Here is a 40953-nt window from a genome sequence, read left to right on the forward strand (position 1 = left end):
GTCTCGGCGTCAAAAACCCACATCGGGATCGGCGCCATTTCAAACAGGGCCGAGTAGCGGTGCTCGCTTTCTACCAGCGCCTGCTCCGCCAGCTTGCGCCGGGTGATGTCGCGCTGCACCGCGACCCAGTGGGTGTAGTGGCCTTTGGTGTCGGTGATCGGAACAATGTCGAGCTCCAGCCAGACTTCCTCGCCGCTCTTGGTGTAATTGATCAGCTCGGCACGTACGGGCTGCCATTTTTCCAGTGCGGCCTTGATGCGGTCGAGCTCGTCCCGCTGCGTTTTGGGGCCCTGCATCAGGCGTGGCGTTTTTCCCAGCACCTCTTCACGCGTATAACCCGTACGGCGTTCAAAAGCGTCGTTGACAAAGATGATGCGCGGGCCGGCGCCATCGATGGGTGCGGCCTCGGTGATGAGCACAATGTCATTGAGCCGTGATACGGCGGTTTCCAGAAGGCGCAGGTGCGCCTGCGCTTCGTGCTGTTCCGTGATGTCCTGCAGCACGCCGACCAGGCTCACGACCTTGCCGTCCCGCTGCAAAGCCCGGCCCTGTGTGCGCACCCAGATGCGCCGGCCCTTTGCCGTGATGAGGGGCAGCTCCAGGTCCCATGGCGTTGCCTGCTTCAGGGCAGCCAGGGCGACCGAGCGGATGGTGCGCCGCGCTTCGGGTGCATAAAAGTCGAGCGCCTCCTCAACCCCCAGGCCGGCCGCCGGATCGAGTTCGTGGATGCGGTAAATCTCTTCGGACCAGTAAGGCGTCATGGTGTCGACAACGACCTCCCATCCGCCGACTTTCCCCAGCGCACCGGTGCGGTTCAGCAGCTCCGTGCTGCGGGCAACCACCAGTTCCGCGCGCTTGCGGTCGGTAATTTCCTGGATCACGCCGGAGCGGCGGCGTCCCGACGGGCCGCGGCCCGCGCCTTGCCCCTCCTGCCCGATGTCTCCGGGCTGCGCTTCGTCAGCGCGGCCAAACAGGTGAACCCATCGAATCTCGCCGGCGGATGTAACGATGCGGAATTCAATGTCCAGCGGCTGGTTGGTCCGAACGGACAGATCGCGCCGTTCCTTGAAGGCCTTGCGGTCCCCGGGATGGACCAGCTGCATGAATGCGCCATGACTCCTGTCGAAGGTCGCGCGGTCAACACCGAGCACCTCGTAAACCTCATCGGACCACCAGCTTTCATCGGTGCCGGTGTCCAGCTGCCAGTAGCCGATGCGGCCAAGGCGCTGGGCGTCCCGCAGTTTCTGCTGGATGGCTTCGCTGTTTGCCAGTTCGGCCTCCAGGACATTCCGATGTTGCTCAAGCGACTCGGCCATGCGGTTAAAGCCCGTGGATATCCTCGCAAACTCCCCGAAGTCGTCAGGCCAGCCTGGCGGTATCCGGACATCCAGCCGGCCGTTCTGAAGCTGCCGGATGGCCTCAAGGATGTTTCGGGTGGGCTCCACGATGGCGCGCCCGCCAATGACCCAGGCGACGCCGCCGCCCACAAATGCCACCAGCAACAACACCACCAGTTCCAGCCACAGCTGCTCCCGGCTGGCGCCCACGACCAGTTCGCGGTCCAGGCTGACCGCCACAAAAAAAGCGGCGTGTATGTCGGGGCTGCTGGGCATGAAAGCCCACAGGCGGCGTTGCCCGGTGCCGTCCTCCCCATCGCTGGTTCCAGTACGCATCTGTTGCACGGCCGCCCTCAGCACGGGGCTTCTTGCCACCTGCCCGATGCGTATGGGAAGGTCGGGCTTGCCCGCCAGCAGCACGCCGCTGCGGTCGTGTATGCCCAGCGCGGCGCCGGGCGGCAACTGGAGGTCGATGGTGGATTTCGCCATCTCGGCCAGGTCAACCGACGCAAAGGCCACGATGTCAACGCGCCCGTCCTTGTCCAGGAGGGGCAACGCAAATGTGATGGAAGGCCGGCCCGTGGCACGCCCCACAATGTATTCACCCACCACAAAGCTGCGCTGCTCAACGGCATTGCGGAAATAGGCGCGGTCGCCCAGGTAGCCGAGCCGCACGCCTTCCTGCCCGTTGCACAGCGCATAGCCGTCCGTTCCCACAATGCCGAAATTGGCGTAAAGCGGAAACAGCTTGTTGAGCTCTACAAGGTAGCGGTTGCAGCGGTCGGCGTTGCCGTCCCGCAGGCCGGGCACATGAACAATTGCCGTCAGTATCTGCCGGGCCGATTCCGCCAGGCGCTGCTGGCTGGATGCGGCCAGCGATGCGGCGAATTGCAGGTCGGTCTGGGCGCGCTCGACGGCGGTGTCGGCGTTGTAGACGGCCTTGAAAATGGACAGGCCAAACATCGGCACTATCGCAACCAGCACGAGCATGACAAGGCGGGTCCGCAGCGTGATATGAAGCTTCATGGCATCAGCGCCGCAGGTACCGGCACCGGGTGTTTCTGGGCCACCGGTGCGTCACGGGATGTCAGCCGGCCGCGATGGATTCATTGACGCCCAGCCAGTAGGCCTGCAGGCGGTTGAGCTTTTCGGTCAGCCCCCCAAAATCGACGGGTTTACGGACAAATCCGTTGGCCCCGCTCTGGTAACACGCCACGATGTCGGACCGCTCGCTGGAAGATGTCAGCATGACCACCGGCACCAGCGCGGTCAGGGGATTGGCCCGCACGCTGCGCAGTACGTCCAGGCCGGACAGTTTGGGCAGCTTCATGTCGAGCAGGATGAAAGCCGGCTGCCTTTGCGTGTCGCGCCCCGCGTGGGCACCCTGGCCGAATAGAAAGTCCAGCGCCTGCACACCGTCCCGGGCGACGGCAATCTCGGCCGTGACGCCCTGCTCCTCCAGCGTCAGCACGGTCAGTTCCAGGTGGTCCGGATTGTCTTCAACTACAAGTATGAGTTTGTCGTTCATGTGGACTTCAGGTGCACGGAGTCAATCCCTGTCGTTTTGGTGTTTTTTGTGCCTTTCTCATATTACCAAGTAAAGAAACGCCGCAGTACTGTGATTTGTACCCCCTTTGACGTGGCTCAACGGGGGCATGCCAAACGCAGCGGCGCCGGCCTACCAGCGGGGAATTGCTTCGTCCTTGAGCTGGCCGCGCAGCTCGGCGTAGTCGGGCACCACCGCGCGCACGGTGTCCCAAAAACGCGGGCTGTGGTCCATGACACGCAAATGGCTCAATTCATGAACCACCACGTAGTCGATCACCGACTGCTTGAAATGGATCAAGCGCCAGTTCAGCCGGATGGACCCATCGGCGCTGGCGCTGCCCCAGCGGGTGCCGGCACTGGAAAGGCTGAGCTTGTGCCACTGCACGCCCAGGTGCGGCGCGAAATGATTGAGCCGCTCGGTAAAGATGCGCTTGGCCTGGCGCATCAGCCAGGCCTGCACGGCGTCGCGGATCTGCTCGGGCGTGGCATGGTGGGGCAGGCCCACATGCAGCGTCAGCTGCGCCACACCGGGCAAGGTGCCATTGGCCGCATCGCCGTCGCCCTGCAACAAGACTTCGGCGGCGGCGGTGCCGGTTTTGAGTTCGGCGCCGACACCGCCAAAAGCGTGCCGCGGATCGATCACCACAATGACCTGGTCGCCCAGGAAAGGCAGCGTGGTGCCGTCCTTCCAGTCAATGCGCGCGGACTCCAGGCGCTCATGGCGGGCGCGGGTTTCCTGCAGCTTGGCCAGGATCCAGCCGGATTTTTCCAGCACCGCCTTGTCGATTTCATACAGCGGCACCCATTTGGGCGCACTCACCGTGAGGCCGTCAGCGCCGGCTGAAAAACCGATGGTCTTGCGCTTGCTGCGCCGGAACTCATAGGCCACCAAAATGCCGTCCAGCACGGTCTCACGGGTGGCACGCGGGTGGCGGAAGGTCGCGGGTGCCAGGGCCTGCTGTAAGGTTTGGGCGGGAAGCTGCGGCCCCACGAACTCACCATTCGCTATGTTTTCGATAGCGGTCGGCGCAGGATTTATGGGGGCTACAGGCTTTTTTGGCCTGTTTTTTCTGGTTTTGGAGCCACCGGGAACGCCAGCAAGCGGCGCCGGCGCGGAATCAAACAGGTCGAGCGTGAACTGAAGAAGCCGTTGCATCATGGCAGTTTAGCTTGACAGCATGGGCAGGCTGGCCGCTCAGGTATTGGGTGCGACGGGTGTGGCGGGCGCGGCGACCACTTCACCGGCATAAGCCTCGGGGTCCAGCCGGCGCATTTCGGCCTCGATCCAGGTTTCCACCTCGCGCATCAACTCGTCGGGCTGGCGGCCGGTGCTGTCGATCGGTTTGCCGATCGAGATGTCGACAATGCCCGGGGTTTTGATGAAGGCCTTGCGCGGCCAGCATTTGGCCGAGGTCACGGCAATCGGGATGACGGGAGCGCCGGTTTCAATGGCCAGGCGCGTACCGCCGGATTTGTAAGTACCCTTCTGGCCGCGCGGGATGCGCGTGCCTTCGGGGAACATGATGACCCAGGTGCCCTGCGCCATCAGGCGCTTGCCCTGCACGACGACCTTGTTGAAAGCCTGCGACCGCTGGCTGCGATCGATGTGGATCATGTCCATGCGCGCCATGGCCCAGCCGAAGAACGGCACGTAGAGCAGCTCTTTCTTGAACACATAGGCCAGGGGGTGCGGCATCAGCGTGGGCATGCACAGGGTCTCCCAGGTGCTCTGGTGCTTGAGCAGCAGCACGGCGGCGCTGGTCTGGCCCGTGGGCAGGTTTTCCATGCCGGTTACCCGGTTCTTGATGCCCAGGATGAAGGTGCCACCGCTGACCGCCACGCGCAGCCAGCCCGCGCACATCCAGTACATGGTGTTGCTGCTGACGAACAGGGAGGCGATCACGACGAAAGTAGCCCAGGGAATCACCGTGACGGCCATCCACAGCAGATGAAGAATTGATCGAATCAGGCGCATGTCAAGGTTTCCGGTATCAGGCAGGTTGTGGATGCTGCTGCGCAGCATTTTCACGATGTTTTAAGGCTTCAGCCCTTATATGGCGGGCGCAAGCAGCTAGCATTTTTATAGCACCGCTTACAGGGCCACCTGCAGGGGCCGGGCGCTGCGTTCCAGGATGAAATCGGCAAAGGCCGATAAATCGGTGTGCACCTGCGTGCCTTCGGGCAGGCCCTCGGGCTGCCCGCCGCTGCGGTACCGCGCCGACTTGCCCGTCAGCACCAGGTGCGGTTCGCACCCGGCCGCCGCGCCGGCCTGCAGGTCACGCAAAGAATCCCCTGCGGTGGGCACGCCTTTGAGCGGCACGCCGAAACGCGCGCCGATCTGCTCGAAAAGCCCGGGCAGCGGTTTGCGGCAGGTGCAGCTGTCTTCGGGGGCGTGCGGGCAGTAAAACACCGCATCGATGCGCCCGCCGACAGCTGCCAGCAGCTTGTGCATCTTGGCGTGCATGGCGTTGAGCGCCGCCACGTCAAAGAGGCCACGCCCCAGGCCCGACTGGTTGGACGCGATCACGACGTGCCAGCCGGCATGGTTCAGGCGCGCAATGGCCTCCAGCGAACCTGGCAGCGGCAGCCACTCGTCCGGTGCCTTGACGAAGTCGTCGCTGTCGCTGTTGATGGTGCCGTCGCGGTCGAGGATGACGAGTTTCATGGTGTTTTACCTTACCAAAAAAGATCGGGCGGCCGCCGGGCCGCCCCAAGGCCGGCCAGCTCCCTCGGGGGGCAGCGACGATACGAAGTGCGGAGCGTGGGGGCTCATCATGTGGCTAGTTTGGAGAGATCAGCCACCCGGTTCATGGCCTGATGCAGCGTCGCCAGCAAGCCGAGGCGGTTGGCGCGCAGCGCTGGGTCTTCAGCATTGACCATCACGCCGTCGAAGAAGGCATCAACCGGCGCCTTGAGCGCGGCCAAGGCCTGCAGCGAGGCCGCGTAGTCGCCGGAGGCAAAAGCGGCTTCGGCTTTAGGCCCTACGGTATTCAATGCATCAGCGAGGGATTTCTCGGCGGCTTCCTGCAGCAGCTCAGGTTTGACGGCAGCTTCAACCGTGCCTTCAGCCTTCTTCAGGATGTTGCCGACGCGCTTGTTGGCCGCAGCGAGAGCCGGTGCTTCGGGCAGTGCGGCAAAGGCGCGCACTGCCGACAGGCGTTTGGCCACATCGCCCAGGCGCTGGGGTTTGAGGGCCAGCACGGCATCGACCTCTTGCGCGCTGTAGCCCTGCTCGCGCAGGGAGCCTGCGAGGCGGTCGTAGATGAAATCGGCCAATGCGATGGACGCGTCCTGAATCTTGTCGCCGAACACCGGCTGCGCGCCTTGCACCAGTTCGAGCAAGCCCAGGGGCAGGTCTTTCTCGACCAGCATGCGGATCACGCCCAGCGCATGGCGGCGCAGCGCGAACGGGTCCTTGTCGCCGGTCGGCAGATTGCCAATGCCGAACATGCCGACCAGCGTTTCCAGCTTGTCGGCCAGCGCAACGATCACGCCGATGGTATTGCGCGGCAACTCGTCGCCGGCAAAACGCGGCTTGTAGTGGTCTTCAATCGCGTCGGCCACGTCGGCGTTAAGGCCGTCGTTGAGCGCGTAGTAACGGCCCATGGTGCCTTGCAGTTCGGGGAACTCGCCCACCATGTCGGTCACCAGATCAGTCTTGGCCAGTTCGGCTGCGCGCTGTACGTCGGCCACGTTGGCGTTGAGCTGTTTGGCAATGCCTTCAGCGATGGCACGAACGCGTTGCGTACGTTCACCCTGCGTGCCCAGCTTGTTGTGATACACCACTTTGCCCAGGCCTTCAACGCGCGAAGCCAGCGTCTTCTTGCGGTCCTGGTCGAAGAAGAATTTGGCATCCGCCAGTCGGGGGCGCACCACGCGCTCATTGCCGCCAATCACGGCACTGGCATCCGTTGGGCTGATATTGCTGACGACGAGAAACTTGTTGGTGAGCTTGCCCGACGCGTCCAGCAGCGGGAAGTACTTCTGGTTGGCCTTCATCGTGAGGATCAGGCATTCCTGCGGCACGCCGAGGAATTCTTTTTCGAATTCGCAGACCAGCACGTTGGGACGTTCGACCAGTGCGGTCACTTCGTCGAGCAGGGCGTCGTCTTCAATCGCCCTGGCACCGCCGCCAACTTTGGCTGCGGCTGCAGCAAGCTGCTTGATGATTTCGGCTTTGCGCGCGGCAAAACTGGCGATCACGGCGCCGTCTTTTTGCAGGGTAGCGGCGTAGCTGTCGGCATCCTTGAGCACCACCGGATCGACGGCCGCTTCAAAGCGGTGGCCGTGTGTGATGTTGCCGGCCTTCAGGCCCAAAGCCTCGATAGCGACCACCGAGCTGCCATGCAGCGCGACCAGGCCGTGCGCCGGGCGCACAAATTTCACATCGCTCCAGCCGTCGGCCAGCTGATAGGTCATGACTTTGGGGATCGGCAATTTGGCAATTGCTTCGAGCAGCGCCTTTTGCAGGCCTTCCGTCAAAGTCGCGCCCTTGACGTTGCTGTCATAAAACAGCGCCTCTGCCTTGCCGTCGGGCGCACGCTTGAGGCCAGCCACGGCCGACGCATCGGCGCCCAGCGCCTGCAGTTTTTTGAGCAGCGCGGGTGTGGCATTGCCCGAAGCATCCAGCCCCACCGTCACCGGCATGAGTTTTTGCGAAACGGCCTTGTCGGCGGCCTGTGCGGCCACCGCCGTAACATGCGCGGCCAGCCGGCGTGGAGAGGCAAATGCCGTGAGGGCCGAATCTGCCGCCGTCAGGCCCTGGGCCTTGAGCTGCTCGAACAGCACGCCAGCAAAGGCATCGCCCAGCTTTTTGAGCGCCTTGGGCGGCAGCTCTTCGACAAACAGTTCAACGAGAAGATTTTGGGAGGCGTTCATTGGTTTTTTCGGGAATGTCGGAGCGCAAAAATGGCCAGGGCTGCAACCATCAGCGGCAGCCAGATGGTTTGGATCTCATTGAGCAACACGTCGGCGCCGCGTTGCGTGAAGAACCGGGAAAAGGAGACCGGCGACACCTCAACGGGCCGCCAGGGGCTGAAAAACCGCTGATCGGAAAACGGCCAGTAGAGTGGAATGGCCACGCCGCCATTGGTCAGAGTGTCCAGCAGGGGATGCGAGAACGCGCAAAGCGCGATCCACGCATAGCCTTGCCATGGCGCCAGTTTCCAGTGCCGAGCCAGCCACCAGCCGATGAGGCCCATCACGAGCGCAAAGCCCAGGGTATGGGTAAAGCCGCGATGCCCCCAGATACCGCCGTAATGGATGCCGAGCTTGAAAGCGACTCCGTCAAAGTCGGGAAGGATGGCCGCGACCATGCCCGCCAGCAACATGGAAGGCGGTATCCGCTTGCTGCCCAGCGCCACTGCGGCTGCAATGGGGACGGCGATGTGGGAAAAGATGGTGGGCATCGGAGATCAGCTCACCGTTTTGGTGTGGCATCGGCGTAGTGCAACACCGTGGGAAACGGATCGTAAAAATGGTGAAGCAGCTTGCGCCATGCCTGGTAGGGCTCTGACTGGCGGAACCCCACGGTGTGGTCTTCCAGGGTGTTCCAGCGCACCAGCAGCATGTAGTGGTGGTCGTTTTCCAGGCAGCGCTGCAACTCGTGGCCCAGGTAGCCGCCCATTGACGCGATGATGGCCTGCGCCTGGGCAAAAGCCTCCTCGAAAGCGGGCGCTTCGCCGGGCTTGACCTGCAACTGGGCGATTTCCAGAATCATTACGCCGCCTTCTTCGCCATCTGCTCGACCCATTCGCGCGGCGCCATCGGGAAACCCAGGCGCTCGCGGCTTTCGTAATAGCTTTGCGCCACGGCGCGGGCCAGGTTGCGGATGCGGCCGATGTAGGCGGCGCGCTCGGTCACGCTGATCGCGCCGCGAGCGTCCAGCAGGTTGAAGCTGTGGGCAGCTTTCAGCACCTGCTCATAGGCCGGCAGGGCCAATTGCACGTCGATCAGGTGTTTGGCCTGCTTTTCGTGCGCGGTGAAGGCGGTGAAGAGGAAATCGGCGTCGCTGTGTTCGAAGTTGTAGGTCGACTGCTCCACCTCGTTCTGTTTGTAGACGTCGCCGTAGCTGAGCTTTGAGCCATCAGGCCCTTCGGTCCAGGTCAGGTTGTAGACGTTGTCCACGCCTTGCAGGTACATGGCCAGGCGTTCCAGGCCGTAGGTGATTTCGCCGGTGGCGGGTTTGCAGTCGATGCCGCCGACCTGCTGGAAGTAGGTGAACTGCGTGACTTCCATGCCGTTGAGCCAGACTTCCCAGCCCAGGCCCCAGGCGCCCAGCGTCGGATTTTCCCAATCGTCTTCGACAAAACGGATGTCGTTTTTCTTCAGGTCAAAGCCCAGCGCTTCCAGAGAGCCGAGGTAGAGCTCAAGGATATTGGCCGGTGCCGGCTTGAGCACGACCTGGTACTGGTAGTAATGCTGCAGGCGGTTGGGGTTCTCGCCGTAGCGGCCGTCCTTGGGGCGGCGGCTGGGCTGCACATAGGCGGCTTTCCAGGGCTCGGGGCCCAGCGCGCGCAGAAACGTCGCGGTGTGCGAGGTGCCTGCGCCGACTTCCATGTCGTAGGGCTGCAGCAGCGCGCAACCCTGGTCGGCCCAATAGGACTGCAGCTTCAAAATAATTTGCTGGAAAGTAAGCATAAGAGTGGAGTTTTGCCAAACGCGGGGTACCTGCTTGCAGGCCCGGGAAGCGGCGCCTCAGGTGGCGGCCGCCAAGCCGGTCATTTTACGCGGCGGCGCGCGGGCGCCTTGGTGTGCGGCATCTGGGTGGGCGGCACGTACCAGCCTGGCCCGGTCTTGAAGGCCTCGACCAGAAAATCCACCATCACACGGACCTTGGCGCTCAGGTGCCGGCGGCTGGGGTACACCGCCAGCACGTCGATTTCAGGCATGCGGTAGTCCGGCAGCAGGGGCACCAGCCGGCCTTCGCGCAGGTCCTCCCCGACCAGGAAGGCCGGCTGCCAGATGATGCCCAGCCCGGCCACGGCCGCCTCGCGGGCGGTATCGCCATTGTTGGCGTGCATGATGTAGTTGACCTTGACCACATGCGGGCGCCCCTCGCCGTCGATGAAATGCCATTCGTTGGCGGTGGCCGCATAGGTGTAGCCCAGGCAGCGGTGGCCCGCGAGGTCGGCGGGCACAGCAGGGTGACCGTGCTTTTTCAGGTACGCCGGTGCGGCACAGAGGATGTTGCAGGAAGTCGCCAGCTTGCGCGCCGCATGGGTGGCCGGCCCCGCGCGTGAAACGCGTATGGCGAGGTCGTAGCCTTCTTCCACGATGTCCACCACGCGGTCGCTGAGGGCAATGTCGAGTTCCACCTCCGGATAGCTTTGCATGAAGCGCGGCCACAGCGGCGCCAGGTGCCGGATGCCAAAGCTCACAGGCGCGTTGATGCGCAGGCGCCCGCGCGGCTGCAGGGTGGCCGACGAGGCCAGCGCCTCCGCGTCGGCCACTTCTTCAAGAATCGACTTGCTGCGCTCGTACAGCGCTTCGCCGCTTTCGGTGAGCGAGAGCTTGCGCGAGCTGCGGTTGAGCAGGCGCGTGCCGAGGTGGGCTTCCAGCTCATTGATGTAGCGGGTGACGTTGGCCGGCGAGGTGTCGAGCGCATCGGCCGCACGCGTGAAACTGCCGCGGCCCACCACGCTGGCAAACACCTCGAACGCACGCAGCCGGTCCATTTCAGCCCCAATCATTCATTAAAGATGAATGATTAGATCATTTTTACGGCCTTCCTCCAATAGAAGATAAAACTTACATTGGACTCATCGGCAGGCAGGAAGCCACCGAACCAGGAACCCCAACCAAGACAAAGGAATCGACATGACCACGCAAACCACTTCATTCACACCCCGCTTCGCCAACAAGACCGTGCTGGTCACGGGCGGCAACAGCGGCATCGGCCTGGCCACTGCCTTGCAATTCGCCGGACAAGGCGCTCGCGTTGTTATTACTGGCCGCGACCAGGCCACACTGGACCAGGCCAAAGCCCAACTGGGCACAGGCGCCATCGCCCTGCGCAACGACGCAGGCGCCAGCGGCTCGGCCCAGGCGCTGGCCAGCGCATTGACTGCCGAAGGCATCACGCTGGACGCCGTGTTCATCAATGCCGGCCTGGCCAAATTCGCCCCGCTGGAAAGCGTGGACGAAGCACTCTGGGACGACACCTTCAACGTCAACGTCAAGGGCGCATTCTTTGCGATCCAGGCGCTGTCGCCGCTGCTGAACACGGGCGCCGCCATCGTCCTGAACGGCTCGATCAACGCCCACATCGGCATGCCCAACTCCAGCGTGTATGCCGCCAGCAAGGCCGCGCTGATTTCGCTGGCAAAAACGCTGTCGGGTGAACTGGTGGCGCGTGGCATCCGCGTCAATGTGGTGAGCCCCGGCCCGGTCACGACGCCGCTGTATGGCAAGCTTGGCGTGCCTGCAGACCAGCTCGATGCGCTGGCCGCCGGCATCCAGGCGCAAGTGCCGCTGAAACGCTTCGGCACACCCGACGAAGTGGCCAGCGCCGTGGTGTATTTGTCATCGCCGGACGCAGCTTTTATCGTCGGTACCGAGCTGATCGTCGACGGCGGCATGAGCCAGCTGTAAGCACTTCCCGCGTACGCAGCTAGAACGAAAAAGGGCGACGCCGCTGCCGGCATCGCCCTCTTTTTCTGATTACGCAAAAACTCAGTATTGCCAGAAGATGCGCTGCAGTTCCTTGCTGTCAATGTTCTTCGTCAAGGCGACGGAGGCCAGGATGCGCGCCTTTTGCGGGTTCAGGTCATGCGCGACCACCCAGTCGTACTTGTCATCGGGCTGCTCGGCGTTGCGCAGCACAAAACCTTCAGGCACACGCGAGGAACGCACAACCTGGATGCCCTTGGCGCGAACTTCCTGCAGCGCGGGAACCACGCGGTCAGCCACGGAGCCGTTGCCTGTGCCGCCATGGATCAGTGCCTTGATGGCGGTCTTGCCAACAGAGTCCACTGCGGAGCGCGGCACGTTGCCGTAGCCATAGACGATGTCGACGGGGGCCAGCGCTTCGAATTCATCAATGTTGAATTCGGACTGCGCGGTGTGGCGCTTCACGGGCGCGCGGAACCAGTAGTTCTGGCCTTCCACCACCATGCCCAGCGGGCCCCACTGGCTCTTGAAGGCCTCGGTCTTGATGTTGATGGTTTTGGTGACATCGCGGCCGCTTTGCAGCTCGTCATTCATGGTGACCAGCACGCCTTTTCCTGCGGCATCCTTGCTGGCAGCCACGCTCACCGCGTTAAACAGGTTCAACGCGCCGTCGGCCGACAGCGCCGTACCCGGGCGCATGGAACCCACCACCACGATGGGCTTGCTGGTGCGGATCACGAGGTTCAGGAAGTAGGCGGTTTCTTCCAGGGTGTCGGTGCCGTGGGTGACGACGATGCCGTCCACGTCGGGTTGCTTGACCAGCGCCGAGATGCGCTTCCCCAGCTTCATGAGGTTGTCATTGGTGAAACTCTCGGAAGCGATTTGCGAGACCTGCTCGCCCTTGACGTTGGCCACGTTGGCCAGCTCGGGCAGGCCGGCCAGCAACTTGTCGACCGGCACCTTGGCGGCGGCATAAGTCGCGCTGTTCAGTGCTGAGGCGCCGGCGCCGGCAATGGTGCCGCCGGTGGCCAGGATCACGACATTGGGTTTGGCGGCGGTTTGCGCCAGCGCGGGCGCGCCGAGCGTGGTAAGCGCCACCAGGCCGAGCGCGGCGCCCATATGACGAAATGTTGAGGTTATTTGCATGTATGTCTCCAAGGAAATGGAATTTGTCTGATTTTTTGCGCACAGCGAGCAAAGCCAGCGGTTTCACCAGCCTGTGCGGCGATTTCCCTGGCCTTGCGGCCAAAGGTGGCTCATCGTAGCGACGCTGGCACGCCTCAGCGATGCATAATGTAACGAGGGGTATGAATAAAACTCACACCCCTCAGCGGCATGGCCCCATGCATCTCCGGCGACCCGGCAGCGACATACCCGCAGCGACATGAACCTCAGGCAACTTGAAGTTTTCCAGGCGGTGATGCAGACCGGCAACATGAGCGCCGCTGCGCGGCTGATCTGCATCACGCCCTCGGCCGTCAGCAAGACGATTGCGCACACGGAATTGCAACTGGGCTACAAACTTTTTACCCGAGGCAAGGGCACGCTGGCCCCCACGCCCGAAGCGCGCGTGCTGTTTGAAGAATCCTCACAAATCCACCAGAAGCTGGACGGGCTCAAGCGCATTGCCGTCAACCTGCGGCAGTCGGCCGGCGGCCAGGTACGGCTTGCGGCCATCCCGTCCGTCAGCCACGAGTTTCTGCCGCTGGTGCTGGAAAGGCACATGGCGCGCTACCCGCGCGTTCGCATCGAAGTCCGCACGCTGCACCAGGACCAGATGGTGCAGGCACTGTTGACTCGCAGCGTGGACTTTGCCCTTGGTTTTTATGAACACCCACACCCGTTGTTGACCAGCTCCACGCTGGTGAGCGGCCCGCTTTACCTGGCCGTCACGCGCGACATCTGGCAGCGGGCCGTGAAGGCAAGGCGCCAGAACCCGATGTCCTTCCTGGCCAGCATGCCGCTGATACGGCTGGTGGGGGAAGACCCGATGTGCCAGTCGATCGACGACCTGGCGCGCCACCTGGGCCTGACCGCCCCCGAAGGGTTGCAGGTGCATACCTCGCTGCTGGCGCTGGAGCTGGTCAAGCGCGGCATGGGCTGGACGGTGGTGGACTTCCTGACGGCCAGCAACCTGGACCCGCAATCATTGACAGCGGTGCCGCTGCATGACTTTGCCCAGGCGCCACTCCAGATGTATTTTGCGAGCAGCACGCCGCCGGGACAGGATGCGCTACGCATGCTGGAAATGCTGCCGGAGCTATTGCATGGCGTGATGGCCGAGGGAATGACTCCCCTCCGTTGAGGCTCACTGCGTGTAGCCTCCTCCCCCCTCATGGGGCGGCGCCTGCGGCCTGGCAAAGCCAGTTCCGCGGCCCCTGCTGGCAATTCGTCATCGCTATTAAATCAATAGCTACCAACCAATATGCTACTTGGGCTAGAGCCCTAAAAGACTGTTGTTTTTAGCGGCGACGACGAAACGCCAACGCGAGAACAGCAATGCCCAGCCCGAAACCCCACAGCGGCCAGAGGCCGTAGCGGGACACCCACTGGGCATACGGCGTGATGCCGTTGCGGCCCTGGACGTCGCCGTTCAGCACGCCGCGCGTGTGGCGTTCCAGCGAATGCGTGACCTTGCCCTGGTGGTCGATGATGACCGTGGCGCCCGTGTTGGTGGCGCGGATCATCGGCCGGCTGAATTCCAGCGCGCGCATGCGCGAAATTTGCAGGTGCTGGTCAATCGCCACAGTGTTGCCGAACCAGGCGATGTTGCTGACATTGACAAAGATCGTCGGGGCGAGCGCAGGATCGATGAAGCGCGCACCGAGCTCTTCGCCAAAAAGGTCTTCGTAGCAGATGTTGGGCGCCAGCCGCTGGCCCTTCCATTCGAAGGAGGCCTGCCCGACCGCGCCGCGGTTGAAGTCGCCCAGCGGGATGTGCATCATGTCGATGAACCACCTGAAGCCTGGCGGTATGAACTCGCCGAACGGCACCAGGTGATGCTTGTCGAAGCGGTATGGCTCTGCTTGCCCAGGCTTGAAGCCCAGCACAGAGTTGGCGTACCCGGCCTGGGAGCTGCCAATCGGCAGGCCGATCAATGCCGCCTGGTTGCCGGCGGCAAACCTTGCCTGCAGCGCTTGCCAATAGCCTTCCGGCAATTGCTGGGGCAGCACGGGGATGGCGGTTTCAGGCGCCACCACCAGCGGCGCTTTTGCATCGCGCAGCTGCTGGCCGTACCAGCGCAGCGCCGTGGCCACGCCTGTGCCGGGCTGGAATTTTTCGTTCTGGGGAATGTTCCCCTGCAGCAGCGTGACGCCCAGCGCCTCGGCCGGCTGGGCCGGGGCGTCGCCAGGCCAGGCACTTTGCACCGGCAGATAACCCGCCACTATGCAGACAACCAGGATGCCGGTCACATTGAGCCACTGCACATGGGATGCGCGCAGTGTCATCGCCAGCCATGCTGCAACCAGCGCGGCCAGGAAAGTCAGCCCATGCACGCCCACCCACGCGGCCAGCGGCCTGGCCCAGCCGTCGACGTGGGCATAGCCGCCCTCCCCCCAGGGAAAGCCGGTAAAGAATTCGACCCGGGCCAGCTCTGCCAGCAGCCAGAGGGCTGCAAACACCGTGGCACGTGGCAGCCTGCGCCTGGGCGCCAGCTTCACGAAAAATGCGCAGGCCGCTGCGTAGTAGAGCCCCAGAAAGGCGGCGAGCAGCACGATGGCCAGTACGGTGAGGGGCGCTGCCAGCCCGCCGTAGTAGTGCATGGAAATGAACAGCCACCAGAAGGTGCTGCACAACATCGCCGTGCCGAAAAGGCCGCCCATCCAGGCGGCGCGCTTCCAGGAGCGGCAGCTGTCAAGTTGCGCGGCAAACAGGAAAAGCGCCAGAAGTTGCAGCCACCACAGCGGCTGGCCCTGTGCAAAACCAAAATCAAAAGGCCAGGCCATGCTTACTGCATGGGTGCAACCAGCTATCAAAATAATAGCGACCTGGAACGGGGAAATGCCTTTGCGCGGCGGCGGGTTGCGCGCGTGCTCAAGCAACGCGGGCAGGGTCGGGAGATGGGACATCATGCTTTGAATCGAATCCCGTCCCATAGTCAGCCCGCCCTTTTTTTTCGTGAATTCGTTGTCAGACGCCGGCGCTGACCGGCGACACCTTGAACCAGCGCACGGCCCCACCTTTGGTGTGCAGCACCGTGAACTGCAGGCCGGCCAGCGCGTAATGCTCGCCGCGCTTGGGAACATGGCCCATCTCGTGCGCGACCAGCCCGCCGATCGTATCGAAGTCGGTTTCGGGCAGCGTCACACCAAAAGCTTCGTTGACACGCTCGATGGAGGTGTCGCCGCTGACGCGGTAGGTATGGTCGCTGAGGCCGAAGATGTCGCCCTCGTCTTCGGCGATGTCGAATTCGTCCTCGATCTCGCCGACGATCTGCTCGAGCACGTCTTCAATGGTGATGAGGCCGGCCACGCGGCCGAATTCGTCAATGACGATGGCCAGGTGGTTGCGGTTGCCGCGGAATTCACGCAGCAGGTCGTTCAGCCCCTTGCTCTCCGGCACAAAGACGGCGGGCCGGAGCAGGGCCTTGATGTTGAGTTCGGGCGCGCGCTGCAGCTTGAGCAGATCCTTGGCCATCAGGATGCCGAGGATGTTTTCCTTTTCACCTTCGTAGACGGGAAAGCGCGAGTGGGCGGTGTCGATCACCAGGTGCAGCAGTTCGTCGAACGGCGCGTCGATGTTGATCACATCCATGCGCGGGGCAGCCACCATGACATCGCCCGCCGTCATGTCGGCCATGCGGATCACCCCCTCGAGCATCTCGCGGCTCTGGGCTCCGATGACGTCATTGTCCTGGGCTTCCACCAGGGTCTCGATCAACTCGTCTTTCGAGTCGGGGCCCGGGTGGAGCATTTCAGCGAGCTTTTGCAAAAAGCCGCGTTTGTCTTCTGGCCTGGAAGACCGACTGGGGGGAACGTCGGACACGTGATGGGCGGTCGGTAGTTGTGAAGGGGCTAAGGATAGCTGAAATCCTTGGCGGTGAGCAGGCGTAATTTGCCGTCGCGGGCCGAAGCGGTTGGCTTTTTGTATTTCCTGTTTGGGTTTGTGTCCATTCAGGGCCACGCGCAGGGAGTTTGGATGACTTCAGGCGCCCAGCCACCGGGAATAAGCGCAAGAAGCTATCGAATTGATAGCGCCAGGCGCGCCTTTACCGCATCTACTGCCTGGCTTGAGCCTGCACGCAGCCGGCTCTTGCGCCGCCCCTGCGCCGGCCCCAGGCTGAGGCCATCACATCGGCATGCGGTCCCGCCCATCGCGCACGCCCTGCCGCACCTCCTGGACCATTGCCAGCAGATCCCAGAACTGCTTGGCCTGAACCTTGAGGCGGTAGTCGGTCTGGGCGATCTGCTCTTCGACCATTTCGGTCATGCGCGAGTCCAGGTCGGCCGGTGGCAGCTTCAGGTAGGCCTCGCTTTCAGAGCCGTCGCGTTCGATCGTGGCGCCGGCCTTGCGTGCGATGTTGAGCATGGCGGTGTTTTCGCTGAGCGCGTGGATAAACATCATGTCGACACCGTTGTTGCGGGCGTGCATGACGGCGCGGTCAAAAAGACGCGAGCCGTAGCCGCGGCCACGCGCCTGGGCCAATACAGACACGCCGAACTCGGCGCAGCTTTTCAGGTTGGGGTCGGTGCTATGCGCCAGGTGGGCCATGGCGATCAGTTCGAGCTTGCGGTTGTAGATGCCGAAAATCTCGTCGCGCTCGAAGTTGAGCCCGTCTACATAGCGGTGAATCTGCTCGTCGTTGGCCGAATAACCAAAGCGCAGGTAACGGTCGTGGGGGCCCAGCGCCAGCAAATGGGTGGCGATGCGCTTCCCGTGGCTGGGACCGATCGAGCGGATGGGAACCATGACGGGCTGGACATGACGCGCTGGAGGCGCCGCAGAGGTGCGCTCTTCCACGGGAGGCCGGAAGAATTCCTTGCCTGCGTTATAGGATGCTCTTAAAAGCGTGCTGGGTGTAACCATGATCTCAATATAAGGGTTTTCCCTAGAATCAACAGTCTAGGGGCTTCTGAACCAGCGTCAATAGAGGGTTGTTTCAAAAAAACGCCCTTATATCGATTTTGCCCAATAAATAAGGGCGCAGGCAGCTATTAAAAATATAGCAAACCAGCACTTCCAATTGTTCCGGCGTGTAAATCGTTGCAATACAGCAACACTCTGCACACGTATCCGGGCAACTCAGGCACATGGGAACGCCGGTTCCCCGGCCTCGCCCCGGCTCAGCTCACAAAGGAACGGCCGTCGTCGCCTTGACCCGGTCCAGCACAAAACTCGTTTTGCAGTCCTGCACGCTGGGGTGTTTGAGCAGGGTGTCCATGATGAAACGGCTGTAATGCGCCATGTCCTGCACCAGCACCCGCAGCAGATAGTCCATCTCACCAGTCAGTGCTGCGCACTCGGCCACCTCAGGCCATGTCTGCACACTGGCCCGGAACAGGTCCATCGGGTTGCGTTTGTGGCTTTCGGTGTGCTTTTCCAGCCGTACGTTGATGTAAGCCGTGAGTCCCAGCCCCACGGATTCGGGCCTGACGAGCGCCACATAGCGGTCGATCACGCCGCTTTCTTCAAGCCGTTTCACGCGCCGCAGCACCGCGCTGGGCGAGAGGCCCACCTGCTCGGCTAACTGATCGTAGGTGGCGCGGCCATCGTCCTGAAGGCTGCGCAAAATATGCCGATCAAGCTTGTCGAGTGTTTCCATTCAAGTAATTTTGCAGGTTTACTGCGTCAATGACAATTGAAGCGCCCCATTTCGCAGTAAAACTGACTGCCAGCGCCGCTAAAGTCAGTTTATACGCACACCTATCTGGAGACACGCATGAATGCACGCGACGACACTGCCCTGAACTTTGAACAGGGCGCGGCCTGGGACAACCCCATGGGCACCGACGGTTTTGAGTTCATTGAATATGCGGCACCCGACCCTGTCGCCATGGGTGCGTTGTTCGAGCGCATGGGCTTCACGCCGATTGCCAAACACCGCCACAAGAATGTCACGCTGTACCGCCAGGGCGGCATCAACTTCATCCTCAATGCTGAGCCCGACTCGTTTGCCCAGCGCTTTGCGCGCCAGCACGGCCCCAGCGTCTGCGCCATCGCTTTTCGCGTGCAGGACGCCAAGGCCGCCTATGAACGCGCAATCTCACTGGGCGCCTGGGGGTATGCCCACACATCGGCGCCTGGTGAGCTGAACATTCCGGCCATCAAGGGTATTGGCGATTCGATCATCTACTTCATCGACAAATGGCGCGGCAAGAACGGCGCGCAACCCGGCGACATCGGCAACATCGGCTTTTACGACGTGGACTTTGAAGCCTTGCCCGGCGTGCAGGGTGACGCGCTGAACCCCGCCGGCCACGGCCTGACGTATATCGACCACCTGACGCACAACGTGCACCGCGGCCGCATGGACGAATGGGCCGGCTTTTACGAACGGCTCTTCAATTTCCGCGAAATCCGCTACTTCGACATCGAAGGCCAGGTCACCGGCGTGAAGAGCAAGGCCATGACCAGCCCCTGCGGAAAGATCCGCATCCCGATCAACGAAGAGGGCAACGAAAAGGCCGGCCAGATTCAGGAGTACCTGGACCGCTACCAGGGCGAAGGCATCCAGCACATCGCCATGGGCAGCAACGACCTGTTCACTACGGTGGATGCATTGCGCAGCAGCGGCGTGAAGCTGCTGGACACGATCGACACCTATTACGAGCTGGTCGACAAACGCATCCCCGGACACGGCGAGAGCGTGGCCGATTTGAAGAAGCGCAAGATACTGGTGGATGGAAAAAAGGGCGCGTTGCTGCTGCAGATCTTCAGTGAAAACCAGCTCGGCCCGATCTTCTTCGAGTTCATCCAGCGCAAGGGCGACGACGGTTTCGGCGAAGGCAATTTCAAGGCGCTGTTTGAAAGCATCGAGCTGGACCAGATGCGCCGCGGGGTTTTGTCGGGCGCCAAGGCAAGCGCACAATAAAGTTTTCCATCCCCCAACCTCACGGAGATTGCCATGTCACTTTGCCCGCAACTGCCCCATCGCCTGGCCGCATTGGGTGTCGCCACCGCTGCATTTTTTGCGGTGACGGGGGCATATGCCCAGACGGCGGTCAGCGTCGCTCCGGCCTCCAGCCTGGACAGCGTGCAAAAAGCCGGCGTGCTGCGCATCTGCACGCCGGGCGACTACAAGCCCTTCAGCTTCCAGAAGCCCGACGGCACGTTTGAAGGTATCGACGTGGACCTGATGGCCTCCCTCACGGCCAGCCTGGGTGTGAAGCCTGAGTGGGTCAAGACCAGCTGGTCCAACCTGATGCCCGACATGGCGGGCGGCAAATGCGACATGGCTGTTGGCGGCATCTCGGTAACCACCGAGCGGCAAAAGCGCGCCTTCTTCAGCACGCCCTACATGGTCAACGGCAAGACGCCAATTGCGCGCTGCGCCGATGTGGCCAAATACCAGACCGTGGCCGACATCGACAAGCCCGCCACGCGCGTCATCTTCAATCCGGGCGGCAGCAACGAGCGTTTTGCCCGCGCCAACTTCAAGCAGGCGCAGATGCGGCTCAACCCCGAGAACCTGACGATCTTTGACGAAATCCTGGCCAACCGCGCGGATGTCTTCGTCACCGAATCAGCCGAGGCGATCACCCAGCAGAGGCTGAAGCCGGGCCTGTGCGCGATCAACCCCGACAAACCGCTGCAGTACGGCGAAATGGCTTACTTGTTGCCGCGCGGGGACGTGACGTTCAAAGCTTACGTGGACCAGTGGCTGCACCTGGCCAAAGCCAGCGGTGACTACCAGCGCGTGGAGAGCCAATGGCTGAAGTAGAGAGCAACACGCCACCGCCGGCGGTCTACGGCCAGTCTGACCGCCCGCCGCGGGGTGACTACGCACGTGGCGGCCAGGTCAACGCGGACTACACCTGCCCCCAAAACTATGCGGCCTATACCGCGCAAGACCACGACACCTACCGGCGCCTTTACACGCGGCAGTCGGCGCTGCTGGCGGGCCGGGCCTGCAGCGCATTTATCGAAGCCCTGCCCAGCCTGGGCGCTAGCGATGCCATTCCGCGGTTTGAAGACGTGAACGAACGGCTCTTCAAAGCCACCGGCTGGCAGTTGGTGGGAGTGCCCGGGCTGATTCCCGAGGTGCCTTTTTTCACCTTGCTGGCAAATCGCAAGTTTCCGGTGACGGACTGGATACGCACGCCGGCCGAATTCGACTACATCGTCGAGCCCGACATCTTTCACGATTTGTTCGGCCACGTGCCGCTGCTGTTCGACCCGAGCTACGCCGACCACATTCAGGCCTACGGCAAGGGCGCGTTGAAAGCGCATGCGCTGGAGCATGGTGCGAATGGCAAAGAACCGATCCCCGGTGCGGTGGAAATGCTATCGCGCCTGTATTGGTACACCATCGAGTTCGGCCTGATGCGCGACAAACAAGGCAACGATGAGGTCCGGGCCTACGGCGCCGGCATCCTGAGCAGCCCCGGCGAACTGGCCTGGAGCGTGGAGTCTGCAGAGCCCAAGCGCATTTCACTGCGGGACAACGCCGACCTGCTGCGCTGCATGTCGTCGACCTACAAGATCGACAGCTTCCAGCAGCAATATTTTGTGATCGACAGTTTTGAGGCGCTGCTGCGGCTGACGGAGCCGGACTTCACGCCGTTTTACCAAACGCTGGCCGACGCGCCCCAAGCCGGTAGACCGTCTTAAGTCTTAATTTACCCAAATCCTCACGCATCCCGGCGCCCCTTACCGGTTCGTCCGGCCACCGGCAGCATCGGCGCCGCTTGTCGCAACCACCGCCCCAATATTTGCAGCCAAGCTATTGCGAACTCACGAATGTCCTGCCTGGCGAAAGACACCAACATTGCACTGATACGACAGTGAATGGCGCTGCAACTTTCTGGCAAATCAGTGCTGCGTTCAAGTCGTTCCTCCTACAAAATGAGGAAGTAAATATTTGTTACCTCACTTACGATATCCTTCCAGATGCATCGGTCCGCGAAGTTTGCCGCTCCTTACAAAAAGGGGTACCAAATAAGAGCTTTACTCGTACAGGCAGTTTTCGAACCTCGCAGCAATTCCATTAACCGTAACAGCAGGAGAAATTTATGGGCTTTTTCATGAAAGAACACGACATCTACATCGGCACGATGCTGGATGAATTGAACCTGCGCTTTGCGCCCTCGCAAGGCAAGGAATCACATTTTGGCGGCATCCTGGAGATGGTCGCCCTGCAAAAGGAGTTCAAGCTCTTCAAGAAAGGGCGCTCGTTCAAAATGAGCTGCGCAGCCCTCAACCTGGGCGCCCGCAACAACGAGGTCAAGAACCTGTGGCAAAACCTCCTGGGCAACCTGCACAAGCACGAGTCCAACAGAAAAGGCCAGAACGGCGATGCCGCCATCGTCAACGCCCTCATCAAGAACCTGGCATCCAAAACGCCTTTGCCGGTTTTCTTCACCTCTCACGACATGCGCGGCGACAAGTCAAATGCAGAAGTGAAAATCATCGACAAAAGCCAGCCCGTCCATTACTTGGAGCAGGACTACCTGACGATTTCCATTCCCATGCAGCCAATCTCCGCGACCAAAAAATCCGCCGTCAAACCTGCTGCCAAGAAGCCTGCAGCCAAAAAATAAGCAGGTCGGCTGCGAACCATGACCGGGAATCTCCCAGCTGGGGATCACCTGGCGGAGGTGTACCTGGACATTGACCGGTACTACTCCGGGAAAATAATGGCGTATGGCGCCACTCCCTTGGGGGTGGCGTGGCCCTGCCAGCCAACGCAGGAGTTGCGCTTTGTGCAACTCCTGCGCGTATGTGAATCGGAAATGTCCTTCTCACTGAATGACCTCGGCTGCGGCTACGGGGCTTTACTGGCGTTCCTGGCCAAACGGCACCGGCGCAAGAAAATCGACTATCTGGGCGTGGACCTGTCCGCCCAGATGATCAAGGAGGCACACAGCTTGTGGGGCAAGCAGCTGGCCACCAAATTTCTCGTCGCGAATACCTGCCCGCGGGTAGCGGACTATTCGCTGGCCAGCGGCATCTTCAACGTCAAGCTGAATCAAAGCGAAGCACTCTGGACGCATTTCGTCGAGACGACGCTGATGACCCTGCGCGCCACCAGCCGGCGAGGCTTCGCGGTAAATTTTCTGGCGCCTCTGGCTGAGGGGGAGACGACTCAGACGGAGCTCTACAGAACGCCGTCCCGCGTGTGGCAGTCCTACTGCGAAAAAAACTTCCAGGCTCGGGTTGAAGTGCTACAAGGCTACGGCATGCGCGAGTTCACGCTGCTGGTGCACCTGAATCAGGCGCCAGTTAACGCCCCATGAGTTCTGCCAGTCGGCCACGTTCGCTGACCAGCGACTGCTCATACACCCTGGCACCCGTCTGTTTGATCAACTGCTCCGCCTGGTTAAAAAGCTCCACCGCGCTTTCCAGTGAGCCGGCATCAGCCGCCTGGCGCAGCACGCCGCCCCACACAATCAGCGCTCGGCACTCCGTCAGGCGATTGCTCCGCTTCTGCGAAAGCGCAACCGCCTCTTTCGCAAGCGTCAGCGCTTCGTCCTGCTTGCCCGCCCTGTAGTGGCACTCGGCGAGGCTGGCCTGTATTTCGGTTTCGAACTCCACGGCCACACGCGTGACCATCACGAGGTCCAGTGCCTGCGAGTAGCTTTGGTGCGCAGACTCCAGGTCACCCCTCGTCACCTCAGCCAGTCCATTGCACCACAGAGCAAACACCCTCGAGTAAGGACTTCTGTGCTCCTGCGCGATCTTGGAGACTTTTGTGGAGTGCTCATGCGCCAGCATGGCATTTCGGAAGCATGAGGCGAGCTCGACAGACAAGTGGTGGGCGATTTGCCCGATCACGGGATCATCCAGCCCCTCATCGGCCGACAGCATTTTTTGCAGGCATTCCCTGGCATCTTCTAACCGCCCCATCCGGATCAGCAAGCGGGCACGAATGCCCAGCACCCATTGCTCAATGCTGAAATCAATGAACTCCCTGTCGAACTGATCGATGCTCGCCATGCCCTGCATGGCGGCATCGTTGGCGGCCAGGCCCTGCTCAAGCAGTCCCGCCCAGGCATACGCCTGACTCAGGGCAACATTCAGCATGGCGACCCGCCCGGCATCCCCGCCCGGCGGTGTGAGCGCCAAGGCCTTAAGGACACAGTCTACATAGTCATCTGCCGCGCCACCGCCGGACTGCAGAATTCGTCCTTGCGCAAACAGCAACAGTTGTACCAACCGGCTGTCGACCTCGCTCGCATGGCCTATGGCCTCGTGACTGATTTTCTGAACTTCTTCAGGGCTCAACCCTTCCCGCCAGCCAAGGTAAACGATTCGCCCGCCGGCCAGGGCTCGCAAACTATTGACTTGCGGCGACCGCTCCTGCCCGTCAAGCAAAATCCACACTTTGCGCCAATGCTTGATCGCCTGCGCCGAATTGGTGGAGCCTGTCCATTTCGCCGCACGCGCCTCGTGCTGCGCCGCATTGAGTGGCTGGCCCGCGGCTTCATAGTGATAAGCGATCAGCGCGGCGAATTCGCCCGGCTGGGCACTGTAGTGCGCCTCCATCGCGATAGCCACCGCAGCATGCAGATTCGCGCGCCGCGCTTTGAGCTGGGTGCTGTAAGCCACCTCCTGGATGAGAGGGTGCCGGAAAGCGAAGCGGCGCCCGCCTGCGATCTCGCGCAGCAACTGCAGCAGTTCGGCCTCGCACAGGCCGTCCAAGCCGGTCTCCAGTTGACTCACCAAATAGACAGCAACGTCTTGCAGCACGGCCAGCGGAATTTCCTTGCCGATTACGGCACAAACATGCAGTAGTGTTCTCTGGGTAACCACCAGCCGGTCTATGCGTTCGCCGATCACTGCCTGCACGGTCGCGGGCAAAGCATGCGCCAGGGATGCAACGTCCGGCTTCCGCTGGCCCAAAGCTGCCAGCGAGGCGTTCTTTTCAATCAGGGAGTGCGCCAACTCCTCGGCAAAAAAAGGATTGCCGGCGGAACGTTCCACAATGAGCGGGAAAAATCCAAGCAGCTCGGGATGATGGCTCAGCCGTTCGCGCACCAATTCTTCCGTATCGGACAAACTCAAGTCCGCCAGCGACATCGCCCGGAAGTGGGGCATCGTCCCCCAGGAAGCCTGGTAACCCGGCCTGTAGTTGAGCAGCAGCAGCGTTTTTGTTCCGGCCACGGCAGCGACCAGCGCCGAGAGGAACTCCGCGCTCGCCTCGTCCAGCCAGTGGAGATCTTCGAAAACAATGACGGAAGTGGTTGCACCGGCCTGCTTGACAAGTTCATCCAACAAGCCCAACAGCCTGGCACGCCGCGCCTTGGCGTTGAGAGAGCAGGGCTGACTGTTGGACTCGGCCACGCCAAGAAATTCGCTGAGCAAGGCCAAATCGTCCGCCGACACGGCGCCGAGCTTTGCCAGCCCCCGAACAATGCATTCCCTTGCAGCGGCGGCGTCGTGTGCCGGCGTGATATGAAAAAAGCAACTGCGCAGCAGCAGCAGTACCGGCTGCAAAGGCGTCGCATGGCCATACAGCTGGGTTCTTACTTCGAAGACAGGTACATGGCGCAAATGGCACCATTGGGCGAACTCGTGGCAAAGCCGGCTCTTGCCCGTGCCGGGCGCGCCGCACAAACCGATCGCTGAACCCGCTCCATTTTCGGCGCTGCGCAGCGCATCCTGCAGCACGTTTAACTCTTGCGCTCGCCCTCGAAAAAGCGACAGCGCTGCTTCGTGAAAGCTGTGGTGCTGCACATCGTTTTTCATGCCCAGCAGCGCATGCAGTTCGACGGGCTCCGCAATACCCCGCAAAGAGTGCTTGCCCATGGGCCGCACGTCGCAGGAAGAGCGCACCAGCGCCAGGCAGTCAGCCGTCAGGCAAATCCCCCCGGGCTCCGCCAGTGCCACCACGCGGCTGGCAAGATGAATTGCATGGCCATGTACACCGCCACCCCGAGTGGCATCGATCGCCTCGGAGTCCAGAGCGATCTGGCCGGAATGCAGGCCTACACGAATGCGCAAGCTCGAGTCTGGGCCTTCGAAGGCGGCCTGCATTGCAAGCGCGGCCTCGCAGGCAAGGCTGGCATGTCCCTCCAGCGCCCTGGGCACACCGAACAAGGCCAAGATGCCGTCACCCAGCGTACGCACCACGGTGCCACCGAAGCGCTCCACCGCATTGCACATACGCTGCACGGCGGGCCGCAATTGCTCCATGGCCTGCTCCGGGTCCAGCCCGGCAACATGCTCGGTGGAGCTGACAACGTCTGCGAACAGGATGGTGGCGTGCTTGAGCGCACCCCACTGGATTTCAGATGCCAAGGGAGCCAAGGCACTGGCAGGCTCTTGCACACTAAGCCCGAAGGCGGCGCCACAGTTGCCGCAAAACCGGTTCGCAGCCGGGTTCACGGTCAGGCACGATACGCAGCGCAACGACATCTCTTTTCTAACCCTCTCCACGACAGGAAACCCACGACGAATCGTTGCACGACCCCATCAACAAATCAAGGCATTAGTTCCGGCAGCGGCGTCAGCGCTCAAGGCATCACTTTGACGACTTGCCAAGCGGAGGCGACGGCCTTGAGCTCTTTCGACTTACTGCCGAAACGCGCGCTCGCGACGCGGCTTGTGGCCCGCGCTGCGTCCAGGAAAGTGGCCTTGGGTTTGAGCTTCGCGAAAGCCTCGTACCAGATAGGTCCAGCCTTCCCCCAGGAATATCCGCCTATTTCTTTTGCAGCCAGATAAAACGCGTGATTGGGTATACCCGAGCTGTCATGAACATCCGCGCCATCGACATACTCCTCCATGGTCTTGAACTGGTCGTCGTCGTACCAGGTCAACTTGCGGTTGCCGGGGTCTTTCAAGGAGCGAATGGCCCGGCCATGCTGCGGCGCGAGCATGTTCACGCCCAGCAGCCAGTTCGCCTGGCCCACTGTCTGGCCCGCATGCCACTGTTTAACCATAGTGCCCATGACATCGGAGAAGGATTCATTGAGGGCGCCAGCCTGGCCCTGCAGCGCATGCGTTTGCTCCGGGAATTCGCGGTCCTTCAATGGCAATCGGTACACACCCAGCCCGCCGGGGATCATGTGCTGAAGAACGCCGTGGGTAAGCTCGTGGGCAATGATGTCCAGCGCCTCGGTGAAGCCGCCGACATTCTGGTCACCGTCCCCGTACACCATCTGTTCACCGGTCCACATGGCATTGGCAAAATCCTTGCCGAAATGCACGGCCGACTCCACGTTCATGCTGCGGTCGTCGAGGGAGTCCCGCCCGAAAACCTGGTGGTAGAAATCCAGAGCGATGCCGGTGTTGTCATACACCTGGTTGACGGCGCGGTCCCTGACCGGCTTGTCCCCTTCATGCCGCACGGGTTTGCCCGGCAGGTCGGTGTCAGTGCCGGCATTGAAAATACTGCGGCGATAGGCTTGGCCCGGCATGAAAGACATCGGGGACGAGACCGGGAGGGCGGCACGCGCGCCCTGCTTGGAGCAAACGTGGCGGTGGGTGCGCAGCCGCGCGCTATGCTCAATATGGCCGTTGAGCTGTGTGCGATCATCTTCCCCAGCTTTTTCTGCGAGTTTGCTGAAGAGCTTGGAAGGGACTGCATAACAAATGCAGCCATACACAGATTTCATAGATCTTGCCCTCCAACCCGACGAACCCCCTCATGGCTTTCATTTCCGGGCGCCTCGCCGATCGGTATGCGAGCACCTGCATCATCATTCACCGCGATCAAGGGCATACCAACGCTCGCCATTCCAAGATTAATTAATCGCCAACCCATCAACGCCGCCAGCGGGATCTGAACTGGCACACCCTATATTGACAGGGAAGAGCTTCATCTCGCGCAATGCCACGAAAAGATACTGAAGCGCATTGTCGCAGCCAGAGCTGTTCTGAATTTACACACTGCGAGTCCCCGATTCCGCTTCACATAAACCCAAAAAACCAGCCGCCATGCAAAGGGCCTGCTTTTAACCGCCCTTAATGCCGCCGGTCTAATGGGAACTTACGACTGACGCACTTTTAGTCGAAAATGTTGTAATTCAGCACCGATACAACAGTGAACCGCACCAAGGGGGGTCATAGCACATCAGGTGTTCATTACACGCACTTCCTCCTACAAAATGAGGAGGTAAAAAATTGTTACACCGCTTACGATGCACTCCCTGATGGAATTACCGGCACACATGAACCGAAGCACGAAGGTGCTGCTGGTCATGGACGTGGTGGAGTCCGTCAGAATCATGGAGCAGGATCAAGATGGTTTTGTGCGGCGGTGGCAAGAACTGGTACAGCAAATTGAGCTGCAAATTCTGCCGCTGCATGGCGGTCGCATTGTCAAAAGCCTTGGGGACGGTTTAATGCTGGAATTTGCCAACGCCCAAGGATCTGTCAAAGCAGCCTTCGCTATTCAGCACTTCTGCCAACGTGCCAATGCGGCCTTCCGCCCAGAGCAACAGATGCATCTGCGCATGGGCGGCCATTTGGCGAGCTTTGTGACCGACCAGCATGACATTTACGGCACAGACGTAAATTTGACAGCGCGCGTCTGTACGTTGGCGGGGCCCGGTGAGATAGTCGTGACGTCCGATCTGCGTGATCAACTTTCGCCAGTGCTGGATGCGGACGTTGAAGACCTTGGCGAATGCCACCTTAAACATGTCAAAGAGGCGATTCGAGCCTACCGTGTCGGGCCGCCGGGCAATTCGCCTGTTGTCCCCCCAGGTAATGCTATTGAATTGAATTTGCGACCAACCATCGCCGTCATTCCTTTCGCAATGCGTAGCACCGAGCCCGGACACGAGTTGCTTGGCGAGGCCCTGGCTGACGAGGTTATTGCAGCTCTCTCCAGAACATCTGAGCTTCATGTGATTTCTCGATTGTCAACAACAGTGTTCCGTGAGCGGAAGGATGCTTTACAGGAGATTCGAACTCATCTGGGGGCCACCTACGTATTGTCTGGCACCTGTCGCAGCGCGGGCACACAACTGGTGTTATTTGTTGAGTTGATTGAGGCGAAGACAGGTCACGTTCTTTGGGCAGAAAGCCTAAAGGGTGCAGTGCAAGGCCTGTTTTCCACAGATGATGATCTGGTCATTCGCCTCGTCGCTGGCGTTAGCTCGTCGGTCATGTCAAAGGAGCTGCAGCGGGCGAGCGGCCATTCCTTGCCCACACTTGAAGGCTACACCTTATTGCTGGGAGCGGTCGCCCTCATGCACCGGACGGCATTTAGCGATTTTGATCGTGCACGGCAAATGCTGGAGCACCTCATTGATCGAAGTAAGCGGCATCCCGTTCCCCACGCGTGGTTGGCAAAGTGGCATGTTTTGAGAGTACAACAAGGCTGGGCAGAGAATGCAGAGAAAGAAGCTCAACTTGCGCTTGATTGCACGAAAAGAGCGTTGGATAACGAACCAAATTCCGCCTTGGCACTAACCATTGATGGCATGGTTAGAACCAATCTGTTAAAGGACTTTGATACTGCTTTAACTCGGTATGAGTCTGCAATCGCAGTCAACCCGAACGAATCAATGGCTTGGCTTCTAAAGGGAACACTCCACGCCTTTAAAGGAGAAGGTCATAAGGCGTTGGAAGGTTCAGAAAGAGCTCTTAAGCTGTCCCCCCTTGATCCACTGAAATACTTTTATTACTCGCTCGCAGCAACAGCAGCGCTCTCTGCCGGCAATTATCAGCGATCACTGGAATTGGCACAGCTCTCACTGCGGGCTAATCGTACACATACGTCCACTCTTCGAGCTCTGACAATTGCCCAAGTTCAACTTGGAAAAGTAACCCAAGCTGAAGAGACGCTCGCACTTCTGTTAAAGCTGGAGCCAGACTTAACTGTTCGCTCATATCTTTCTCGAAACCCTAGCGGAAAGTTCGCGACCGGCCAAATATGGTCTTCCGCGTTACAACAAGCTGGGTTGCCCTACTAATTTCTTAACTCGGAGAGTTTATGAGTATTCAAAGTTATCTTGCTGGTGCTGCTGGTGCTGCTGGTGCTGCTGGTGCTGCTGGTGCTGCTGGTGCCGCTGGTGCTGCTGGTGCTGCTGGTGCTGCTGGTGCTGCTGATGCTGTTGCAGCCGAAAATCACTTTGTTTCAAACGCCTTAACGCAGAGTCAGGCAGCTCTCGCCGGTCCCTTTCAAGGCGCAACCCTACCGGTCACCCTGCCCAATCCGCTGGATAAACCGGAATGGTTGGCGCATTGGGACGTCATACCGCGCCTCCAAGTCTGCGAGGTGGAGCTTTTGAGCGGTCTACGCTTTCGCGTGAATCAAAGCAAAGATCTTGTATCTCTGGGATTCGTCAACCTAGACAAAAACCCGCTAAAAGATCAATCCTTGGTACGCCTAACCCGTCCCACGACAAAGGTTTTCAAACAACAACTTGATCTGGTGGCTAACTATGCAGAGTTGAGGGAAAGTCGGAACGTCGAAATATTGACGCAAATGGTTCCTCAATTTCCTTTTTGGAGCTCCATCATCGGACTGTCGGCTCAGCGGCACAAATGGACTGTCGAAGTTATTGCTTTATCCTTATCATTGGCATCCCACGTGGAAATGCGGTTCAAGCAAGCTTTTGCATGTCCACGGCCTATCGAGCTATCGCCCCAAATCCAACCCATGATTGCCACCCCTGGCCATGCCAGTTGGCCCAGCGGTCACGCCACTGAAGCTTTCCTGGTGTCAACGGTTCTGCAAGCACTCTTGCCGCACGGCGGCAAGTACAAAGAGCAACTGGAGCGACAAGCAGCGCGCATTGCAGTCAACCGCACCGTTGCCGGCTTGCACTACCCGGTAGACAGCGCCGCGGGGCGCCTGCTGGGCACCGCACTGGCCGATTTTTTTGTTGCACGTTGCACCGGCAATGCGAAGCTACATGAGCGCGGCTTCAGTGGTCCTAAGTTTCATGGCGCGCTGGGCACCGTGACTGATTTTGACCCGCGCGTTTCCATGACGAACAACCAAAGCGGCTACTACGAGTACCTGTCAACCATTGGCGCCATTGCAGCTTCTCCGCTGCTTCAATTCATGTGGACCAAAGCCGCCAAAGAGTGGCTGCCCCTGAAGTAGGCCGATCATGAACTGGAGCAAACTGCCCAAAGGCGAGTTCACGGGCATTGACTGGGCCCTGCCCAATGCCACCAATGGTTTTGATCCGTACCTGATCTGGGCCGAAACCGACAGCTTTGCCGGCTATGGCGATACACAGCCCAAGTGGTTGCCCATCGCTATTGAGCTGACGCGGGGTACCACGGTGTCCCAGCTTATTGCCGCTGCCTCCCCCAAGTGGCTCCATGTGCCACCTGTGTATGCCGGCACGGTCGCGCCGGCTGGCCTGAGGTTTTGCACCGCGCGGGTCAGGCCTGCGTTTTTCAAGGCAATTCAGCCGGGTGGCAGCCTTCACCCGCTGGTACTACGGCTTGAGCTGGGGCTACCTGCAGCTGAATACGCTGACGATCCGGCGGGGAGCCCGCACACCAATCCACCTCCACATTCGCGCGGCGAGGCGTACCAAGCTGAAGCCAGTGCTGAGCGCCTGCTTTCGGGCAAGGTGTTCGGACTGATTGACGATAGCCTGGCATTGGCCCAGGCAAATTTTCTCCATCAGGGCAAGGCCCGTACCCGCTACTTCTGGCGGCAAGACGCACGAGGCAAGGGCCGCACACCCACCGGGTTGGGCTATGGGCACGAACTAACCGCCGCCGACATCAATGCAGCCATGCAGGCCAATGTCTATAACGGCTTGGTGGATGAAAGCGCGGTGTATGTCGCACTGGGGCTTTCTACCCTGGGCCAGAAACAGCCCAAGACCGAGCGCTTTTTTCACGCGCTGGACACGTCGATCAGTCACGGCTCACATGTCATGGATCTGGCAGTGGGGCCGCGCAAGCTGCTGGCGCAGGTGGCCAACTTGCCGCCTACGTATGACGCGCCGCCTAGCTGGGCGCTGGCCAACGACGATGCCAGCCGCGCGCCGCTGGTTGCAGTGCAACTCGACTACGACACCGTGCAAGACACCTCGGGCGGCTCGATGAATGTGCATGTGCTGGACGGGTTTATGTACATCCTCTCTCGCTGCACCCACACGGCCAAGGTGACGGTGAACGTGAGTTTTGGTACGCTGGCCGGGCCGCATGATGGCACGTCGCTGCTTGAGGCTGCCATGGACCAGCTGATCACCCTCCTTCATGGCCGCCTGCAGATTGTTCTGGCTGCTGGCAATGACTACCAACTGCGCATGCATGCCAATACAACGCTGGCGAAAAACAAGTCCGCCACGCTGCATTGGTGTGCACTGCCCGACGATACAACGCAAAGCTTTGTGGAGCTCTGGATTGAGGAGAACCGCGAAGGCCTGGAGATTGAAATTACGCCGCCAGGGCAAGCTGCCTTGCCGGCATTGAAGTTTGGCCAGTCCCGAATGTGGGCCAACAGCGACAAGCAGCCCCTTTGCGCGCTGATTTATCCAAAGACGGTGGCCACTGGCCGGCGTGGCACCTGCGCCCTGCTGGCGGTGTCACCCACCTTCAGCTTCGAGAAGAAAGACGTCACCGCGCCCAGCGGAGTATGGCAAATCAAGCTGACGAACACCGCCACAAAATCGGTCACGGTGGATGCCTACGTGGAGCGAGACGACGTGGTCATCGGCACCTATACCGGAGCGCGCCAATCGCACTTTGAGGACGAGTGGTACGACACCAGCGGCAACCCCGGCTCCTTTGTCGATCACCCCGACAATCCAAGCCTGATCCGGCGCAGCGGCAGCTTCAACAGCATTGCCACGGGCAGTAAAACTGTGTCGGTCGGCGGCACCCGTATCACGGGGTCGAAATGGGCGCACTATTCCCCGCAAAAACCAGACCCCGATGCAGCGCGGCCGCAGCGACCCGGCGTCGTCAAAATCCCGGATGCAGCCGCCTCCAGCGACGAAAACCCGGCCACGCTGGGTGTCAGTGCCGCAGGGACGCGTAGCAGTGCTGTGGTGCGCTTGCAGGGTACGAGCGATGCGTCGCCGCAAGAGGCTCGCCGGATTTTTAACGAACTCTAGGCTCTCGGCAAGGACTTACCAACGGCTCGGCAGCTTCTTGAGCAGCGTGATGCGTTTGGTGCCCATTTCGATGTAACCGCCTTTTTCCAGGTCCTTTAAAAGGCGGCTGACCATTTCGCGGGAGGCGCCAACGCGGCTGGCAATCTCCTGATGGGTGATTGATTCAAGGGTGACGGCCTCATTGGCAGGGTCGCGCTCCACCGCGTCGCTATGTCCTTCAAGCACGGCAATCAGCCGTCCGTACACGTCGAGCAGCGCCATGTTGCGCGCCGCTTCTGTAGCAGCACGTGCCCTGCGAATCACTTGAACCACAAGATTGATAGCGAATCCTGGCTCATCGCCCAAGTGTTCGCTCACATCGGTACGGCTGAGCACCGCACAGGTGCAAGGTTCAAGGGTAATGACCGAAGCCGAGCGGGGTCCGCCATCCAGCGACATTTCCCCAAAATAGTCGCCCGAATGAATCCTGCCGTAGGTGATTTCCCGGCCGCTTTCGTCCATGGCGAACACCTTGACACTGCCCTTGAGCAGAACAAACAGGTTGTCGCCGATTTCCCCTTCGTTGATGACAACGGCTTTTTTGGGATAAGTTCGCACCACGCCTCGCAGGGCGAGCGTGCGCAATTCGGGAATCAAATGGGCATACAGCCCCTCATCGGAAGGTAGTGGTGAACTCATGATCACCCGTAATCTAGCACGTCGCCGGGACGTACGGGGCATCTATCAGTGGATTTGTCCGAGCGGCAGCGGTGCAATAGGCGGCAAAATCGCCACGCGATTGACCAGTTCACGAACGCCGCTGGAGGCGGTCTTGGCGCAAAGGCTGCGCACGTGGCTGCGCACGGTGGAAACCGCAACTTTCATCTGGAGGGCGATTTCCGGCGTGCTCAGGCAGCGGCACAGGAAAACCAGCACCTGCTCCTCCGTATGCGTGAGACCGTGACTGCGGGCAAAGGAGCTGAAAACACCCGACTCGCTTACGCCCACTCGAGACAAAAAGAGGGCAATGCGCTCACAGGGGCTGCCTTCCTGGCGATGCAGTGGCACCACGGCCAGAGTAAAGTCCACGCCGTCGGCCACCAGCCTGATCAGGCTGCGTTTTCCGGCAACTGCTTTGCCCATGGCAATCTGGAAGGCCTTGGCATCTGCCTGCATGAGGACCTTCAACTCTCCCCTGTCCACCCCCAGAACAACAGAGCGCTCAAGTTCGCGCCGCGCGATTTGATTCGCGTGCAAAATCCGCCCCTGGGCGCTGACAACGAACACTCCGTGCGCCAGCTCATCGACCAGCAGGGCCAGCAGCGCAGGCGTGGAATCAGACTCGGGTTCCCGCAGAGGCGGCAGCGGTCGGCTAGCCTCTAACAGGCTGGTGTTGGGCATTGCATAAAGTGTCAAGGGCTTGCTCCATCCTACAAATAGATGAGCATAAAAAGCCCGGGTCAATGTAGATAGTGAATATGCCGGGTCTTTTTTGTGAGAAATTCACATAGACAATGCAGATTGCCGACTGGGAAGGCTTAAGAGGCTGACGACAAGCGTCGATTACGCCGGATCAAGCCGGATCACTGTCCAGTATGGCCAGGGTAGCGTTCATGACGCCCGGCAAAAAAGCCATCTGCACATGGGCCGCGCCGCGAACCAGGCGATTGTCGGCATCAGGCAAAGTAGCCGTGGAGGTCGGAAACACGATGTTGTCGCAGTTGGAGTACCAGCAGGTAAACAGCGTATGCCGGTGGGCCGGCATCTCATGGTCCAGCTGGGCCTGCCAATCGGACAACAAGCGCATCTGGCGACCATTGTGGCCATGCCCAAAGCGGGCCAGCCAGGTTCCGCGGTGCGGTGTGCCGATGGTGACGACATGGTGCACCCGGGCTTCGGCCTTCATGCGCTTGAGCCAGGCCCTGGCGGCCAACCCGCCCATGCTGTGGCATACCAGCAAGGGGGCAAGGCCGGTGGCTTGGGTGACCCGCACCACTGCGTCGTCAATTTGGGGGGTGTAGCCGTCTATAGAGCCGAACAGGGGTTCGAGATTGACAGCGACAAAGGCGCGTCCACTGCCTCGAACCCGCTTGAGCCAAGGTGTCCACAGGCCACGATTGCAGAAGAACCCATGCACAAACACCACGCCGCGGCGACCTTGGGCCGTCTCGGCCGGCAGGACCCTGTCCGGGACAGCATTGGAGCGAAAGGGCTGGCGCCAGCAGAACACGCGGGGAGCCGTCAATGTCTCACCCAGCCATGCGCGCAGAAGTTCTGTCCAGGTGGGCTGGGGCGCCGGATCTGCCTTGTTGATGTACCGAAGGAGTAAAAACTCAAGGGCGAGGAAACCGGTGTACCCCAGTGCAATCAGCAGGAAGCCGGTGACGGCCAGCGCGGGAGAGCTGCTGCGGAACCAGAACAGCCAGCCGAAAGCCGCGGCGACCAGGGTCAGGGTGATGAATCTTTGCAGTTGAGCCAGCATGAATGAATCGGCGCGAGATCAAACCCGCAGTATCTCAGGCCAGTGTGACATCCTTGCCCGACAGTTTTTTGGCGAGGCCTTGCGCCAGGCGATTCACGGCGCCGTAGATGGACAGTTGCGGATTGGCGCCGATGCTGGTGGGGAAAAGCGACCCATCGTGAATCGAAAGATTTTCGAGTTGCCAGTGCACACCGTCGGGCCGGGTAACGCCCTGTCGTTCAGCGCCCGCAAGACTACAGCCGCCCATGACATGGGCGCTCACCACCCGCGTGAGCATCGGCTTCATGGGCAAGGCATTGACCGCATCACGCGCCTCGGCCCAGGAGGTATAGGGCCTGGCCATTTCGTGCAGCGGCAAAACCTGTTTGGCGCCCGCTGCAAACTGAATTTCCATCATTGACAGCAGAGCCCTGCGCCCGCCCTCCATGACGTAGTCCGTCAGCGGATAGTCCAGCACGGCGGAGTTGTCGCTGCGCAGCTTCACCTGGCCGCCTGGCGATTCGTCATGAAAGCCGTCACGGAGCAAGGCCAGCAGCGTATGGTTGTAGGGAAAAGACCTGAGCAGGTCGTGCTGACCCTGGCCGAAGCCCGGGACGGTCGACGCAAAGATGATTGGGTGCAGGGGGGGCGCTTCCAGCTTGTAGCCGATCGGTCCGTCAATCGCCTGGGTTTCCAGGAAATGGTCGGAGTAAATGGTTTGCGGTGCACCGCTCCAGGCCTCCACCTTCTGGTCAAACACACTGGAGGACATCACGACCGGGTGCAGGAATGTCCGGGCGCCCAGCACGCCGTGCGGGTCGGGTGCTCCGGAGCGCAGCAGCACGGCCGGCGAGTTGATGGCGCCGCCGGCCAGTACATAGTGTTTTGCTCTTATTTTGATAGCTGACTGTGCATGCCCTGATTGGGCTGGAGCCCCATTTGGTTCTACAGCCCGGCATATCAACGCGGTGACCCTGCCATTGGCCAGTTCAAGGCTTTCTGCGCGGGTTTCAGTGAGCAGTTGCGCCCCGCGGTCGAGCGCGGCGGGAATGGTGGTGACCAGCATGGATTGCTTGGCATTGGTGGGGCAACCCAGTCCGCACGAGCCCAGGTTCCAGCAACCCTTGACATTGCGGGAGATCGCCGAAGCGGGAATGCCCAGTTTGGCGGCACCCCTGCGCAACAGGTCGTTGTTCTCGTTCGGCGGAACCAGCCAGGGCGTGATGTTCAGTCGCTGCTCGGCCTGGGCGAAATACGGTGCGAGCGCTTCCACGGTGTAGCCACCCAGGCCAAACCGGTCTCGCCAGAATTGAAGCGTGGAAGCGGGCGTGCGGAAAGAACTGGTCCAGTTCACCGTGGTGGAGCCACCCACGCAGCGCCCCTGCAGGATGTTGATGGCTTTGTCCGCCGTCTTGCGGGCGGCGCTTTCCTGGTAGAGCGAAGGATAAGCTTCGGCCTCTTTCTGGTTGAAATCCGAGCTGCTTCTAAGCGGGCCTTCTTCAATGATCACCACCTGCAAGCCGGCCTTGGCCAGCAGCTCGGCCGTGACTCCGGCGCCTGCGCCGCTGCCTATGATGGCGACGTCACAGGTGATTTTTTCAGGCACCGGGCCGAGCGCGCCACCCATGACTTTCCAGCCGCGCGCAATGCCTTCGCGGATCGGGTCTTTCAATTGACTCATGCTGCTTTCGGTGTCTTCAGATTTTGACGGGGCCGGGATAACCCAACATCGCCCAGCTGGACGGTTCGGAAAAATACGCGCCGGCCGTGATGTCGTGCATGGCGGCATAAGCCTGCTGGCGCAGCGCGAGGCTTGACAGGCGCATATCCTGAAGCGCCTGCTGGATCTGTGCAACTGAGGCTTCGGGCCAAGGCTGGCTCAAGCGGGCCAGCGCATGCCGGCCGGCAGCACTGGCCAGCAATGCCAGTAGTTGTGACAACTCGCCTTGCGCATGAGGCGGAAGGGATTGCACCAGGATATCGACCCGGCTGAGCAAGCCTTGCAGCGCAATCTCGCGCGGGCCGGCGTCTGCGGGCAAAGTGGTATCCAGAACAGCGCGGCCTACAGCGGAAAAGACTTCACGTCCCGAGTGAGTCAAGACCCCACTGGTCAGGCCCGGCTGCAGCAAAGCAGCAGCGCCGCCAGCGACAACCAGCACGGCCGCCGACGCGGCACCGAGCTTGAGAAGCGTTCTTCTTTGCATCCGGGAAGTTTCTCATGCGCATTTAGGTTTCTATAGGGGGCCGTACCTAGATAAACTCCGGGTTTGTATGGACGCATCCGCACAACAAATTCATCGCGCACTGCAAACCGTTGCGCAGCTTCGGCAGCAACACGCGGCAGATCCACCGTTGGCCAGGGCCAGTGCGGAGGTCAAGCGGTTTCAGGCGTGCCGTTTTCAGGCCACCTACTCGGACCTGCTGCACAGCCCGCGGTATAAAACTGCTGCCACCTTCTTTCTGCAGGAGCTGTACAGCGACAAAGACTACGCCGAGCGCGACCAGCAGTTTGCACGTATCGCAAGTACCATCGCCAAACTCTTCCCGCAACCGGTTGTCAGCACGGCTGCCGCGCTGGCGGAAGTGCACGCGTTGACGGAGAGACTCGACGACCTGATGGCACGGGAATGGCTGGCGGACACTGCAGCCATCCCGGAAAGCAGCGACTGCGGGAGATACATCCGTTGCTGGCGGCGGGTCGGAGATGTAGCCGCACGCAGCCGGCAGCTTGAAGTTGTCCTGCACCTTGGGGACGAACTCAATCGCCTGACGCGGACGTTCGGCCTTCGCACGCTGCTCAAGATGATGAGGGGACCGGCTGCCGCGGCGGGGTTGAACTCCCTGCAGCACTTTCTGGAAACCGGCTTTGATGCCTTTGCCAATATGCGTGGGGCCGACGAGTTCGTTCGCTTGATAAGGGACCGTGAGACGGCCTGGATTCATACCCTGTTCGCGGACGATGCTGTCACCTGCGAGACCAGATTGAGCCATTTGCTGGCTGCCGGGCCGTAATGCCACGCCGGCATTAGGACAAGCCCCATACGGATTCCACCGCGCGGCTTTCACAATGGGCTGCAAGGAGTGTGTATGAACAAGCATTGGCTCAAAAGTTATCCCGCAGGCGTTTCACACGAGATCGACACCGAGCAGTTCCACTCGTTGAATCATCTGCTGGAAGACTCGTTCAAGAGGAATGCGGCCAAGCCATTTTCGGTTTGCATGGATCGCTGGATGACGTACGGACAGCTCGATGAACTGTCGTCGGCTTTGGGCGCCTGGCTGCAAAGCCTGGGTCTTGAGAGCGGGGCGCGGGTTGCGATCATGCTGCCCAATGTTCCGCAGTTTGCAGTCACCATGGCGGCCATTCTGCGGGCAGGCTATACCTGCGTCAACGTCAACCCGCTGTACACCGCCCGTGAACTGGAGCACCAGTTACGCGACTCCGGAGCCACTACCATCGTCATTCTGGAAAACTTCGCGGCCACACTGGCTGAAGTGATTGAGCGCACACCGGTGAAGAATGTCGTCATGGCGTCCATGGGTGATTTGCTGGGCTTCTGGCATGGCCAATGGATCACCTTCGCAGTCCGCCATCTGGCCAAGCTGGTGCCTGCCTACAAATTGCCGCTTGCAAACGGGCGCACCGTGACAGCCTTCAATCGCGCGATCGCCGAAGGTAGCCGCCTGCCCCTAAGGCCTGCACAGACCACACTGGATTCAATCGCCTTTCTGCAATACACCGGCGGGACAACCGGATTGTCAAAAGGCGCCGTGCTCACGCATCGCAATATCGTTGCGGCCATTCTGCAGGCCGAAGAATGGTTCACGCCGGCTTTAAAGCGGATAGGTGACGTCAGCAAGACAAACAACATCGCAGCATTGCCGCTGTATCACATCTTCGCGTTGACGCTTTGCCTCCTGACCATTCGCTGGGGTGCGCATTTGACGCTGATCCCCAATCCGCGGGACTTCGGCCGGTTTATCGAAGTCCTCAAGAAACGTCCGTTCCACATGTTGCCGGCAGTCAATACGCTTTTTAATGCGCTGCTTCAGCACCCTCAGTTCAAGACGGTGGATTTCTCGGCCCTTTGCGTTTCGCAGGCGGGAGGCATGGCTGCGTCCGAAGGTACGGCGAAACACTGGTTGCAGGTCACGGGTTGCCCCATGATTGAAGGCTGGGGCATGAGTGAGACTTGCGCCATCGGCACCAACAATCCGGTGATGAACAAGGAGTTCACCGGCACCATCGGCCTGCCGTTGTCCAGCATCGAAATCGCCATCAAGGATGACGATGGCCTGTCGCTGGCTCTTGGCGAATCCGGCGAGATCTGTATCAAGGGTCCGCAAGTCATGACGGGGTACTACCAGCAACCGGAGGAGAACAGAAAGGCGTTCACCCCGGACGGTTTTATGCGCACCGGCGATATCGGCATCATGGACGAGCGCGGTTACACCAAAATCATCGATCGCAAGAAGGACATGATCATTGTTTCGGGCTTCAATGTGTTCCCCAATGAGCTCGAGAATGTCATTTCCCTGTGTCCCGGCGTTGTTGAATGCGCGGCGATCGGTATTGCAGACGACAAACAGGGCGAAGCCATCAAGGTTTTTGTGGTGAAAAATGACCCTACACTGACCGAAGACGATGTGAGCGCCTATTGCAAGCAGCACCTTACTGGGTACAAACGCCCCAAATACATTGAATTTCGCGATGACTTGCCCAAAACCAACGTTGGAAAAATCCTTAGGCGTGAACTGCGAACGCCGACCTGAAACGCTGCAAGGCTTGGTGGCTTCTGATGGCAAAGCCTGATTTACCCCCAGGAATGCAGGTTTTTGAGCGCGGCTGGCTCTCTGCAAACAATATTCTTTTCACCGGCGGTGAAAAAACCTTGCTGGTTGACAGTGGTTATTGCACGCACGCACCGCAAACGCTGTCGTTGATCGAGTCCGTCCTTGGGTCCCGCCCTCTCGATATTCTCGTCAACACGCACCTGCACAGCGATCACTGCGGCGGCAATGCTGCTTTGCAGGCGCGTTACCCCGATTTGCATACCCTTATTCCTCCTGGCCATGCGCAACAAGTATTAGACTGGGATCCTGTGGCGCTGACTTATTTTCCGACCGGTCAGCTGTGCCCACGGTTCACCTTCACTGATGCGATGAAGCCGGGAGGTTCCATCCGGTTCGGGTCCGAGATGTGGCAGACTCATGCGGCGCCTGGGCATGACCCGCACTCGCTGATTTTCTTTGAACCCCAAAGCCGTGTGCTTATTTCTGCCGATGCTTTGTGGGAGAACGGCTTCGGCGTGGTGTTTCCCGAGCTGGAAGGTACCAATGCATTCACGGAGGTCGCCGCGACCTTGGACGTAATTGAGCAGTTGAACCCCAAAACCGTCATTCCAGGACACGGCCGTGTCTTTGCGTATACGCCCGAAACGCTAGCGCGAGCGCGCCAGCGGTTGAATTCATTTGTCGGCAACCCGCCCAGACATGCACACCATGCGGCCAAGGTTCTGCTGAAGTTCAAATTACTCGAAATTCAACGCCAGGGTTTCGACGACTTTGCAAAATGGGCCTTGGAAACACCCTATTTCATACAGATCAAAGCCAAATTTTTCGCGGACATCCCTGCCCGCGCATGGATTGAGCAATTGAGCGACGAACTGGTGACTGCCGGCGTAGCCAACAGAGACGGTATGCATATCGTGAATACCTGAATCACTGCGGGCCAGCCACTTTTGCCACTTTGCTATTTCTCCAAAGCCGCCTTCTCCTCTGGTGAGCCTGGCGCACCCGGTTTACGCACTTGGTGCAAATGCAAAAACCCCACATGAATTCATATGGGTTTTTTTGATTTTGCAGCTTGGTCAATAAC

35 protein-coding genes (1 of these 35 only partly in view) are annotated in these 40953 nt (G+C 60.5%); 13 read left to right on the top strand and 22 right to left on the bottom strand.

The annotated features are described in order from the left end of the window. The 10 genes from AC1DYR_RS19730 to AC1DYR_RS19775 all read right to left on the bottom strand — a co-directional run. Positions 1–2363, bottom strand: the 5' portion of a protein-coding gene (locus tag AC1DYR_RS19730) for a PAS domain S-box protein (RefSeq protein WP_477706593.1). The gene continues 1942 nt to the left of window position 1, outside the view; 2363 of the gene's 4305 nt are visible here — the first part of the coding sequence; its start codon is at positions 2361–2363; its stop codon lies off the left edge, out of view. 61 nt (positions 2364–2424) lie between these two features. After that, positions 2425–2865, bottom strand: coding sequence for a response regulator (locus AC1DYR_RS19735; RefSeq protein WP_348049366.1), 441 nt, complete (start codon positions 2863–2865; stop codon positions 2425–2427). A gap of 150 nt (positions 2866–3015) precedes the next feature. After that, positions 3016–4044, bottom strand: a complete 1029-nt coding sequence (locus AC1DYR_RS19740; protein ID WP_477706594.1) for a M48 family metallopeptidase — start codon at positions 4042–4044, stop codon at positions 3016–3018. A gap of 36 nt (positions 4045–4080) precedes the next feature. Further along, complete coding sequence (locus AC1DYR_RS19745; protein WP_477706623.1) at positions 4081–4860, bottom strand: lysophospholipid acyltransferase family protein; 780 nt, start codon at positions 4858–4860, stop codon at positions 4081–4083. A gap of 117 nt (positions 4861–4977) precedes the next feature. Further along, positions 4978–5550 (bottom strand): D-glycero-beta-D-manno-heptose 1,7-bisphosphate 7-phosphatase, encoded by a 573-nt coding sequence (gene gmhB, locus AC1DYR_RS19750; RefSeq protein WP_477657525.1) that lies wholly within the window; start codon positions 5548–5550, stop codon positions 4978–4980. Between the two features lie 107 nt (positions 5551–5657). Beyond that, entirely contained in the window at positions 5658–7763 is a 2106-nt protein-coding gene (gene glyS / locus AC1DYR_RS19755) for a glycine--tRNA ligase subunit beta (RefSeq protein ID WP_477706595.1), read from the bottom strand. Beyond that, on the bottom strand, positions 7760–8293 hold the full coding sequence (locus AC1DYR_RS19760) for a metal-dependent hydrolase (RefSeq protein ID WP_477706596.1): 534 nt from the start codon (positions 8291–8293) through the stop codon (positions 7760–7762). Before AC1DYR_RS19760 ends, glyS begins: the two co-directional genes overlap by 4 nt. Positions 8294–8304: 11 nt before the next feature. Next, positions 8305–8604: an antibiotic biosynthesis monooxygenase family protein gene (locus AC1DYR_RS19765; RefSeq protein ID WP_477706597.1), complete on the bottom strand. Its 300-nt coding sequence runs from the start codon at positions 8602–8604 to the stop codon at positions 8305–8307. Then, positions 8604–9524 carry a glycine--tRNA ligase subunit alpha gene (gene glyQ, locus AC1DYR_RS19770; protein WP_348049382.1) on the bottom strand — a complete coding sequence of 307 codons (921 nt, stop codon included), beginning with the start codon at positions 9522–9524 and terminating at the stop codon, positions 8604–8606. The genes AC1DYR_RS19765 and glyQ overlap by 1 nt, the downstream gene beginning before the upstream one ends. Positions 9525–9604: 80 nt before the next feature. Further along, a complete protein-coding gene (locus tag AC1DYR_RS19775) occupies positions 9605–10561 on the bottom strand; it encodes a LysR family transcriptional regulator (RefSeq protein WP_477706624.1) in 957 nt (318 codons plus the stop codon). 142 nt (positions 10562–10703) lie between these two features. Between AC1DYR_RS19775 and AC1DYR_RS19780 the strand changes: the two genes are divergently transcribed. Next, positions 10704–11477, top strand: a complete 774-nt coding sequence (locus AC1DYR_RS19780) for an SDR family oxidoreductase (protein WP_477706598.1) — start codon at positions 10704–10706, stop codon at positions 11475–11477. A gap of 81 nt (positions 11478–11558) precedes the next feature. Here the strand turns inward: AC1DYR_RS19780 and AC1DYR_RS19785 are convergent, their stop codons facing one another. Continuing rightward, a complete protein-coding gene (locus AC1DYR_RS19785; protein ID WP_477706625.1) occupies positions 11559–12614 on the bottom strand; it encodes an asparaginase in 1056 nt (351 codons plus the stop codon). 265 nt (positions 12615–12879) lie between these two features. On the opposite strand from AC1DYR_RS19785, the gene AC1DYR_RS19790 reads away from it, so the two are divergent. After that, complete coding sequence (locus AC1DYR_RS19790; protein WP_477706599.1) at positions 12880–13800, top strand: LysR family transcriptional regulator; 921 nt, start codon at positions 12880–12882, stop codon at positions 13798–13800. A gap of 157 nt (positions 13801–13957) precedes the next feature. Here AC1DYR_RS19790 and lnt read toward each other — a convergent pair whose 3' ends face one another. The 4 genes from lnt to AC1DYR_RS19810 all read right to left on the bottom strand — a co-directional run bounded on the left by lnt (position 13958) and on the right by AC1DYR_RS19810 (position 18258). Continuing rightward, positions 13958–15568: an apolipoprotein N-acyltransferase gene (gene lnt, locus AC1DYR_RS19795; protein WP_477706600.1), complete on the bottom strand. Its 1611-nt coding sequence runs from the start codon at positions 15566–15568 to the stop codon at positions 13958–13960. A gap of 58 nt (positions 15569–15626) precedes the next feature. After that, positions 15627–16409 carry an HlyC/CorC family transporter gene (locus AC1DYR_RS19800; RefSeq protein ID WP_254806495.1) on the bottom strand — a complete coding sequence of 261 codons (783 nt, stop codon included), beginning with the start codon at positions 16407–16409 and terminating at the stop codon, positions 15627–15629. 375 nt (positions 16410–16784) lie between these two features. Continuing rightward, complete coding sequence (locus AC1DYR_RS19805) at positions 16785–17522, bottom strand: N-acetyltransferase family protein (protein WP_477706601.1); 738 nt, start codon at positions 17520–17522, stop codon at positions 16785–16787. Between the two features lie 262 nt (positions 17523–17784). Beyond that, positions 17785–18258 (bottom strand): Lrp/AsnC family transcriptional regulator, encoded by a 474-nt coding sequence (locus AC1DYR_RS19810; RefSeq protein WP_477706602.1) that lies wholly within the window; start codon positions 18256–18258, stop codon positions 17785–17787. 117 nt (positions 18259–18375) lie between these two features. Here AC1DYR_RS19810 and hppD point away from each other — a divergent pair, with 117 nt between their 5' ends. The 5 genes from hppD to AC1DYR_RS19835 all read left to right on the top strand — a co-directional run bounded on the left by hppD (position 18376) and on the right by AC1DYR_RS19835 (position 22891). Beyond that, a complete protein-coding gene (hppD, locus tag AC1DYR_RS19815; protein ID WP_477670116.1) occupies positions 18376–19527 on the top strand; it encodes a 4-hydroxyphenylpyruvate dioxygenase in 1152 nt (383 codons plus the stop codon). Positions 19528–19560: 33 nt separating this feature from the next. Continuing rightward, positions 19561–20376: a transporter substrate-binding domain-containing protein gene (locus AC1DYR_RS19820; protein WP_477670117.1), complete on the top strand. Its 816-nt coding sequence runs from the start codon at positions 19561–19563 to the stop codon at positions 20374–20376. Then, entirely contained in the window at positions 20364–21266 is a 903-nt protein-coding gene (gene phhA / locus AC1DYR_RS19825) for a phenylalanine 4-monooxygenase (RefSeq protein ID WP_477706603.1), read from the top strand. Before AC1DYR_RS19820 ends, phhA begins: the two co-directional genes overlap by 13 nt. Positions 21267–21667: 401 nt before the next feature. Next, positions 21668–22195, top strand: coding sequence for a hypothetical protein (locus tag AC1DYR_RS19830; RefSeq protein WP_477706604.1), 528 nt, complete (start codon positions 21668–21670; stop codon positions 22193–22195). 162 nt (positions 22196–22357) lie between these two features. Next, entirely contained in the window at positions 22358–22891 is a 534-nt protein-coding gene (locus AC1DYR_RS19835) for a class I SAM-dependent methyltransferase (RefSeq protein ID WP_477706605.1), read from the top strand. On the opposite strand, the gene AC1DYR_RS19840 is transcribed toward AC1DYR_RS19835, so the two are convergent. Both AC1DYR_RS19840 and AC1DYR_RS19845 read right to left on the bottom strand, forming a co-directional pair. Then, the gene (locus AC1DYR_RS19840; RefSeq protein WP_477706606.1) at positions 22878–25895 is read right to left on the bottom strand and encodes an ATP-binding protein; all 3018 of its coding nucleotides are present in this window, start codon (positions 25893–25895) and stop codon (positions 22878–22880) included. The genes AC1DYR_RS19835 and AC1DYR_RS19840 overlap by 14 nt on opposite strands. Before the next feature lie 215 nt (positions 25896–26110). Continuing rightward, complete coding sequence (locus AC1DYR_RS19845) at positions 26111–27022, bottom strand: M4 family metallopeptidase (RefSeq protein ID WP_477706607.1); 912 nt, start codon at positions 27020–27022, stop codon at positions 26111–26113. Positions 27023–27748: 726 nt separating this feature from the next. Here AC1DYR_RS19845 and AC1DYR_RS19850 point away from each other — a divergent pair. From AC1DYR_RS19850 to AC1DYR_RS19860, 3 genes are read left to right on the top strand one after another with little or no spacing between them, the layout of a single operon-like run. Beyond that, on the top strand, positions 27749–29518 hold the full coding sequence (locus tag AC1DYR_RS19850; protein WP_477706608.1) for an adenylate/guanylate cyclase domain-containing protein: 1770 nt from the start codon (positions 27749–27751) through the stop codon (positions 29516–29518). 20 nt (positions 29519–29538) lie between these two features. Continuing rightward, entirely contained in the window at positions 29539–30657 is a 1119-nt protein-coding gene (locus AC1DYR_RS19855) for a phosphatase PAP2 family protein (RefSeq protein ID WP_477706609.1), read from the top strand. Between the two features lie 7 nt (positions 30658–30664). Continuing rightward, positions 30665–32635 (top strand): S8/S53 family peptidase, encoded by a 1971-nt coding sequence (locus AC1DYR_RS19860; RefSeq protein WP_477706610.1) that lies wholly within the window; start codon positions 30665–30667, stop codon positions 32633–32635. 15 nt (positions 32636–32650) lie between these two features. Here AC1DYR_RS19860 and AC1DYR_RS19865 read toward each other — a convergent pair whose 3' ends face one another. The 5 genes from AC1DYR_RS19865 to AC1DYR_RS19885 form a co-directional block, all read right to left on the bottom strand. Further along, entirely contained in the window at positions 32651–33313 is a 663-nt protein-coding gene (locus AC1DYR_RS19865) for a Crp/Fnr family transcriptional regulator (RefSeq protein ID WP_477706626.1), read from the bottom strand. A gap of 45 nt (positions 33314–33358) precedes the next feature. Continuing rightward, positions 33359–34030 (bottom strand): helix-turn-helix transcriptional regulator, encoded by a 672-nt coding sequence (locus tag AC1DYR_RS19870; RefSeq protein ID WP_477706611.1) that lies wholly within the window; start codon positions 34028–34030, stop codon positions 33359–33361. Positions 34031–34187: 157 nt separating this feature from the next. Further along, complete coding sequence (locus tag AC1DYR_RS19875) at positions 34188–35096, bottom strand: esterase/lipase family protein (protein ID WP_477706612.1); 909 nt, start codon at positions 35094–35096, stop codon at positions 34188–34190. A gap of 34 nt (positions 35097–35130) precedes the next feature. Then, positions 35131–36756, bottom strand: coding sequence for a GMC family oxidoreductase (locus tag AC1DYR_RS19880; RefSeq protein WP_477706613.1), 1626 nt, complete (start codon positions 36754–36756; stop codon positions 35131–35133). Positions 36757–36772: 16 nt separating this feature from the next. Next, on the bottom strand, positions 36773–37279 hold the full coding sequence (locus AC1DYR_RS19885; protein ID WP_477706614.1) for a hypothetical protein: 507 nt from the start codon (positions 37277–37279) through the stop codon (positions 36773–36775). 67 nt (positions 37280–37346) lie between these two features. Here AC1DYR_RS19885 and AC1DYR_RS19890 point away from each other — a divergent pair, with 67 nt between their 5' ends. The 3 genes from AC1DYR_RS19890 to AC1DYR_RS19900 all read left to right on the top strand — a co-directional run bounded on the left by AC1DYR_RS19890 (position 37347) and on the right by AC1DYR_RS19900 (position 40795). Then, entirely contained in the window at positions 37347–38087 is a 741-nt protein-coding gene (locus AC1DYR_RS19890) for a DUF8198 family protein (protein WP_477706615.1), read from the top strand. A gap of 75 nt (positions 38088–38162) precedes the next feature. Next, positions 38163–39848: an AMP-binding protein gene (locus AC1DYR_RS19895; RefSeq protein ID WP_477706616.1), complete on the top strand. Its 1686-nt coding sequence runs from the start codon at positions 38163–38165 to the stop codon at positions 39846–39848. Between the two features lie 26 nt (positions 39849–39874). Beyond that, complete coding sequence (locus AC1DYR_RS19900) at positions 39875–40795, top strand: MBL fold metallo-hydrolase (protein ID WP_477706617.1); 921 nt, start codon at positions 39875–39877, stop codon at positions 40793–40795. Positions 40796–40953 lie beyond the last annotated feature (158 nt).

This window comes from Polaromonas sp. P1_F9 (genome assembly GCF_056405615.1).

Excerpts from the sequence above, each read along its gene's own strand:
- AC1DYR_RS19735 (WP_348049366.1), bottom strand. The coding sequence starts at position 2,865 with ATGAACGACAAACTCATACTTGTAGTTGAAGACAATCCGGACCACCTG.
- AC1DYR_RS19740 (WP_477706594.1), bottom strand. The coding sequence starts at position 4,044 with ATGATGCAACGGCTTCTTCAGTTCACGCTCGACCTGTTTGATTCCGCG.
- AC1DYR_RS19745 (WP_477706623.1), bottom strand. The coding sequence starts at position 4,860 with ATGCGCCTGATTCGATCAATTCTTCATCTGCTGTGGATGGCCGTCACG.
- gmhB (WP_477657525.1), bottom strand. The coding sequence starts at position 5,550 with ATGAAACTCGTCATCCTCGACCGCGACGGCACCATCAACAGCGACAGC.
- glyS (WP_477706595.1), bottom strand. The coding sequence starts at position 7,763 with ATGAACGCCTCCCAAAATCTTCTCGTTGAACTGTTTGTCGAAGAGCTG.
- AC1DYR_RS19760 (WP_477706596.1), bottom strand. The coding sequence starts at position 8,293 with ATGCCCACCATCTTTTCCCACATCGCCGTCCCCATTGCAGCCGCAGTG.
- AC1DYR_RS19765 (WP_477706597.1), bottom strand. The coding sequence starts at position 8,604 with ATGATTCTGGAAATCGCCCAGTTGCAGGTCAAGCCCGGCGAAGCGCCC.
- glyQ (WP_348049382.1), bottom strand. The coding sequence starts at position 9,524 with ATGCTTACTTTCCAGCAAATTATTTTGAAGCTGCAGTCCTATTGGGCC.
- AC1DYR_RS19775 (WP_477706624.1), bottom strand. The coding sequence starts at position 10,561 with ATGGACCGGCTGCGTGCGTTCGAGGTGTTTGCCAGCGTGGTGGGCCGC.
- AC1DYR_RS19780 (WP_477706598.1), top strand. The coding sequence starts at position 10,704 with ATGACCACGCAAACCACTTCATTCACACCCCGCTTCGCCAACAAGACC.
- AC1DYR_RS19785 (WP_477706625.1), bottom strand. The coding sequence starts at position 12,614 with ATGGGCGCCGCGCTCGGCCTGGTGGCGCTTACCACGCTCGGCGCGCCC.
- AC1DYR_RS19790 (WP_477706599.1), top strand. The coding sequence starts at position 12,880 with ATGAACCTCAGGCAACTTGAAGTTTTCCAGGCGGTGATGCAGACCGGC.
- lnt (WP_477706600.1), bottom strand. The coding sequence starts at position 15,568 with ATGATGTCCCATCTCCCGACCCTGCCCGCGTTGCTTGAGCACGCGCGC.
- AC1DYR_RS19800 (WP_254806495.1), bottom strand. The coding sequence starts at position 16,409 with ATGCTCCACCCGGGCCCCGACTCGAAAGACGAGTTGATCGAGACCCTG.
- AC1DYR_RS19805 (WP_477706601.1), bottom strand. The coding sequence starts at position 17,522 with ATGGTTACACCCAGCACGCTTTTAAGAGCATCCTATAACGCAGGCAAG.
- AC1DYR_RS19810 (WP_477706602.1), bottom strand. The coding sequence starts at position 18,258 with ATGGAAACACTCGACAAGCTTGATCGGCATATTTTGCGCAGCCTTCAG.
- hppD (WP_477670116.1), top strand. The coding sequence starts at position 18,376 with ATGAATGCACGCGACGACACTGCCCTGAACTTTGAACAGGGCGCGGCC.
- AC1DYR_RS19820 (WP_477670117.1), top strand. The coding sequence starts at position 19,561 with ATGTCACTTTGCCCGCAACTGCCCCATCGCCTGGCCGCATTGGGTGTC.
- phhA (WP_477706603.1), top strand. The coding sequence starts at position 20,364 with ATGGCTGAAGTAGAGAGCAACACGCCACCGCCGGCGGTCTACGGCCAG.
- AC1DYR_RS19830 (WP_477706604.1), top strand. The coding sequence starts at position 21,668 with ATGGGCTTTTTCATGAAAGAACACGACATCTACATCGGCACGATGCTG.
- AC1DYR_RS19845 (WP_477706607.1), bottom strand. The coding sequence starts at position 27,022 with ATGTCTTTCATGCCGGGCCAAGCCTATCGCCGCAGTATTTTCAATGCC.
- AC1DYR_RS19850 (WP_477706608.1), top strand. The coding sequence starts at position 27,749 with ATGGAATTACCGGCACACATGAACCGAAGCACGAAGGTGCTGCTGGTC.
- AC1DYR_RS19855 (WP_477706609.1), top strand. The coding sequence starts at position 29,539 with ATGAGTATTCAAAGTTATCTTGCTGGTGCTGCTGGTGCTGCTGGTGCT.
- AC1DYR_RS19860 (WP_477706610.1), top strand. The coding sequence starts at position 30,665 with ATGAACTGGAGCAAACTGCCCAAAGGCGAGTTCACGGGCATTGACTGG.
- AC1DYR_RS19865 (WP_477706626.1), bottom strand. The coding sequence starts at position 33,313 with ATGAGTTCACCACTACCTTCCGATGAGGGGCTGTATGCCCATTTGATT.
- AC1DYR_RS19875 (WP_477706612.1), bottom strand. The coding sequence starts at position 35,096 with ATGCTGGCTCAACTGCAAAGATTCATCACCCTGACCCTGGTCGCCGCG.
- AC1DYR_RS19880 (WP_477706613.1), bottom strand. The coding sequence starts at position 36,756 with ATGAGTCAATTGAAAGACCCGATCCGCGAAGGCATTGCGCGCGGCTGG.
- AC1DYR_RS19885 (WP_477706614.1), bottom strand. The coding sequence starts at position 37,279 with ATGCAAAGAAGAACGCTTCTCAAGCTCGGTGCCGCGTCGGCGGCCGTG.
- AC1DYR_RS19890 (WP_477706615.1), top strand. The coding sequence starts at position 37,347 with ATGGACGCATCCGCACAACAAATTCATCGCGCACTGCAAACCGTTGCG.
- AC1DYR_RS19895 (WP_477706616.1), top strand. The coding sequence starts at position 38,163 with ATGAACAAGCATTGGCTCAAAAGTTATCCCGCAGGCGTTTCACACGAG.
- AC1DYR_RS19900 (WP_477706617.1), top strand. The coding sequence starts at position 39,875 with ATGGCAAAGCCTGATTTACCCCCAGGAATGCAGGTTTTTGAGCGCGGC.